53 protein-coding genes and 3 pseudogenes (2 of these 56 only partly in view) are annotated in these 56,363 nt (G+C 68.6%); 29 read left to right on the top strand and 27 right to left on the bottom strand.

Annotated elements, in window-relative coordinates; translation table 11 throughout:
- Together OG609_RS01595 and OG609_RS01590 are read right to left on the bottom strand one after the other, a co-directional pair.
- Positions 1-629, bottom strand: partial view of an SWF or SNF family helicase gene (locus OG609_RS01595; protein WP_327271076.1) — the beginning only. The gene continues 742 nt to the left of window position 1, outside the view; the window shows 629 of its 1,371 coding nt (coding positions 1-629); its start codon is at positions 627-629; the stop codon falls past the left edge of the window.
- Positions 626-3,511, bottom strand: coding sequence for a DEAD/DEAH box helicase (locus OG609_RS01590; RefSeq protein ID WP_327271075.1), 2,886 nt, complete (start codon positions 3,509-3,511; stop codon positions 626-628). Before OG609_RS01590 ends, OG609_RS01595 begins: the two co-directional genes overlap by 4 nt.
- Before the next feature lie 282 nt (positions 3,512-3,793).
- On the opposite strand from OG609_RS01590, the gene OG609_RS01585 reads away from it, so the two are divergent.
- The 3 genes from OG609_RS01585 (at position 3,794) to OG609_RS01575 (ending at position 5,713) form a co-directional block, all read left to right on the top strand.
- Complete coding sequence (locus OG609_RS01585; RefSeq protein WP_327271074.1) at positions 3,794-4,873, top strand: fatty acid desaturase family protein; 1,080 nt, start codon at positions 3,794-3,796, stop codon at positions 4,871-4,873.
- 84 nt (positions 4,874-4,957) lie between these two features.
- Positions 4,958-5,140: a hypothetical protein gene (locus OG609_RS01580; protein WP_114248565.1), complete on the top strand. Its 183-nt coding sequence runs from the start codon at positions 4,958-4,960 to the stop codon at positions 5,138-5,140.
- 42 nt (positions 5,141-5,182) lie between these two features.
- Positions 5,183-5,713: an MOSC domain-containing protein gene (locus OG609_RS01575; RefSeq protein WP_327277907.1), complete on the top strand. Its 531-nt coding sequence runs from the start codon at positions 5,183-5,185 to the stop codon at positions 5,711-5,713.
- A gap of 91 nt (positions 5,714-5,804) precedes the next feature.
- On the opposite strand, the gene OG609_RS01570 is transcribed toward OG609_RS01575, so the two are convergent.
- Both OG609_RS01570 and OG609_RS01565 read right to left on the bottom strand, forming a co-directional pair.
- Positions 5,805-6,893: a hypothetical protein gene (locus OG609_RS01570; RefSeq protein WP_327271073.1), complete on the bottom strand. Its 1,089-nt coding sequence runs from the start codon at positions 6,891-6,893 to the stop codon at positions 5,805-5,807.
- 120 nt (positions 6,894-7,013) lie between these two features.
- Positions 7,014-7,322: a hypothetical protein gene (locus OG609_RS01565; RefSeq protein WP_327271072.1), complete on the bottom strand. Its 309-nt coding sequence runs from the start codon at positions 7,320-7,322 to the stop codon at positions 7,014-7,016.
- A gap of 110 nt (positions 7,323-7,432) precedes the next feature.
- On the opposite strand from OG609_RS01565, the gene OG609_RS01560 reads away from it, so the two are divergent.
- Positions 7,433-8,335 carry an oxygenase MpaB family protein gene (locus OG609_RS01560; protein ID WP_327271071.1) on the top strand — a complete coding sequence of 301 codons (903 nt, stop codon included), beginning with the start codon at positions 7,433-7,435 and terminating at the stop codon, positions 8,333-8,335.
- Positions 8,336-8,359: 24 nt separating this feature from the next.
- Here the strand turns inward: OG609_RS01560 and OG609_RS01555 are convergent, their stop codons facing one another.
- Positions 8,360-8,959 carry a class I SAM-dependent methyltransferase gene (locus OG609_RS01555; protein WP_327271070.1) on the bottom strand — a complete coding sequence of 200 codons (600 nt, stop codon included), beginning with the start codon at positions 8,957-8,959 and terminating at the stop codon, positions 8,360-8,362.
- 171 nt (positions 8,960-9,130) lie between these two features.
- Here OG609_RS01555 and OG609_RS01550 point away from each other — a divergent pair, with 171 nt between their 5' ends.
- The 4 genes and pseudogenes from OG609_RS01550 to OG609_RS01535 all read left to right on the top strand — a co-directional run bounded on the left by OG609_RS01550 (position 9,131) and on the right by OG609_RS01535 (position 13,529).
- Positions 9,131-10,009: an MHYT domain-containing protein gene (locus OG609_RS01550; protein WP_327271069.1), complete on the top strand. Its 879-nt coding sequence runs from the start codon at positions 9,131-9,133 to the stop codon at positions 10,007-10,009.
- A 65-nt stretch (positions 10,010-10,074) separates the two neighbouring features.
- Positions 10,075-12,638 (top strand): annotated as a pseudogene (locus tag OG609_RS01545) (sensor histidine kinase).
- A complete protein-coding gene (locus OG609_RS01540) occupies positions 12,635-13,072 on the top strand; it encodes a roadblock/LC7 domain-containing protein (protein WP_327271068.1) in 438 nt (145 codons plus the stop codon). The pseudogene OG609_RS01545 and the gene OG609_RS01540 overlap by 4 nt, the downstream one beginning before the upstream one ends.
- 22 nt (positions 13,073-13,094) lie before the next feature.
- Positions 13,095-13,529, top strand: coding sequence for a DUF742 domain-containing protein (locus OG609_RS01535; RefSeq protein ID WP_327277906.1), 435 nt, complete (start codon positions 13,095-13,097; stop codon positions 13,527-13,529).
- A 112-nt stretch (positions 13,530-13,641) separates the two neighbouring features.
- Here OG609_RS01535 and OG609_RS01530 read toward each other — a convergent pair whose 3' ends face one another.
- Both OG609_RS01530 and tatA read right to left on the bottom strand, forming a co-directional pair.
- On the bottom strand, positions 13,642-14,217 hold the full coding sequence (locus OG609_RS01530; protein WP_327271067.1) for a TerD family protein: 576 nt from the start codon (positions 14,215-14,217) through the stop codon (positions 13,642-13,644).
- A 166-nt stretch (positions 14,218-14,383) separates the two neighbouring features.
- Positions 14,384-14,569, bottom strand: a complete 186-nt coding sequence (tatA, locus tag OG609_RS01525) for a Sec-independent protein translocase subunit TatA (protein ID WP_327271066.1) — start codon at positions 14,567-14,569, stop codon at positions 14,384-14,386.
- A 191-nt stretch (positions 14,570-14,760) separates the two neighbouring features.
- Between tatA and OG609_RS01520 the strand changes: the two genes are divergently transcribed.
- On the top strand, positions 14,761-16,251 hold the full coding sequence (locus OG609_RS01520; RefSeq protein WP_442817928.1) for an LCP family protein: 1,491 nt from the start codon (positions 14,761-14,763) through the stop codon (positions 16,249-16,251).
- A gap of 131 nt (positions 16,252-16,382) precedes the next feature.
- Here OG609_RS01520 and OG609_RS01515 read toward each other — a convergent pair.
- Both OG609_RS01515 and OG609_RS01510 read right to left on the bottom strand, forming a co-directional pair.
- Positions 16,383-16,895 (bottom strand): annotated as a pseudogene (locus OG609_RS01515) (magnesium-translocating P-type ATPase); the annotation flags it as partial.
- A 100-nt stretch (positions 16,896-16,995) separates the two neighbouring features.
- A complete protein-coding gene (locus OG609_RS01510) occupies positions 16,996-17,361 on the bottom strand; it encodes an ArsR/SmtB family transcription factor (protein ID WP_327271064.1) in 366 nt (121 codons plus the stop codon).
- Positions 17,362-17,707: 346 nt separating this feature from the next.
- Between OG609_RS01510 and OG609_RS01505 the strand changes: the two genes are divergently transcribed.
- The 5 genes from OG609_RS01505 (at position 17,708) to OG609_RS01485 (ending at position 21,506) form a co-directional block, all read left to right on the top strand.
- Positions 17,708-18,379 carry a GTP-binding protein gene (locus OG609_RS01505; RefSeq protein ID WP_327271063.1) on the top strand — a complete coding sequence of 224 codons (672 nt, stop codon included), beginning with the start codon at positions 17,708-17,710 and terminating at the stop codon, positions 18,377-18,379.
- 98 nt (positions 18,380-18,477) lie between these two features.
- Positions 18,478-18,891, top strand: a complete 414-nt coding sequence (locus OG609_RS01500; protein WP_327271062.1) for a roadblock/LC7 domain-containing protein — start codon at positions 18,478-18,480, stop codon at positions 18,889-18,891.
- Positions 18,892-18,986: 95 nt separating this feature from the next.
- Positions 18,987-20,189, top strand: coding sequence for a DUF6397 family protein (locus OG609_RS01495; protein ID WP_327271061.1), 1,203 nt, complete (start codon positions 18,987-18,989; stop codon positions 20,187-20,189).
- Between the two features lie 41 nt (positions 20,190-20,230).
- Entirely contained in the window at positions 20,231-20,719 is a 489-nt protein-coding gene (locus OG609_RS01490; RefSeq protein ID WP_327277905.1) for a GNAT family N-acetyltransferase, read from the top strand.
- Between the two features lie 154 nt (positions 20,720-20,873).
- Positions 20,874-21,506 (top strand): LAETG motif-containing sortase-dependent surface protein, encoded by a 633-nt coding sequence (locus tag OG609_RS01485; protein WP_327271060.1) that lies wholly within the window; start codon positions 20,874-20,876, stop codon positions 21,504-21,506.
- Between the two features lie 98 nt (positions 21,507-21,604).
- On the opposite strand, the gene OG609_RS01480 is transcribed toward OG609_RS01485, so the two are convergent.
- Positions 21,605-23,752: a SpoIIE family protein phosphatase gene (locus tag OG609_RS01480; RefSeq protein ID WP_327271059.1), complete on the bottom strand. Its 2,148-nt coding sequence runs from the start codon at positions 23,750-23,752 to the stop codon at positions 21,605-21,607.
- 243 nt (positions 23,753-23,995) lie between these two features.
- Here OG609_RS01480 and OG609_RS01475 point away from each other — a divergent pair, with 243 nt between their 5' ends.
- Positions 23,996-25,069, top strand: a complete 1,074-nt coding sequence (locus OG609_RS01475; RefSeq protein WP_327271058.1) for an enoyl-CoA hydratase/isomerase family protein — start codon at positions 23,996-23,998, stop codon at positions 25,067-25,069.
- 239 nt (positions 25,070-25,308) lie between these two features.
- Here OG609_RS01475 and OG609_RS01470 read toward each other — a convergent pair whose 3' ends face one another.
- The 4 genes from OG609_RS01470 to rhaI form a co-directional block, all read right to left on the bottom strand.
- Entirely contained in the window at positions 25,309-26,772 is a 1,464-nt protein-coding gene (locus OG609_RS01470) for an L-fucose/L-arabinose isomerase family protein (RefSeq protein ID WP_327271057.1), read from the bottom strand.
- 81 nt (positions 26,773-26,853) lie between these two features.
- Entirely contained in the window at positions 26,854-28,332 is a 1,479-nt protein-coding gene (locus tag OG609_RS01465) for a rhamnulokinase (RefSeq protein WP_327271056.1), read from the bottom strand.
- Positions 28,333-28,348: 16 nt separating this feature from the next.
- Positions 28,349-30,394 (bottom strand): bifunctional aldolase/short-chain dehydrogenase, encoded by a 2,046-nt coding sequence (locus OG609_RS01460; protein ID WP_327271055.1) that lies wholly within the window; start codon positions 30,392-30,394, stop codon positions 28,349-28,351.
- A 68-nt stretch (positions 30,395-30,462) separates the two neighbouring features.
- On the bottom strand, positions 30,463-31,629 hold the full coding sequence (gene rhaI / locus OG609_RS01455) for an L-rhamnose isomerase (RefSeq protein ID WP_327271054.1): 1,167 nt from the start codon (positions 31,627-31,629) through the stop codon (positions 30,463-30,465).
- Positions 31,630-31,901: 272 nt separating this feature from the next.
- Here rhaI and OG609_RS01450 point away from each other — a divergent pair, with 272 nt between their 5' ends.
- Positions 31,902-32,081 carry a hypothetical protein gene (locus OG609_RS01450; protein ID WP_327271053.1) on the top strand — a complete coding sequence of 60 codons (180 nt, stop codon included), beginning with the start codon at positions 31,902-31,904 and terminating at the stop codon, positions 32,079-32,081.
- Here the strand turns inward: OG609_RS01450 and OG609_RS01445 are convergent.
- Together OG609_RS01445 and OG609_RS01440 are read right to left on the bottom strand one after the other, a co-directional pair.
- Positions 32,051-32,278 carry a hypothetical protein gene (locus OG609_RS01445; RefSeq protein ID WP_327271052.1) on the bottom strand — a complete coding sequence of 76 codons (228 nt, stop codon included), beginning with the start codon at positions 32,276-32,278 and terminating at the stop codon, positions 32,051-32,053. The genes OG609_RS01450 and OG609_RS01445 overlap by 31 nt on opposite strands.
- Positions 32,279-32,366: 88 nt before the next feature.
- Complete coding sequence (locus OG609_RS01440; protein WP_327271051.1) at positions 32,367-32,858, bottom strand: hypothetical protein; 492 nt, start codon at positions 32,856-32,858, stop codon at positions 32,367-32,369.
- 519 nt (positions 32,859-33,377) lie between these two features.
- Here OG609_RS01440 and OG609_RS01435 point away from each other — a divergent pair.
- The 3 genes from OG609_RS01435 (at position 33,378) to OG609_RS01425 (ending at position 36,379) form a co-directional block, all read left to right on the top strand.
- Entirely contained in the window at positions 33,378-34,223 is an 846-nt protein-coding gene (locus OG609_RS01435) for a pentapeptide repeat-containing protein (RefSeq protein ID WP_327271050.1), read from the top strand.
- Between the two features lie 157 nt (positions 34,224-34,380).
- Positions 34,381-35,745, top strand: coding sequence for a radical SAM protein (locus tag OG609_RS01430; protein ID WP_327271049.1), 1,365 nt, complete (start codon positions 34,381-34,383; stop codon positions 35,743-35,745).
- 199 nt (positions 35,746-35,944) lie between these two features.
- Positions 35,945-36,379 (top strand): SDR family NAD(P)-dependent oxidoreductase, encoded by a 435-nt coding sequence (locus OG609_RS01425; RefSeq protein WP_327271048.1) that lies wholly within the window; start codon positions 35,945-35,947, stop codon positions 36,377-36,379.
- Positions 36,380-36,500: 121 nt separating this feature from the next.
- Here OG609_RS01425 and OG609_RS01420 read toward each other — a convergent pair whose 3' ends face one another.
- Positions 36,501-37,196: an NADPH-dependent F420 reductase gene (locus OG609_RS01420; protein ID WP_327277904.1), complete on the bottom strand. Its 696-nt coding sequence runs from the start codon at positions 37,194-37,196 to the stop codon at positions 36,501-36,503.
- A gap of 154 nt (positions 37,197-37,350) precedes the next feature.
- Between OG609_RS01420 and OG609_RS01415 the strand changes: the two genes are divergently transcribed.
- Positions 37,351-37,902 carry a glycoside hydrolase family 25 protein gene (locus tag OG609_RS01415; protein WP_327271047.1) on the top strand — a complete coding sequence of 184 codons (552 nt, stop codon included), beginning with the start codon at positions 37,351-37,353 and terminating at the stop codon, positions 37,900-37,902.
- A gap of 198 nt (positions 37,903-38,100) precedes the next feature.
- On the top strand, positions 38,101-39,114 hold the full coding sequence (gene adhP, locus OG609_RS01410; protein ID WP_327271046.1) for an alcohol dehydrogenase AdhP: 1,014 nt from the start codon (positions 38,101-38,103) through the stop codon (positions 39,112-39,114).
- Positions 39,115-39,224: 110 nt separating this feature from the next.
- Here the strand turns inward: adhP and OG609_RS01405 are convergent, their stop codons facing one another.
- A complete protein-coding gene (locus tag OG609_RS01405; protein WP_327271045.1) occupies positions 39,225-39,530 on the bottom strand; it encodes a hypothetical protein in 306 nt (101 codons plus the stop codon).
- Positions 39,531-39,688: 158 nt separating this feature from the next.
- On the opposite strand from OG609_RS01405, the gene OG609_RS01400 reads away from it, so the two are divergent.
- Both OG609_RS01400 and OG609_RS01395 read left to right on the top strand, forming a co-directional pair.
- Positions 39,689-40,153 (top strand): MarR family winged helix-turn-helix transcriptional regulator, encoded by a 465-nt coding sequence (locus OG609_RS01400; protein ID WP_327271044.1) that lies wholly within the window; start codon positions 39,689-39,691, stop codon positions 40,151-40,153.
- 36 nt (positions 40,154-40,189) lie between these two features.
- Entirely contained in the window at positions 40,190-40,459 is a 270-nt protein-coding gene (locus OG609_RS01395) for a hypothetical protein (protein ID WP_327271043.1), read from the top strand.
- Positions 40,460-41,274: 815 nt separating this feature from the next.
- Here the strand turns inward: OG609_RS01395 and OG609_RS01390 are convergent.
- Positions 41,275-41,649, bottom strand: a complete 375-nt coding sequence (locus OG609_RS01390; RefSeq protein ID WP_327278397.1) for a hypothetical protein — start codon at positions 41,647-41,649, stop codon at positions 41,275-41,277.
- 498 nt (positions 41,650-42,147) lie between these two features.
- Positions 42,148-42,303 (bottom strand): annotated as a pseudogene (locus OG609_RS45965) (hypothetical protein); the annotation flags it as partial.
- Positions 42,304-42,802: 499 nt separating this feature from the next.
- On the opposite strand from OG609_RS45965, the gene OG609_RS01380 reads away from it, so the two are divergent.
- Both OG609_RS01380 and OG609_RS45960 read left to right on the top strand, forming a co-directional pair.
- A complete protein-coding gene (locus OG609_RS01380) occupies positions 42,803-43,333 on the top strand; it encodes an AsnC family protein (RefSeq protein ID WP_327271042.1) in 531 nt (176 codons plus the stop codon).
- Between the two features lie 21 nt (positions 43,334-43,354).
- Complete coding sequence (locus OG609_RS45960; RefSeq protein WP_442818054.1) at positions 43,355-43,690, top strand: Lrp/AsnC ligand binding domain-containing protein; 336 nt, start codon at positions 43,355-43,357, stop codon at positions 43,688-43,690.
- Positions 43,691-44,004: 314 nt separating this feature from the next.
- Here OG609_RS45960 and OG609_RS01370 read toward each other — a convergent pair whose 3' ends face one another.
- A complete protein-coding gene (locus tag OG609_RS01370; protein WP_327271041.1) occupies positions 44,005-44,586 on the bottom strand; it encodes a hypothetical protein in 582 nt (193 codons plus the stop codon).
- A 1,576-nt stretch (positions 44,587-46,162) separates the two neighbouring features.
- On the opposite strand from OG609_RS01370, the gene OG609_RS01365 reads away from it, so the two are divergent.
- Together OG609_RS01365 and OG609_RS01360 are read left to right on the top strand one after the other, a co-directional pair.
- Entirely contained in the window at positions 46,163-46,462 is a 300-nt protein-coding gene (locus tag OG609_RS01365) for a hypothetical protein (protein ID WP_327271040.1), read from the top strand.
- Between the two features lie 268 nt (positions 46,463-46,730).
- Positions 46,731-46,892, top strand: a complete 162-nt coding sequence (locus OG609_RS01360; protein WP_327271039.1) for a hypothetical protein — start codon at positions 46,731-46,733, stop codon at positions 46,890-46,892.
- Between the two features lie 542 nt (positions 46,893-47,434).
- Here the strand turns inward: OG609_RS01360 and OG609_RS01355 are convergent.
- Positions 47,435-47,905: a GNAT family N-acetyltransferase gene (locus OG609_RS01355; RefSeq protein WP_327271038.1), complete on the bottom strand. Its 471-nt coding sequence runs from the start codon at positions 47,903-47,905 to the stop codon at positions 47,435-47,437.
- A gap of 213 nt (positions 47,906-48,118) precedes the next feature.
- Between OG609_RS01355 and OG609_RS01350 the strand changes: the two genes are divergently transcribed.
- Positions 48,119-48,748 carry a MarC family protein gene (locus tag OG609_RS01350; protein ID WP_327271037.1) on the top strand — a complete coding sequence of 210 codons (630 nt, stop codon included), beginning with the start codon at positions 48,119-48,121 and terminating at the stop codon, positions 48,746-48,748.
- A gap of 484 nt (positions 48,749-49,232) precedes the next feature.
- Here the strand turns inward: OG609_RS01350 and OG609_RS01345 are convergent, their stop codons facing one another.
- From OG609_RS01345 to OG609_RS01330, 4 genes are read right to left on the bottom strand one after another with little or no spacing between them, the layout of a single operon-like run.
- Complete coding sequence (locus OG609_RS01345) at positions 49,233-50,381, bottom strand: XdhC/CoxI family protein (RefSeq protein WP_327271036.1); 1,149 nt, start codon at positions 50,379-50,381, stop codon at positions 49,233-49,235.
- Complete coding sequence (locus OG609_RS01340; protein WP_327271035.1) at positions 50,374-52,536, bottom strand: xanthine dehydrogenase family protein molybdopterin-binding subunit; 2,163 nt, start codon at positions 52,534-52,536, stop codon at positions 50,374-50,376. The genes OG609_RS01345 and OG609_RS01340 overlap by 8 nt, the downstream gene beginning before the upstream one ends.
- Entirely contained in the window at positions 52,533-53,525 is a 993-nt protein-coding gene (locus tag OG609_RS01335; RefSeq protein WP_327271034.1) for an FAD binding domain-containing protein, read from the bottom strand. Before OG609_RS01335 ends, OG609_RS01340 begins: the two co-directional genes overlap by 4 nt.
- Positions 53,522-54,079 carry a 2Fe-2S iron-sulfur cluster-binding protein gene (locus tag OG609_RS01330; RefSeq protein WP_327271033.1) on the bottom strand — a complete coding sequence of 186 codons (558 nt, stop codon included), beginning with the start codon at positions 54,077-54,079 and terminating at the stop codon, positions 53,522-53,524. Before OG609_RS01330 ends, OG609_RS01335 begins: the two co-directional genes overlap by 4 nt.
- A gap of 239 nt (positions 54,080-54,318) precedes the next feature.
- On the opposite strand from OG609_RS01330, the gene OG609_RS01325 reads away from it, so the two are divergent.
- The gene (locus tag OG609_RS01325) at positions 54,319-54,966 is read left to right on the top strand and encodes a TetR/AcrR family transcriptional regulator (protein ID WP_327271032.1); all 648 of its coding nucleotides are present in this window, start codon (positions 54,319-54,321) and stop codon (positions 54,964-54,966) included.
- A 448-nt stretch (positions 54,967-55,414) separates the two neighbouring features.
- Here OG609_RS01325 and OG609_RS01320 read toward each other — a convergent pair whose 3' ends face one another.
- A protein-coding gene (locus tag OG609_RS01320) for a serine protease (RefSeq protein ID WP_327271031.1) crosses the window boundary here: on the bottom strand, positions 55,415-56,363 show its 3' portion. It continues 662 nt past the right edge of the window; only the last 949 of its 1,611 coding nucleotides appear in the window; the start codon falls outside the window, past its right edge; its stop codon occupies positions 55,415-55,417.

Below are 56,363 nucleotides of genomic sequence, written 5' to 3'. Positions count from 1 at the left end.
GCGATGCGCACCTGGAGTTCGTCCAGGAGCCGCCGCTCGCCGCGCCCCCGCATGAGCAGCAGGACGAACGGATCCTGGTCCAGCAACCGCGCCACCTGGTAGCACAGGGCAGCGGTGTGCGGGCAGTGGTCCCACGCCTCGCAGGTGCACTGCGGGTCCAGATCGCCGATCCCCGGCAGCAGTTCCACACCTGCCGCCGCAGCGTCCTCCACCAGGTGCGGCGGCATTTCGCGGTCGAGAAGCGCCGCGATGTGCCCCGCTCTGTCAACGGCCATGTCCAGGAACCGTTCCCACTCCGCCTCGTTCAGCTCCTGGAGGAGCACATCACTGCGGTACGTGGACGAGTCCCGGTCCCGGACGACCGCGGTGATCCGGCCGGGCCGTACGGAAACCGCACCGACCCGGCCCTCGCGGGCGAACCTCCGCCCCCTCTTGAGCTGTTCGCCGTCCAACGCGGTGTCCTCCAGGGCCTTCAGCCATGCCCTGCCCCACCAGGACTCCGCAAAGCCGCGGCCGTGCGCGGGCTGCAGCGCGGCGAAGGTACGTTCCTGTACCGGCGTCGGGGCATCGCTCCCGTCGCCTTCGTATCCTTCACGGTCGTATCTCCCGCTGTCGTATGCGTCGCTCATCGCGTGCCCCCTCGCAGCTCCACCAGATCGGCCAGTTCCGCATCCGTCAGTTCGGTCAGCGCCGCCTCGCCCGAGCCGAGCACCGCGTCAGCCAGCCCCTGCTTGCGGGCCAGCATGTCGGCGATCCGGTCCTCGATGGTGCCCTCGGCGATCAGCCGGTGCACTTGTACCGGCTGGGTCTGGCCGATCCGGTACGCGCGGTCGGTGGCCTGCGCCTCCACCGCCGGGTTCCACCACCGGTCGAAGTGCACGACATGGCCGGCCCTGGTGAGATTGAGACCGGTGCCGGCCGCCTTGAGCGACAGCAGGAAGACCGGGGCCTCTCCCGCCTGGAAGCGGTTCACCATCGCCTCCCGCTCCGCGACCGGTGTACCGCCGTGCAGGAACTGCGTGCGCACCCCGCGCGCCGCCAGGTGCTGTTCGAGCAGCCGGGCCATCTGCACGTACTGGGTGAACACGAGCACACTCGTGTCCTCCGTCAGAATCGTGTCGAGCAACTCGTCCAGCAGCTCCACCTTTCCCGAACGGTCCTCGATCCGAGGCTCCTTCTCCTTGAGGTACTGCGCCGGGTGGTTGCAGATCTGCTTCAGGGCCGTCAGCAGCTTCACGACAAGGCCCCGCCGGGCGAAGCCGTCGGCGCCGGAGATCGCGGCCAGTGTCTCTCGCACCACCGCTTCGTACAGCCCCGTCTGTTCCGCCGTCAGGGACACCGTGCGGTCGGTCTCGGTCTTCGGCGGCAGCTCGGGGGCGATGCCCGGATCCGATTTGCGACGTCGCAGCAGGAACGGCCGCACCAGCGCGGCGAGCCGCTCGGCCGCCGCCGGGTCGCCGCCCTCCGCGGTCCGGGCATAGCGGGTACGGAAGGTACCGAGCCGGCCCAGCAGACCGGGCGTCGTCCAGTCGAGGATCGCCCACAGCTCGGACAGGTTGTTCTCCACGGGGGTGCCGGTGAGCGCTACACGTGCCTGAGCGCCGATTGTCCGCAGCTGCTTGGCCGTTGCCGAGTACGGGTTCTTGACGTGCTGCGCCTCGTCGGCGACCACCATGCCCCACCGGATCTCCGCGAGCTTCGCCGCGTCCAGCCGCATCGTGCCGTACGTGGTGAGGACGAACTCTCCGTCCACCAGGTCGGCCAGGCTGCGCGATCCGCCGTGGAAGCGGCGTACCGGCGTACCGGGTGCGAACTTCTCGATCTCCCGCTGCCAGTTCCCCATGAGCGAGGTCGGGCAGACCACGAGCGTCGGCCCTGTGGCCGACTCGATGCTCTGGCGGTGCAGATGCAGAGCGATGAGTGTGATGGTCTTGCCGAGCCCCATGTCGTCGGCGAGACATCCACCGAGGCCGAGCGAAGTCATGGTGTGCAGCCAGTTCAGGCCGCGCAGCTGGTAGTCGCGCAGCGTGGCGGTGAGCGCAGGGGGCTGACCGACCGTCTGCTGCCCACCCTGCTGTCCGCCGGACTCCGGGTCGGCCAACCGGCGGCGCAGCTGCTCCAGCCAGCCGGTGGCCCGGACGCCGACCCGATGGCCGTCGATCTCGGTGGAACCGGTCAGTACGGCTCCGAGCGCATCGATCGGAGTGACCTTGCGGTCCTGGGTCTCGCGGGCGCGCTGTGCCTCCTCGGGGTCGATCAGCACCCACTGGTCGCGCAGCCGTACCACCGGTCTGTTGGCCTCGGCCAGGCGGTCCAGCTCGGCGCGGCTGAGCTTCCGGTCGCCCAGCGCGAACCACCAATTGAACGTCAGCAGCGCATCGGCCGACAGGAGTGGCGGCGTGTCAGAGCTGGTGCGCTTGTGTTCCTGACTGTCCCCGTCATCGGGCGGACCGATCACCGCACGTGCGGTGAGCTTGCGGGCCAGTTCCTTGGGCCAGTGGACCTGGACCCCGGTCGCGGCGAGTGCCCGTCCGGCGGGGCCGAGGAGTTCGCCCAGCTCTTCGTCGGCCGGTTCGATGGAGTCGGGCACTGCGGCCGACAACAACGGAGTCAGCGGCGGCCAGGCACGGGCGGCCCGGCGCAGCGCCAGAAGGGCATCCATCCGGGCCCGGGGGCCGAAGGCGGCAGCGGTCGGCGCGGACCCCGCCCAGACCTCGGCGGCATCGGCCATGAGCGCCGGGTCGCTGATGCTGTGGATCTGCAGAACAGCACGGAAGGACGGCTCGGCGGTCGGCTCGTCGTCCTCGCCCGGGGCTGCCAGCCCGGACACTTCCATCCGCAGCGAGAGCCGGACGCCCGCATCGTGCCCGGCCGCGACATCGGTGGCCCAGGCCCGTTGACCGGGCAGATGCTGTGGTGCGTCGACGGCGAACGCCGGGCCGCCGGTGGCGAAGGCCGCGGCGGGGGTGCGCGGCAGGCTGTCCGCCACCGCGTCGAGGAACGCGCGCAGCAGCAGCTCGGGATCGGGCAGCAGCACGGCCTGAGCGGTTCCGTCGAGCGGCACCGCGTGGGCCAGGGGCGGCATCGAGGCCGCGAGCGTACGGATCCGCGACTGATCGTCGGCGGTCAGCGGCCCGGCCCGCCAGGCATCGTGATCCGTTGCACTCAGTCCTGGCAACAGCAAGCCACGGGCGGCGAGTTGCAGAGCGAGCAGCGCGGCGGCACCCCAGAACGCGGCGGCGCCGGAGGCCCGCGCCGAGGCCCGCGCCCGCGTCAGTACGGGCAGCGCGTCCCGGACCGGAACCAGCAGCGCCGGTACGGCGTACGTTCGCGCGTCGGCGCCGACGACGGTCAGCTCCTCGACAAAACCGGGACCATCGGGCGGACTGCTGCCGTCCGGACGCCAGAAGGCGATATGGCCGGTACGGGAGGGATCCGCGGGCAGGAAGACCACGGAGCAGCTGGAGAGTGCGGAGATCTCGGAGAGCGTTGCCGCAGGGAGCCTGTGCACAGCGATGCCGAATTCCTCAAATTTGACTAGTTGGGTTGGGTCGCCGAGGGTACTCCACGGATGCGCACTCCTGTGAGCGGAATCGCCGTGATCCAGCCCACTTTCGGATGGCTCGGCCGCCGGGCACGACTGCGCGGTGCGCGCCCGGGGGTGTAGCCAGCACCCCCCTGGGGGAGGGGGGCTTACCCCCGGAAATCCCGGGTGGTGGCGCCATGGTTGCCGCACCTCCGGTCACCGTACGTTTCTACAGGTCAGCGCAGCTTTCACGAGACCGGAGACCAAATGCCCCAGGCCGTAGCCACCGTCGTGGAAGGCACCCGTGACGGTGCGGGAACTGCTGTAAGTGCGAGCGGTACCGGAATCGCCCAGAGCCAGGGAAGCGACTTCGCGCCCCTCCTGCGCGCGGTCAAGGGGCAGGGACTCCTGGAGCGGCGCACCGGCTGGTACGCGATGGGTATCGCCACCAACCTGGTCGCACTGGGTGCCGTGCTCACCGGCATGTTCCTCCTGGGCAACACCTGGTGGACCCTGCTGCTCGCATTGCCACTGGCGATCTTCTGGTCCCGCACCGCCTTCGTCGGACACGACGCCGGGCACGCCCAGATAACCGGCGATCGCAGGGCGAGCCGGGCCATCGGCCTGGTGCACGCCAACCTGCTGCTCGGCATGAACGAGGCATGGTGGAACGACAAGCACGTACGCCACCACGCCAACCCCAATCACATCGACAAGGACCCGGACGTCGGCGTCGGCGCCCTGGTCTGGACCCAGAAGCAGGCCGCCCAGCGCGAAGGCTTCGCCCGCTGGCTCACCCGTAACCAGGCCCGGCTGTTCTTCCCGATGCTGCTCCTCGAAGGCATCGCGCTCAAGATCTCCGGCTTCCAGTACCTGCGGCAGCAGCCCGCCCGGGAACGCACCCTCTCGGCACTGCTCCTGGTCGCCCACCTCGGTCTCTACGCAACACTGCTGCTCACTGTCATGTCCCCGGGGAAGGCTGTCGTCTTCGCGCTGTTGCACCATGCGCTGTTCGGGCTTCACCTCGGCATGGCCTTCGCACCGAACCACAAGGGCATGGAGATGCCCGACCCCGACGGCGACCGCTGGGGCCACCTCCAGCGTCAGGTACTCACCTCGCGCAACGTACGCGGCGGCGTCCTCACCGACTGGTTCCTCGGCGGGCTCAACTACCAGATCGAGCACCACCTTTTCCCGAGCATGCCCCGACCGCACTTGCGCCTGGCGCAGCCCATGGTGCGCGCCCACTGCGTTGCGCTCGGCATGCCGTACACGGAGACCGGACTGATCGAGTCCTACCGGCAGGCACTCCAGCACATGCACGAGGTCGGCGAACCCCTCAGGTGAGGACTTCGGCCGGCTGGAACCGATGGGCGGGCACAGGCGTTCTCACAGCAGGAGCGGCCTCGGGCCGCGAAGGAGGCGTGGACGATGTCGAACAGCGCGAAGATCGCCATCGGGGGAGTCGTTGCGGCAGTCATCCTGATGCCGTTCATCGGATTCTGGCTGTCGCTGCTGGTCCTGATCGGAGTTCCGGCGGTCGCGTATCTGCTGCTGGATCCCAGCCAGCGACGCAGGCTCCGCAGGATCACCCGCAAGGAAATAGGCCGCTGACCACATGCTGACAAAGAGGGGCGCTCAGCAGTGAGCGGGACAGTGACCGTAGTGAGCAGTAACGAGGAGTATTCCTTCACCAAGCCGAACCGCAAGAGTGTCACCCTGCTGGCCGGGCTCGGCGTGGAGGGAGATGTGCACGCGGGAGCCACGGTCAAGCACCGGTCCCGCGTCGCGCAGGATCCCGCCCAGCCGAATCTGCGCCAGGTGCACCTCATCCATGAGGAACTGTTCGGCGAATTGCGGGCAGCCGGGTTCGAGGTCGCCCCGGGCGATCTCGGGGAGAACGTCACCACCAGCGGTGTCGATCTCCTCGCCCTGTCCGTAGGCACTCTGCTGCACCTGGGCGACGAGGCGGTTGTCGAGGTCACCGGCCTGCGCAACCCGTGCCTGCAGATCGACAACTTCCAGGACGGGCTCCTCAAGCGGGTCGTCGGCCGGGACGAGGCTGGCAGGATCGTGCGCAAGGCCGGGATCATGGGCATCGTCACGGTCGGCGGAGTCGTCCGGCCGGGCGACCCGATCGAGGCCGAGCTGCCCGTCGGGCCGCATCGGGAGCTGGAGCGCGTGTAGTCCGGAACGCGTCTGAGACGTGGCTGGACCGCGACTTCGGCCGGGTGGTCGATGGTCGCTGTCGCCTGCTGCCGAGTACCGACAGCCGCGCTCAGCTCGGCCGTACTGCGAGCGCGTCCAGTGCCTTCAACAGGCCGGGCAGTTGCGTGCCGCGCCCGACCGGCAGCACCTCGCCCGGTTCCTCGTCCAGCAGGATGAAGGCGATGTCATCGGTTCTGGCGACCAATGACCAGCCGGGGCCGTCGGCGCGCAGCATTCGCGCGTCGCCCGTGGCGAAGGAGGACCGGACGCGGCCGGGCGGCGGCGGGGTGTCCACATAGGCACGCGCCTCCGCGAGCGCCCGTCGCACACCGGGGTGCACTCCGGAAGATGGGTCCTTCGCGGGGTTCTCGGCGGTGGCGTCGGACCCGTCGCTCTCGGCCTCGTTCTCGACCTCGGCTCCAGCCTCGGCCTCGCCCGAACCTCCAGTCGCAGAGCCGGCCTCTATGTCCACCTCAGCTTTGGGTTCGACCTTGGCTGCAGCGTTGAAATCGTGATCGTCCTTGTCCTCGCCCTCAGGCCCGGCATCGGCGTCGGCACCGTCCTCCTCGACGTCGGCGCCGTCGCCGTCCTCGCCCCCGGCACCGACCGCCCCGCCCGGAGTGATGAAGGCCGTCTCGTCGTCGACCTGCTCGCGCCAAGCCGCCCACTGGTGTGCTATCTCGTCCGCACCCATACGCCGCTGGGCCGGGCCCCACGACTCCGTGTCGGGCGGGGCCAGCGGCGCCGGATCGGTGCCCTCGGCCTCCGGGTCCGGCAGCGGATCGTGCGGGGCGGCCACTCCCGGAGCGGCGACCCCCACCGCGAGGGGCCAGCCGGGCAGCGCGCAGACCACCGAACGGTCCTCGGGGGAGAGGTCATACTCCATTCCGCAGTCCCAGGCCGCGATCGCGACAGCGACCAGCGACACGTCCTCGACGACGACGGTCCAGCGCGCACCACTGCCGTCCTGGCCGATGACCAGCCCGTATCCCCCGTCGTACGGTTCGAGGGCGAGCGCCGCACACGCGGCGGGGTAGTCGTCACCGAGCACGCTCGGGAACTGCGCAGGTGTCAGCAGCACCGCGGTGAGCACATACAGTGCGTCGTCGTCGGTGACTGTGTCGCTCGTCCCGGCCACGGCACCCTCCTCGTCCGTCATGGTTGTCCGTCGGCGCACCTTAACGAGTCGGTAACCCGCTCGTCGAGGCCCTGACAAGGGAAGACGTGGTCCCGGACAAGGGGGGAAGACGTGGGCCCGCGGTCCGGCGGACGGCGGGCCTCAGTCGGCGGGCAGGCCGAGCAGCGTACGGGCCACTGTCTGCGGCGACTCGTCGCGCTCGCGGGCCAGTGCGATGACGGCCCGGCAGGCCAGCTCGCTGACACCGAAGGAGAGCGCCTCGGGCGACACCCAGCCGCACGCCTCGTCGATCCGCGCCTGATCGTCCTCCACGGATGCTGAGACGTAGGTGGCTGCCGCCTCGAACAGATTGTGCTGCTTGTGCCGGTCCTCCCCGAGAGGTGCTGCTGACCGAGCGCCCTTCCGGTCGGATGAGACAACTTTCCGCAGGCTGCCGATTATGTCGATCATGGAGACCGCCCTTCCGGGGAACCGTGCGCGCATGACTTGTTCGTACACACTGACGGTCTTCCCCGTGGACGTAGAGTTGGACCTTCGACCGAGAAAAGGGGGCGAGCACGGTGAAGCGGTACGACCGGCTGAAGGAGATTCAGCGTCTCGATCCGGAACGGGACTTCCTCCGCATCTACCGGATCACGGCAACCTACGAGTTTCCCTGGGACATCACCCGCGCCCTCGAACTAGCTCTGTACCGCACCTATGCAGTCCCCAGCATCGGCAGGCTTCTCGCCGAGACAGCAGAACTGGCGGACCGTTCGCAGAAGCGGTACGACGACACCGCACTGCTCCTCGACACGGTCGTGGAGCACGGCTTCGAGAGCGACCCGGGGCGCACTGCCATCCGCCGGATCAATCAGATGCACCGCAGCTACGACATCAGCAACGACGACATGCGCTATGTGCTGTGCACGTTCGTCGTCACCCCGAAGCGGTGGCTGGACAGCTACGGCTGGCGTCGGCTGTCCGACCACGAACTCCGGGCGTGCGCCGCTTATTACCGGACCCTGGGTGCCCACATGGGCATCAAGGACCTGCCGGAGACGTACGAGGACTTCGAGCGCGCCCTCGACACCTACGAGGCCGAGCACTTCGGCTGGGACGAAGGGGGACGCCGCGTCTCCGACGCCACGCTGGACCTGATGGGCTCCTGGTATCCGCGCACCTTCGCTCCCGTTGCGCGGAAGGCGGCCCTCGCGCTGCTCGATGATTCGCTGCTGCGGGCATTCCGCTACGAACGCCCGGGCTCCGCGGCCCGAAACCTCACCCGTGGCGCTCTGCGCCTGAGGGCCCGGGCCGTGCGACTGCTGCCGCCCCGTACCACCCCGCACTTCGCCCGGCAGAACCCGGAGATCAAGGGCTACCCGGACGGGTACGAGGTTTCCGGGCTCGGTACGTTTCCCACCCCGGGCATCCGCGGCTGTCCGGTCCCGCACAAGCGACGCCCCGGCGCTCCGGCCGAGTGAGCAGGAGCGGGGAGCGCTCGCAGGTCAGAGCGTCCGTACGGCAAGGGCGAGGAACCGGTCGTCCTCATCCGTGTACGACTCGAGCCGCCAGCCCGAACGCACCAGCAGCGGGCGGAGGTTGTGCTCCGCACGCAGGTCGGCGTCCGTGATCCGGCGGCCGTGGCGCGCGGCCAGGGCGGCCCGACCGATGGGGTGGAAGAGGGCCAGTTGCCCGCCCGGCCGCACCACCCGCGCCAACTCCGCCAGGTCCGGTCCGGGATGCGAGAGATGGGAGATCAGCCCAGCCGCGAACACCGCGTCGAGCGACTGCGGCCTCAGGGGCAGGCGGGCGACATCGGCGAGGAGCAGCGCTCCGCTCCGGTCGCGTCCCGTCCGTACCGCCGACTCCAGCATCGCCGCTGTGAGGTCCACGCCCAGGACCGTGCCTCTCGGCCCCACGGCTGCGCGCAGGGCGGGCAGCGCCCGTCCCGTACCGCAGCCGGCGTCCAGTACCGCGTCACCAGGGCCCAGTGCGAGGGAATGGACGGCGGCGGCGTAGGCGGGCCCGTCGTCGGGAAACCGGCTGTCCCAGTCCGCAGCGCGGGCCTTGAAGAAGTCCTGGACGTGTGTGTGGTCATCGGCCATACAGAAATGATCGCGCAGTTGCCACTGGAGCGGAACAGAGCGAAACATCGGGAAACGGGGTGCATGTTCGAGCACTGTGTGATCGTTCGGGAACATCTCTCTGTCATATTTCAGCAGCTTTCGAAATGCGCCCAGGGCGCGCGCCCCCATCGCGACTAGCGTCCCCGATCCATGGGACACCTGGACCACGCCACCTTCGGCTGGCTGACACCTGCGCTGTCGTACGCGATGGCATGCATCGGCGCGGCACTCGGACTGAGCTGCACCGTGCGGGCACTCGACACAACCGGCCGTTCGCGCCGCAATTGGCTGATCACGGCCGCATCCGCCATCGGCTCGGGCATCTGGACGATGCACTTCGTCGCGATGCTCGGCTTCGGCGTAACCGGCACCGATATCCGCTACAACGTGCCGCTCACCCTGCTCAGCCTGCTCGGCGCCATGGTGGTGGTCGGCGGTGGCGTCTTTGCCGTCGGCTACAGCCGCGACCGGACCAGGGCGCTGCTGCTCGGCGGGTTCGCCACCGGACTTGGCGTCGCCAGCATGCACTACCTCGGCATGGCGGCACTCCGTCTGCACGGCGCGATCCACTACGACCCGCTGCGGGTCTCACTCTCCGTCGCCATCGCTGTCGTGGCCGCCACGGCGGCTCTGTGGGCGGCGCTCAACATCAAGTCACCCCGAGCCGTCGCGCTGGCTTCCCTCGTCATGGGGGCGGCGGTCAGCAGCATGCACTACACCGGAATGCTGGCGGTCTCCGTGTACGTCGCGCCCTCCGGAAGGGAACTTCCCGGGGCCACAACCATGCAGTTCATCTTTCCCCTGGCCGTCGGCCTGGGCTCGTACCTCTTCCTGACCTCGGCTTTCGTGGCGCTCTCCCCGACGGGCAGGGAACGTGCTGCCTACGTCTTCGCCGAACGCACCGCAGGACCCACCGAAACGGACTCATCCGCGGCCACACAACACGGATTCACCGAGCGCGGGCCCGTCTTCCGGGCACGACGTGGCGACGTGAGTGACCACGACGCATCGCCCGCCACCACGCCCTGACGCCCCTGCACCCGGCCGACCGGCACCTGCGACACACCCAGCTCCACACCCGGAACGAGGAGGCCATGCGCCCACCCCGCACGACCCCGGAGGCCGGTGCGACGGCGACCTCCCGGCCCACCGCCCCACCGACGCGCGGACGCCGCGCGCACGCGGGCCCGCCGGCCGACGAGAGCGCCGAGCACGACCTGAGGCCGCTGCTGACACACGACACATCCGCGCCGCGCGGACGGTGGACGCTGCGGCCCAGGACCGTACGCGCGAAGATCATCTCGCTGCTGATGGTGCCGGTCGTCTCCCTGCTCGCCCTGTGGGGTTTCGCCACGGTCACCACCGCCCAGGACGTGGCACGGCTGCGCCAGTTGCAACAGGTCGACGACGAGGTCCGGGCCCCCATATCCACCGCTGTCGCGGCACTCCAGAGCGAGCGCCGGGCGGCCATGCTCCAGTCCGCGGCCCCCAGCAGCGCCCAGGCAGCCGAACTGGAGCATCGGACCAAGCGCACCGACACCGCGCTCGCCGCCCTGCGCCTCGACAGCGGCCACACCATCGCCGACACCGGCAACCTTCCGGCCACCGTCGCCGACCGGCTCGACCGGTTCCTGGACCTCACCCACCGACTGCGCGCCGACACGAGCGATGCGGGCGACGAGAACGCCGTATACGACCAGTACACCGCGGCCGTCTCCGCCGCCTTCGGCGTCTGCGGAGCCCTCACCGGGATCCAGGACGACGCACTCGGCTCCGACGCCCGCGTCCTGCTCGAACTCTCCCGCGCCGACGAGATGCTGGCCCGCGAGGACGCCCTGCTGGCCACGGCCGCTCGCACAGGAGCGCTCAAGGGCGGCCAACTGCGCCTGTTCACCGGAGCGGTGGATTCCCGAAGGAACTTCACGGAGACCGCGGGCGCAGATCTGCCCGCCACCGAGCGGGCCGCCTGGCAGAGGTTCACTACCGGGGACGCCTACCGCCAGATCCAGTCCGTCGAGGACACGGTGCTCGCCGTGCCCGCCGGTCGCGATGCCGCGCAGGCAGTGCCCGCCGCCGACTGGGAACGAGCGGCGGACCATGTACGGAGCGAGCTGCGCACCATCGATACCACCGCCGGCCAACGCGCCGCCGACCGGGCGAATCCACTCGCCCGAGGACTGTTCAGCCCGTCCGGAGCCGCAGTGCTCTTCGGCTGCGTCGCCGTCGCCGCCTCACTGGTGATCTCCGTGCGCATCGGTCGCGGACTCGTCGTCGAACTCGTCAGTCTCCGCAACAGCGCCCTGGAGATCGCCCGCCGCAAACTGCCTCGCGCCATGCAACGGCTACGTGCGGGCGAGGAACTCGACATCGGGGCCGAGGCCCCGCAGGGCCCGGCCACCAACGACGAGATCGGCCAGGTCGGCGAGGCACTCGGCACAGTGCACCGGGCAGCCCTCAGCGCCGCCGTCGAACGAGCCGAACTCGCCGATGGCATCTCCGGAGTCTTCGTCAACCTCGCCCGGCGCAGCCAGGTGCTGGTCCACCGCCAGCTCAACCTCCTCGACAGCATGGAACGCCGCGCCGACGACCCCGACGAGCTGAGTGATCTCTTCCGGCTCGACCACCTCACCACCCGGATGCGACGGCACGCCGAGAGTCTGATCATCCTGTCCGGGGCGGCGCCGGGACGGGCCTGGCGGATGCCCGTACCGCTGAAAACGTCGTACGCGCCGCCGTTTCCGAGATCGAGGACTACGCCCGCGTGGAGGTACGGCAACTTCCCGACGCCGCGGTGAAGGGCACAGCCATCGCCGACCTCACCCACCTGTTGGCCGAACTCATCGAGAACGCGGCACAGTTCTCACCGCCCCACACCAAGGTGCGCATCAGCGGCGAGCCCGTGGGCAACGGCTACGCCCTGGAGATCGAGGACCGCGGTCTGGGCATGGGCAATGAACTCCTCGGCGAGGCAAACCGACGCATCGAACAGGCGGAGGCACTCGACCTCTTCGACAGCGACCGGCTAGGCCTCTTCGTCGTCAGCCGGCTCTCCGTACGCCACCACATCAAGGTTCAGCTGCGGACCTCCGCGTACGGCGGAACGACCGCGGTGGTTCTGCTGCCAACGGCACTGCTGCAGACGGCACTTCCGGCGTCCGAGGCGCCCGCCGCGCCGGGGAACACCTCGGTCCAGCGCCAGGAGGACCGGAACCGTCCGCCCTTTGGACCCGGACCCGGCCCCCGTGCGGTGAGACCGCGGACCACCGCCTTCCCGGCGCCGGTACCGGTACCCGCGCTCGAGCCCCGCACGCAGACTGCTGGCGCAGTCACCTCGCTGCGCGGACGTCCGGGCGGAACGGACAAGCACAAGGCCGAGGCCCACTCGGAAGAGCAGCCCGACGACGGCACTCTGCCGCGCCGCGTGCGGCAGGCCAGCCTCGTTCCGCAACTGCGCGAGGAGCCCCACCCCGACGAACCGCCACACGGTGACCCGAACGACAAGGACCGCCCCCCGGAGCGCACCCCCGAGCAGGCCCGGGACCGCATGACCGCCTACCGCAACGGCTGGGTAGCCGGCGGCGGCACCGCCCCCGGCTCATCCTCGTCCCGCCCGGGCACCACTTACCCCCGTCCACACTGCGAAGGAGACCATGCGTGATCGCGAACGAGAGGACCGGGGCACGCCACACCTCGGGCGAACTCGACTGGCTGCTGGACGATCTGGTGACACGGGTCGGCGAGGTCCGCCACGCCGTCGTGCTCTCCGGCGACGGCCTCGCGGTGGGCGCCTCCAGCGCCCTGAGCCGCGAGGACGCCGAGCATCTGGCCGCCGTAGCCTCCGGATTTCACAGCCTGGCCAAGGGCGCGGGGCGCCATTTCCGGGCCGGGAACGTACGCCAGACCATGGTCGAGATGGATGAGGGCTTTCTGTTCGTCGCGGCAGCGGGCGATGGATCCTGCCTCGCCGTACTCAGCACGGCCTTCGCCGACATCGGACTGGTCGCCTACGAGATGGCCCGGCTCGTCAAACGGGTGGGTGAGCATCTGCGCACCCCGTCGCGGTTGGCCGCACCCCCGTCGGCTGTCGGCTGAGAGGGCGGAGACGGCCGTGTCCATGACCGACGAGGGCCCAGGAGGCATCCCGCGGACCCCGGGCCCGGACACACGTCCGGGCAGCCAGTGGTACGACGCCGAAGCCGGCCCGCTGGTCCGCCCGTACGCCGTGACGGGCGGCCGGACCGAACCGGGCCCCACCGGCGTGCAGTTCGATCTGATCGCACTCGTCACCTTCGACGACGACGCGCGAAACGGCTCCGAGGAATCCCTGCTCGGTCCCGAGCACCGAGCCCTGCTCGACCTCTGCCGGTCGGAGACCCAGTCCGTCGCGGAGCTCTCCGCCGACGCCGACCTTCCGGTCGGAGTCGTACGCGTACTCCTCGGCGATCTGCTCGAAGTCGGCTACGTACGCGTCAGCCGCCCCGTACCGCCCGCACAGCTGCCGGACGAACACATTCTTCGCGAGGTGATCAACGGTCTGCGGGCTCTGTAGGGGCGCTTCGGTGACGCGGCCGGGCCGTACACGGAGCAGGCGGGCCCCTCTCCTCGCCCCGGCGGCGGGAGGGGAGAGAGGCCGGGCTCGTCGACCGTACGGTGTCTCGGGGTCAGACGTTGACCCCGTAGTCGGATGCGATACCGGCCAGGCCCGAGGCATAGCCCTGGCCCACCGCACGGAACTTCCACTCCGCGCCGTGCCGGTACAGCTCACCGAAGACCATGGCGGTCTCGGTCGAGGCGTCCTCGCTGAGGTCGTAACGGGCCAGCTCGACGCCGTTCGCCCGGTTCACCACACGGATGAACGCGTTGCGTACCTGGCCGAAGCTCTGACCACGGCTCTGCGCGTCATGAATGGAGACCGGAAAGACTATCTTCGCGACATCCGCCGGGACAGCCCCCAGGTCCACATTGATGGACTCGTCGTCGCCCTCGCCCTCACCGGTCAGATTGTCGCCGGTGTGCTGGACCGAACCGTCCGGGCTCGTCAGGTTGTTGTAGAAGACGAAGTGCAGGTCGGAAAGGACCTTGCCGGCATCCGAGCACAGCAGCGCGCTCGCGTCCAGGTCGTGATCCGCCCCCGTGGTCGTCCGAACGTCCCAGCCCAGGCCGACCGTCACTGCGGTCAGGCCGGGCGCCTCCTTCGACAGGGAGACGTTGCCGCCCTTGGCCAGGGTCACACCCATGAACTTCCTCCATTGATCCAGTGGTCCAGCGATTCGGTGATGTGGTGATCAGCGCTTCTTCGGCCGTCATACGGATCAACGACGGTGCCTCGCCCGTGGTTCCCTCGCTTGCGCAATACCTGAAGTGGCCGGCAGAGAGGGCGTTGTACGTCGGTGAGCCGATGTCTCATGTGCGTGGGTCGGTACCGGGACTCACATTGGTCTCCTTCATGGCCTTCGCCTCACTCTTCAGGATCCGCATGGATTTGCCCAGGGCGCGAGCCGTGTCCGGCAGCTTTTTCGAGCCAAACAGTGCGATGACCACAATCGCCACGATCAACAGGTGCCAGGGTTCGAGGCCGTTGCGCAACATGTGTGTCCCGTCCTTCCTTTCGGCGTCTTGGCCGGTGTTTCCGCTCGGGGTTCGCGAACAGTGCTTCAGGCTTGCTGTGGAAGGTCCGGTGATCCACTCGAACAGCGATGCTTGCCAAGTTACGCAACTGTACAACCATGGGGCGGCGGAGCGCGTCCTTCATCATGGAAGCCGGACGGACGGGGTGGCCGATGACAGGAAGTCACAATTCAGCAGCGGGGTCGCGAAGGGGCAGTCGGCTGCGGCGAACAGCCGTGTTCGGGTTGTCGTTCCTCGTGCTGCTTGTCGCGGGCGTCGGGTGGGCCTACCTCAAACTGAACGGCAGCATCGACACCTTCAGCGCGGACGGGATCTCGGGCGACCGGCCACCCGTCTCGTCGAACGGGCAGAACGTCCTGGTCATCGGATCGGATTCGCGCGCGGGCGACAACAGCAAACTGGGCGGCGGCATGGGTACGGTGGGGCGCTCCGACACCGCGTTTCTTCTTCATGTGTACACCGACCGCAAACACGCGGTCGCCGTGTCCATTCCCCGTGACTCCCTGGTCGACATCCCGGCCTGCAAGATGCCGGGCGGCGAGTGGACCGCGCCGCAGCACGACGTGATGTTCAACGGTGCGTTCTCGGTGGGGGAGACGGCCGAGGGAAACCCGGCCTGCACACAGAACACGGTCGAACAGCTCACCGGCCTGCGCGTCGACCACACCGTCGTCATCGACTTCGCCGGATTCTCCGCACTGACATCGGCCGTCGGGGGCGTTCCGGTGTGTCTGCCCCAGGACATCTACCAGCGAGACCTCAGCCCGAAGCGGCCCACACGGGGCGCCCGGATCTTCGCGAAGGGTCCGCAGACAGTCTCCGGACAGCGGGCACTCGACTACGTCCGGCTCCGGCATGGCATCGGTGACGGCTCGGACATAGGACGGATCAAGCGCCAGCAGGCATTTGTGGCCTCCCTCATCAAGAAGGTCAAGTCCCAGGGGCTGAACCCCACCACATTGCTGCCCCTCGCCGACGCGGCCACCGACGCGATGACCGTCGACCCCGGGCTCGGGTCGGCCGACCGGCTTCTGTCGTTCGCCATGTCGATGAAGAACATCGACCTGCACAACACCAAGTTCGTCACTGTCCCCTGGCGTTACGAGGGCTCGCGCGTCGCGATAGTCGAACCGGACGCCGACGCGCTCTGGGCAGCGCTGAAGGCCGACCGTACGGTCGACGGCCAGGACGCCAGCGGCAAGGGATCGGCCGAGGGCAGAGAGACGGCGAGCAGCCCGGCGCCGCCTGCGGCCGCCACCCCGGTCTCCGGCACGGGCATCAGCATCGCCGTCTACAACGGCACCCCGGTCAGGGGACTCGCGGCCCGTGCCACCGAACTTCTGCGCGCCCGAGGCTTCACCGTCACCACCACGGCCAATGCGAGCAGCCAGGACTACGCCTCGACCGTCATCGAGTACGGACCGGGCCTACGGAACGAGGCAGAGACCACCGCGCGGCTCTTCGCCGGAGCCAGTACGACGGCGTCCGACACCGCCGGAATCCAAGTGATCCTCGGCAGTTCCTACGCCCAGAACCCATCGTTCGCACCCGAGACCCCGGCACCCTCCGCCGTGCCGTCCACCGTCGCCGACGGGGCGCGGTCGGCCGACGACGACCCGTGCGCGGACCTCTCGTACGGCTGACCGGCCCGCGGCGGCGGGAAGGGGCGCTCAGAGCGGTGCCGGGACTGTCCGGAGCTGCAGCGCCGGGTGACGGGGAGTCGCGAAGTCGTACGACTCGTACAGAGCGGCGCCGTCCTCTGTGGTGTTCAGGCCAGCCCCCGTTCGTCGGCCGTCGGGTATGTACCGAGCCGGGCAGGCCGCTCGCTCCGGGCCACCGCGAGCAGCCGCAGACCGTCCGCGGCCTCGCGCGTGGCCAGGCCCCTCAGCCGGTCCCGTTCGGCATCGTCCAGGGCACAGCGGTCGAGTACTGGCTCCACTGCCCCCTTCGTGACGAGGGCGTGGGTGCCGAGCCTGCCGGGGCTGCGGACGACCGCGGTGGCGAGGCGCCGCACCGGATCGAACGGCAACGCGGCCACCCTGTCGTAGGCGGACAGCGCCCCCTCCTGCTCCCCGGTGGCGTCCAGAACCGCCTCGTCCAGTGCGTCGGGGGCGGGGAGTTCAGCGAGCTGCAGCGTCCAAAGTGCGTTCACCGCGCCCCAGTGCGGCACTTCGGGATCGGGCCGGCCCGCCCCGTTCAGCGACCGTTCGACGACTGGCCGGTCCTGGGTGAGGGTTCCGGTCTTGTCCAGACACAGCACGTCGATCGGACCGAGATCGTGCAGAGCGCGGGCGGCGCGCCGGCCGACCGTTGCGCCCGCTATCGGCACGGTCACGGCGGACGACTGGTCGGGATCGGTGCTGCCGGGACCTGCGGCGGCACTGCTCTCAGGCACCGAGCTCATGGAGGCGTACGGGGTGCGTGGGCGCGTGTCCGGCGCGTACGGCGAGCTGGCCGACCATCAGCCGGACGACCGTCACCACGTCGGGGTCGTCGACCAGGTACACCTGCCGGCGGCCTTCGCGGCGTGACCGTACGAGACCGGCCAGCTTCAGCTTCGTCAGATGCTGGCTCACCGAAGGAAGGGTGCCGCCCACCCGGTCCGCGAGGCCGGTCACATCGCTCTCGCCCTGGGAGAGGGCCCACACGATGTGCAGGCGCGCAGGCGTCGCCAGCAGGCCGAAGGCGGCAGCCGCCTCCACCAGTACCTCCGCGGGCGGATCCTCGAAACCGCCGTCGGCAGTTGTCGACACTCTTGCTCTCCCTGTCCGCGTGGGCCATTCCTCGCACCCGAAACACCCAGTGTAGGCGCCGAACTGCCGCCGTCCGCGGGTCCATGCGTTTGTGAGCGGCCCGTGCGCTCACGACCGGGAACGGCAGGGGCACTCCGCCAGAAGCATCGGATTGTGGACTCATCCGGGCAGTCGGTGAGCGGGAACGGTCACATCGCTAAAAAAGCGATCCCGTCCCACGGGACAGGTTCTCGTTTGCCATGCTGTCGCCGTACTCATGCTGGCGGTCCACGGAATCCGAGCCCTTCAAGACAGCTCCGACCTGCTTATTCAGCGTCTTGGGACTCACTGGTGAGAGAAGTGATCGATGCCTTCCGAGCACGCTGACAACACCCACGGGGAGACGGCCGAGGAGGCCGTGGAGACCGACGCTCTCGCACTGAAGATTTTGGTCGCCGGAGGCTTCGGGGTCGGGAAGACGACGCTGGTCGGCGCGGTCAGCGAGATCCGGCCGCTGCGGACGGAGGAACTCCTCAGCGAGGCCGGACAGTCGGTCGATGACACCGGCGGGGTCGATCAGAAGACCACGACGACCGTCGCCATGGATTTCGGACGCATCACCATCCGGTCCGGTCTCTCGCTCTATCTGTTCGGCACGCCGGGACAGGACCGTTTCTGGTTCCTGTGGGACGAGCTTTCCCAAGGGGCGCTCGGGGCCGTCGTTCTCGCCGACACCCGGCGCCTGGAAGGCTGTTTCCCGGCCGTCGACTACTTCGAGCACCGTGGCATCCCCTTCGTCGTAGCGGTCAACTGCTTCGCGGGCGCCCGCGCCTACGGCGAACGCGAAGTGTCCCGTGCCCTCGACCTCGACCTCGGCACGCCCGTCGTGCTGTGTGATGCGCGTGACCGGGACTCCGGCAAGGAAGTCCTGATCCGCACGGTCGAATACGCCGGCCGGATGCACACCGCCCGGCTCCTCGACTCGGTGAGCCGACCCTCCCGGCGCGCATCTGTTGCGCGCCAAGGGGCCAGGACTTAGCCACATGACGGAGGAGTGCTTGCCCGTACGCGACCAGTGCGCGAGGCTTACGCGAAACGTGGGGCACGGGGAACGTATGAGCGGGGAGGAGCGGGGAAATGGCGCTGGACAGGGAACTCGACTGGCTCCTTGACGATCTCACGAGCAGGGTCGAGCACATACGGCACGCGTTGGTGCTGTCGAACGACGGGCTGGTGACCGGAGCGAGCACAGGCCTGGCGCGTGAGGACGCGGAGCATCTCGCAGCGGTCTCGTCCGGGCTGCACAGCCTCGCCCGCGGATCGGGACGCCACTTCCGCGCAGGGAAGGCCCGGCAGACCATGGTGGAATTCGACGAGGCACTGCTCTTTGTGACTGCCGCAGGGGACGGCAGCTGTCTGTGCGTGCTGAGCGCGGCCGAGGCCGACGTCGGGCAGGTCGCGTACGAGATGACGCTGCTCGTGAACAGAGTCGGAGAGCATCTCGGTGTTGCCGCGCGTCAGGCGGGAAGCGAAGGAGACAAGCGGACCTGACCCGGCCGTGGGAGTTATCCACAGGCCGGGCGAGCGATGCCCTCCCGGGCTACGGTGCTCACAGAGAGTAATGGAGTCTCGCGGGGGAGAGCATCATGACTGTTACCGAAGCTGTGTGTACGGAGACCGCAAGCACGATGGCTATGGGCACAGCAGCCCAGGAACTTCAGCTGAAGCGCGGCGAGTTCGCCATTGCCGTGCATCTGGGTCTGGTCCGCGTGCTGGTGCAGCAGGGTGGCGGAAGGTCGAGGGTCCGCAGGGAGGAGGTCGACCGGCTGCGGTTGCAGGACGGGTTCCCGGAGGCGCTGCGCGAGAGGGTGCACACTGTCGGGACGGCGGAAGGTGCCCAACTGCTCAGGATCAGTCCGGACCGCTTCACCAAGCTGGCCCGCTCGGGATGCCTCACTCCGATCATGTTCTACCTCAACCGGTACCGGGCGGTGGTCTGGCTCTATCTCGCCCAGGAGCTTGCGGAGTTCGCCGCCAGGGAGTCTCAGCTCCTGGCGGGGAAGAGCCCGGCCTGGGTACGTAGCCGGTTGGCGGGAGGTGCCGACTTCCGTGCGCACAACTGGCGCTCGCGCCGCATCGAACGGCTGATGAGCCTCACGGAGGACCCCTGGGCCCGCGCGGCCGTGCTCGCGGTCACGCTGGACCCGGTGCAGTTGGCGGAGGTGGTCGACGATCCGTATGAGCGCGCCTACCTCGCCAGGATCCGGCCCGAACCGGTCTTCGGGCCAACGGGGTCGCCTTCTGCGAGGGAGGCCATGGGGCGTCTGATGCAGGCCGACGAACCGGACGAGATCCTGTGGCGGCGGGTCGGCCTGATCACGGAGCTGGACAACGCCCGGGAGGCCCGGCCGGCTCCGCGTCCGGGCGACGAGTGGCGCCCCGGCCCCGGCCCCGGCCCCAGGAACGGCCCCGGCCCCGGCCCCAGGAACGGCCCCGGCCCCGGCCCCAGGAACGGCCCCGGCCCCGGCCCCAGGAACGGCCCCGGCCCCGGCCCCGGGAACGGCCCCGGGAACGGGCTCGAGAGGGAGCAGGAACCTGAGCCCGAACCCGTCGTTGAGCCCGAACCTGCCTCGGTCTGCGAACCCGAGGTCTTCCACCCCGACCCGGTATTTGGTCCCGTCCCGGCGTCCGAGCCCGCACCAACCTTCGTTCCTGTACGCGATTGCGATCCGGTACGTGATCCGGCGCCCGATCCCGCACTTGCGCCGACAGCGGCTCCAGAAGCCGCACTTGGGCTGCTCGCCCGGCTCGGTCTGCGTAGGCGCGCATCCCGGCCTCCTTGCCGGTAAACAACTCGCGCAGGGAGAACGGCACCGGCATCCTGGCCCACATGCTGATCAGGGAAGCCACTGCCGAGGACTGGCCCGCCATCTGGCCGTTCTTCCACGAAATCGTCGCCGCTGGTGAGACTTTCACCTACCCGCTCGATCTCGGTGAGGACGACGCCCGCTCATGGTGGCTCCTCGAGTCACCGAACCGCACAGTCGTCGCAGTCGACGACGACGGGAGCGTCCTCGGCACGGCAAAGATGAACAACAACCACATGGGCAACGGCGCGCACATCGCCAGCGCCAGTTACATGGTCGACCCCAAGTGTTCCGGGCAGGGTGTGGGCCGGGCCCTGTGCGTGTATACGCTGGAATGGGCTCGCTCATCGGGGTTCCGGGCCATGCAGTTCAACGCCGTGGTGGAGACGAACACCTACGCCGTCCGGCTCTACCGCTCGCTCGGCTTCGAAATCCTGGGAACCCTGCCCGAGGGGTTCAACCATCCGAAACAGGGATTCGTCGGACTGCACATCATGTACCGCCCTCTGTGACAGCCGTCTTGTCCGTCATGTCCAAAGCGGTGGTGATGTGGGGTCAGTTGTGACATCGCATGCTTCGTGGGGCGGGTGCGCGCGTACATATCAGGGGCAGTACTGTGCGCCCCACCGCCATTCAGGCGATGAAACTTATGCGGAGGAAGAATTCATGACCATACCCAGGAGATCGTTGCGTGCTGCGGGGACACTCGCGGCCGCAGCGGTGGTCGGCCTGACCGGCACGGTCCTCTCCGCCGGCCCGGCCGCAGCTCACACCCCCACCTGGGGCGTGACCTGTACCGAGGTGAGCCTTGACCTGACTGCCTACAACGGCAACGTCACCAACCAGGTGACCGTGACCGTCGACGGCAAGGACCTCCTGCCCACCGAGACCTTCGGCAGGGAGCTCCACAAGAAGCTTGAGCTGCCCAAGCACGACAAGGAACTGACGGTTCACCTCGTCGTCAAGGCCGGCGACGGCGACAACTTCTCGCGCGACGAGACCAAGCTGGCACCGGTGTGCGAGGGCACCACCCCGTCGCCCGCGCCGCCCGAGGCCACGCCGTCGCAGGCGCCCTCCTCGCAGGCGCCCTCGGAGGCACCCGTCGGGAGCGGCACGCCCAGCGAGGCAGCTTCGGAGTCCGCCCCCGCCGCGGCCTCTCCGAGCCCCAGCTCGCCGGACCTGGCCGAGACGGGTTCCTCGTCCGCCACTCCGATCATCGGTGGAGCGGCTGTGGCCGTCCTGCTGGCCGGTGGCGGCATCATGTGGTCCGTGCGCAAGCGTCGTACCGCACAGCAGTGACGTAGACCGGTGGGTCCTGGTGGAGGAATGCGCCAGGACCCACCGGTCGAGGGGTGTGTCGTCCCGCGCGCGGGACGACACACCCCTCTGCGCTTTCCTCACACTTGCTCCTGCTCCTGCTCCGCGGTCGGCAGTGGGGGAGTGGAGGTGGGGGGCGCCGACGGACCGATCTCGCACCAGACGGCCTTCCCTTCGCCGCGAGGCTCGATGCCCCAACGGGCGGCGACGGCATCCAGGAGCAGCAGGCCTCGACCCGATGTCGCGGTCTCGCCAGGGCTGCGACGTCTCGGCCACACGCTTGAACGGTCCTGAACCGACAGCCGGACCCGCCGGACGGGCTCCGGCAGCACCTCCAGAGTGAGTACCGCGCCACTTTCCGTGTGCAGAAGTACATTCACCAGCAGTTCCCCGGTCACCAGCTCGGCGTCGTCGGCGAATTCGGCCATGTCCCAGTCGGTCAGGGCCTGGCGCACGATGGTGCGGGCGTCGGACAGCCCCTCCGGGTCCGCCTGGTGGATGTACTGGTGCAATCGCGGAGCCCGAGGCGACCCAGGGTCCGGGCTGCGCCGCAGCACCAGCAGGGCGACATCGTCCCCCGAACCCCAACGCTCCCACAGCCGGTCCGACAGATGATCGGCCAGCGCCTGAGCGCCCGCAGGGCCCGCGCCGACCTCATTGATCAGAGCCTGCACGCCCGTATCGACATCGACCCCCGGCTCTTCCACGAGTCCATCGGTGTACAGGACAAGGGTTTCGCCCGGCACCAGGTCGAGACGGGTCTCCGGAAACTCCTCGTCCTCGAAGTCGGTCGAAATACCCAGGGGCAGACCGCCCCGCACCTGCGGGCTGCTGACCCGACCGTCCATATGCCGGATCAGCGGTCCGAAGTGCCCGGCGCGCACCACACGCACGGTCCCCGAGGCGAGATCGACCTGGGCGTACGTACACGTCGCGAAGCGTTCCGTGTCCAGCTCGGCGAGGAAGCGAGAGGCCCGGGCCAGCACCGTCGACGGATGGTGTCCCTCACCGGCGTACGCGCGCAGGGCGATGCGCAACTGGCCCATGATGGCGGCGGCATGCGTGTCATGACCCTGTACGTCACCCACGACGATGCCGAAGCGGTTCATCGGCAGCGCGATCACGTCGTACCAGTCACCACCGACCTGGCGTCCGCTCCAGGCCGCGTGATAGCGCACGGCTATCTCGCCACCCTCGATCTCCTGGACCCGTCGCGGCAGCATGGTCGACTGGAGGCCGGTGGCGAATTCGCGCTCCTCGTCGAAGAGCTTCGCCCGCTGCAGGGACTGGGCCACGATGGCAGCCAGCCCCAGACACAGATTGCGCTCATCAGCGTGGAAAGGCGTGTTTTCGCGGTAGAAGAGCGCCAGGGTGCCGAGGGAACGCGCCTGGGCGACGAGCGGCAGATAGGCGGCCGCGCGGAATGCCAGCCGCCCTGCGTAGGGAGTCAGCACGGGATAGCGGTGGATGAGTCCCGGGACCGAGGTCAGGAACCGGGGGCGGCCGCTGAGAATTGCGTCGGCCAGGGGGTACCTACGGTCCAGACCCGTGGATCCGAGCTCGTCGATCGCCTCCAGTGGGTCGCCGCTCAGGGCGATGACGTTCAGTGTGGCGTTCTCGACCAGACCGAGTGCGAGGCCGTCCGCGCCGAGCCGGTCCAGCCCGCCCGGTCCGGTGAGCGCGGCGGTCACATCATCCACGGTCACCGCATGTGACAACGCGCTCGTCGTGCGTTCAACAATGCTGGTCTGGCGCTGTCGTCGCTTTTCCAGGTCCCGCACGAAGGCCGAGTGGGTTACCTCTGCCGTCGCGTCCCGTACCACCCCGACGACCCGGTGCGCCCGGCCGTCATCGCTGCGCAGTATCCGCGCCTGGATATGGGTCCACTGGTCCCTGCCGTCCTCGAGCGGTACCCGAAAGTGCACGCTGTACGAGCTGCGCCCACCCCTGATCGCCTCGTCGATTGCCACATTGAGTCTGGTCCGCTCCGAAGGATCGAGCTGTTTCACCAGGGACTCGGGCCGTGAGTCGAAGGTCAGTGGGTCCAGCCCGAAGACCAGCAGGCCCGCTTCGTCGATGTCGAGCGTGTGGGCATCCATGTCCCACTCGAAACTGCCTGTCCGATTCATGGCAAGGCGCTGCGCCGTCGCGGTCTCGCCGTTGTGCGCCTTCTCGATCAGCAGGCGGGGCGGGACGGATGTGCTCGGTTGCCGGTCGTAATCGGTCATTCCTGCTCCGGACGTCTTCCGGCGGGGCAGCCGGGCGGCACGGCCCGTACGGGGTGTCTCAATTGTCGAACCGGTTCGGGCAGGCTGCCACAGCGGAAACCCGGCAAAAACCGGGCTGAGGGCCGTTCCGGGCCGCCTCCGCACCCCTGCTTCCCGAGCCCGGGACCCGCCCCGCAGAATGGCAGCGGAAGATCGTCCGCGATCGGCGGGCGATACGGCACAGGGGCTGACCGGAGCGCATTCATGAACCACGACGATCCCGTCCTGCTGCAAACCGAAGGACGCATCCGGCACATCACGCTCAACCGCCCGCGCGCCCTCAACGCGCTGAACCACGCCATGGTGGCGCGCATAGACGGAGCACTCGCCGAAGCCGAGCTCGACGACACTGTCACCGCGGTCCTGATCATTGGGGCGGGGGAGCGCGGCCTCTGCGCCGGCGGCGACATCCGCTCGATCCACGAGGACGCTCGCGCGGGCGGCAGCACATCGATGGACTTCTGGCGTGACGAGTACCGGCTCAACGCCCGTATCGCCCGATTCCCCAAGCCATATATCGCGATCATGGACGGCATTGTGATGGGCGGCGGCGTCGGTGTCTCGGCCCACGGCGACGTCCGGATCGTCACCGAACGCTCGCGCATCGCCATGCCCGAGACCGGCATCGGCTTCGTCCCCGATGTGGGCGGGACGTATCTGCTCGGTGCCGCGCCCGGTGAGCTCGGCACCCATCTGGCGCTCACCGCGGATGCGGTCGGCGCGGGTGATGCGCTGATGTGCGGGCTCGCCGACCACTTCGTACCGTCGCAGCGTCTCGCCGAGCTCACCAGGGCCCTCGCCGCCTGCGGTACGGCTGTCGAGATCGAGGAGACGGTGCGGAGGTTCGCCTCGCCCGCGCCGGGCGGCGAACTGGATGTGCACCGCGAGTGGATCGATTCGTGCTACCGGGCCGACTCCGTCGAGGAGATCCTCGACCGCCTCGACAACAGCGGTGTCCCCGCCGCCAAGCAGGCCGCCGAGACGATCCTGGCCAAGTCGCCCACCGCGCTCAAGGTGACACTCTCCGCCCTGCGCAGGGCCCGCAGGCTCGACAGCCTGGAGGCGGTGCTCGACCAGGAGTACCGGACTTCGTGCACCGCCTTCGCCAGGCCCGACCTGGTGGAAGGCGTGCGTGCCCAGATCATTGACAAGGACCGCAGTCCCCGGTGGAGCCCGGCGGATCTGGCCGAGGTCTCCGAGGCCGACGTGGCGCTCTTCTTCGCCACGCTGGGCGACCGAGAACTCGGCCTGGCCTCCGGCTCCCGGACGACGGACTGATCTGACGAATACGGACTTACGACCTCGCCCGCGATTGTCAGCGGCGTCGCGGTGTCCGGGACCTCCGCCTCCGGCGTTGTCGTCAGTCGCCGACGCTCCGCGTCGACTCCCTCCTCCGCCTTGGATTCGAAGGCCCCGGACGCCGCTCCTTCTCCCACTGCCAATCGTGGGCGAGGTCGTAAGGCAGGCCGAGGCGGGCGAAGACGGAACTGAGAAGGACCGGGACTGCGGAGGCCGGTTCAGAGGTCGTTGGGGCCGGTGACGGTGCGGAACGGGATGCCGAGGAGGTCTGCCGCGGCCTTGAGGTCCTTGGCACGGTGGCCGGTGCAGAGAGTCCAGTGGTGGCCGATGCCGGTCGAGGACCAGGCGTCGGTCCACTCTCCGGGGTCGAAGCCGAAGTCGACGCGGGAGGTGGTGTTGCCGATCTCCAGCAGGGGTCCCGGGACGACTTCGCCCTCGGAGGCGATGAACGCAAAGGTGCCGTCCGCCTCCTGACCGATACCGAACGTGGTGACCGGACCGTGTTTGACGTCGAACTCGACGCTGACGCCCCACCCGCGTTTGCCGTGGTACACGCCCAGCCCGCGCAGCAGCGGATCCTTGGCGCTGATCGAGAGGTGGGCGGGGCCGTCGTGGCCCATCTCGACGACCCGGTCGTGGAAGTTGAGGGCCTGGAGCTCGGTGAAGGAGCCGCCGGCGCCGATGGTGTCGGCGATCAGCATGGCGAGGCTGGTGCGCAGCTCGTACTCACCGGCCATCGGGACGCCTCGGGCGGTCAGCAGCGACGCGCCGAGGATCATGCCCGCGCCGAGCCGCTCGTGGATCTCGCCCTCGAGTCCGCGGTGGTAGTAGGCGAGGCTGTCGAGCTCGAAGTCCTCGACGAGCCGGTCGAGTCCGACCGACACGCGGGCGGCCCAGGCGAGATCGTCCTCGTCGACGGAGTCGTCGAGGGTGAAGACCGTACGCGCGAGCGCAACGCGTTCGGCGGCCTCCTCGTCCGTCACGGCGGCGACCCGGACCCGCAGGTCGTCGAATTCGAGGACTTCGACGTGTCCGCCGAACTGGGTGGAGACCAGCGTCATGTCGGTGGAGACATCGAGCATCCCGGGGTAGAGGTGGCCCATCAGCCCGTGCCGGGCGTGGCGCATCGCGCCACGCACCTGCGCGGCCGAGATCCAGCGGCGGATCCGGTTCCAGGCGTTCTCGTCGTGCAGATGGCCGGAGACGGAGCGGAAGGGGATTCCGCTTCGCCGGAACACATTGGCGACCTCCGGCAGCGGGCACTGTCCGCAGTATGCCAGCCACTTGCCCGTGTCGGTGTTCGGGTGGTCCATCGCCTCGGTCGGCTGGAGGTCGATGACCAGTACCGGAGTGTGGGTGCGCTGGGCGATCGGCAGGACCATCGAAGCCGTGAGATATGTCGTCAGGAACATCACGACGATGTCGCAGTCGGCCCTGCGCAGCTGTTCAGCCGCCTTGGCGGCCTCCTGCGGGTCGGAGATGAAGCCGGCGTCGGCGACCTCGCAGCCCATCTCCTCGAACCGCCCGGTCACGAAGCGTGCCGATTCCTGCAGCTGGTCGAGGAGGCCGGGGAACTGCGGCCAGTACGCGCCGAGTCCACCGGAGACCAGACCGACACGGGTGCGGCGACGCGTGGTGCGGGCGAGCACGCCGTCGAGCACGGCGGGAGATACATCAGTCATGAGTTTCCTTCCTTCGTCGTCCATCGAGTACCCGGGCTTCCACGGAGAGGGGCCCGGACTCCCGGTCGAGGTGTCCAGGACTCAGGCCGGCTCCAGCCTTGCGGCAGCCCGGTCCCAGGCCCCTTGATCTCCCTGAGGGGTGTAGTGGCGCAATTTCTGCGTCTGCGCGACGAGTCGTCGCATGTCCATGAGGTCGCCGACCAGGCCATGGGCGCGTGCCTGCAGCAGTACGTTCCCGAGCGCGGTCGCCTCGGCGGGACCGGCCGTGACCGGGAGGCCGGTGGCATCCGCGGTCCACTGGCACAACAGCTCGTTGCGTGAACCCCCGCCGACGAGATGGATCCGGGTCAGCTCCCGCCCCGCAAGACCGGCGGCCTGCCGCAGCGTCCTGCGATGCGCCAGCGCCAGGCTCTCCAGCACACACCGCACATACCCGCCGGGAGTGTCGGGTGGTTTCTGTCCGGTCCGTACGAGATGGGCGTCTATGCGCGTCGGCATGTCACCCGGAGCGAGAAACGTCTCGTCGTCGGGGTCGATCAACGCGGCGAACGGCCGGGCACGGGCCGCCTCTGCGAGCAGTTCGGCCAGGCCCGGAGCCGCACCCTGCCGGTCCCAGGCACGGCGGCACTCCTCCAGCAGCCACATGCCCATGATGTTGCGGAGATAGCGGACAGTGCCGTCCACCCCGCGTTCATTGGTGAAGTTTGCCGCCCGGGACTCCTCCGTCAACACCGGGGCCGCCAGTTCCAGACCTGCCAACGACCAGGTGCCACAGGACACATACGCGAATCCGGGCTCGACCGCGGGCACCGAGGCGACCGCCGACGCCGTGTCGTGCGAAGCGACGGTTGTCACCGGTGTACCGGCCGGCAGCCCGGTGTACTCGGCAACATGCGGCAACAGTGTCCCCGCCGGGTCACCCGGCTCACGCAGTGGCGGAAACCAGGAACGCTCCAGACCCAGTCGGCCGATCAGCGCATCGGACCAGGTCCCGGCAGATGCATCGAACAGGCCGGTCGTCGACGCGTTGGTGATTTCCGCGCCCACCGTTCCGGTCAGCCAGCGCACCAGCAGATCGGGGATCAATAACATCGTCCGTGCCGCACCCCAGTGGGCACTCGCCTGATGCGCGGCGAGCTGGAACACCGTATTGAACGGCAGATGCTGCAAGCCGCTGACGGAGTACAGCTCCTGCGCCCCGCATTCGGCCAGCACTTGTTCGACTGCCTGGCCGTTACGGCTGTCGCGGTAGTGGAACGGCAGCCCGAGCAGGGCCCCGTCGGCATCGAGAAGGCCATAGTCGACCGCCCAGGTATCGATGCCGACCGAGGCGATCGGACCGCTGCGCGCAGCGGTCCGCAGACCGTCCAGCATCCCTTGATAAAGGGCGAGCACGTCCCACCGCAGCCCGTCCGGCAGCCGGACCGGGGTATTGGGGAAGCGGTGCGCCTCGGTCAGCACGAGCTTCCCGGGACCGGCCCAGCCGGCGATCACCCGGCCGCTGGTGGCACCGAGATCCACGGCCGCGAAGACCGCTTCGCTTAGTGACGTCACAGACATGGAACTCTCATCCGGGTCATCGCAGGAACGCCGCCGTCACACCGGCGTCGACGGGAATGTGAAGACCGGTCGTGTGCGTGAGGTCCCCGCCGGTCAGTGCGAAGACGGCGTTCGCGACGTGCTCCGGGAGCACCTCGCGCTTGAGGAGGGTCCGCTGGGCGTAGAATTCGCCGAGCTTCTCCTCCTCGATGCCGTACGTCGCCGCACGCTGGGCACCCCAGCCGGCCGCGAAGATCCCCGAACCGCGCACCACACCATCGGGGTTGATGCCGTTCACTCGGATCCCGTGCTCGCCCAACTCGGCCGCCAGCAACCGCACCTGGTGAGCCTGATCGGCCTTGGTCGCCGAGTAGGCGATGTTGTTCGGGCCCGCGAACACCGCGTTCTTCGACGCGATGTAGACGATGTCGCCGCCGAGGTTCTGCGCCCGCATCACCCGGGCGGCCTCACGCGAGACCAGGAACGAGCCGCGCGCCATGATGGCGTGCTGAACATCCCAGTCCCGGGCCGTGGTTTCGAGCAGCGGCTTCGAGATCGAGATCCCGGCATTGTTCACTACGAGATCCACACCGCCGAACGCGAGCACCGCTGCCTTGAACGCCGCGGCGATCTGCTCCTCACTGGTCACGTCGACCGTCACCGCGACAGCCTTGTCGGGCCCGCCGAGCTCCTGCGCCACCGAGACGGCGCTCTCCGCATTCAGGTCCGCGACGACGACACATGCCCCCTCCGCGACCAGCCGGTGCGCGATGGCCTTGCCGATACCGGACCCCGCACCCGTTACCAGCGCCACCCGGGTGGCCAGCGGCTTGGGCTTCGGCATCCGGCGCAGCTTGGCCTCCTCCAGCTCCCAGTATTCGATCCGGAACTTCTCGGACTCCTCGATCGGCGCGTACGAGGAGACGGCCTCGGCGCCGCGCATCACATTGATGGCATTGAGATAGAACTCCCCGGCGACCCGGGCAGTCTGCTTGTCCTTGCCGAAGGAGAACATGCCGACTCCGGGCACCAGCACGATTGCCGGGTCCGCGCCGCGCATCGCGGGGGAGTCGGGGCTTGCGTGACGCTCGTAGTACGCGCGATACGCCTGCCGGTACTCCCTGTGCAGTTCCTTCAGGCGTGTCGCAGCCTCGTCCAGCGGGGAGTCCGCGGGCAGGTCGAGGACCAGTGGGCTGACCTTCGTACGAAGGAAATGGTCGGGGCACGAGGTACCGAGCGAGGCGAGCCGCGGGTGTTCGGTGCGGGATAGGAAGTCCAGCACAGGCTCCGTGTCGGTGAAGTGGCCCACCTGCGGTCGGTCGGTTGAGGCCAGACCGCGGATCAGCGGGGCGAGCGCGGCGGCTCGCTCCCGGCGCCGCTCCTCGGAGAAGGCCTCCCGGCCGGCCCACACGGGGCCGAACGGCTCCGCCTTGCCCTGCTCCTGAAGGAATGCCTCAGCGGTGCGGATCATCCATAGCGCGTTGTGCTCGCACTCCTCGGACGTCTCGCCCCAGGCCGTGATGCCATGGCCGCCGAGGATCACACCTACGGCCTGTGGGTTGGCCTCCTTGACCGCAGCGATGTCCAGACCGAGCTGGAACCCGGGCCTGCGCCAGCCCACCCAGGCCACCTTGTCGCCGAAACACTCCGCCGTGAGTTTCTCACCGTCGGCGGAGCACGCCAGCGCAATCCCCGAATCCGGATGCAGATGATCGACATGCGCCGCCTCGACCAGTGCGTGCATCGCCGTGTCGATGGACGGAGCGGCGCCGCCCTTGCCGTGCAGGCAGTAGTCGAACGCCGACACCATCTCGTCCTCGCGCTCCATCCCCGGATACACGTTCTTGAGCGCGCGCACCCGGTCCAGGCGCAGCACGGCGAGACCGGCCTCGGTCAGCGTGCCGAGATCACCACCGGACCCCTTGACCCACAGCAGCTCGGTCTCGCCGCCGGTGACCGGGTCGGTGGCGGTGGCCTTGACCGATGTATTGCCACCTGCGTAGTTGGTGTTGCGGGCGTCGGAGCCGATCCGGTGGGCGCGCGCCAGGAGTGCGGCGACTTCGGCGTGGGTCGCGGACGTCATGAGATTCCTTCGGTGTCGGGGGGCGGGCTGAGTCGGTCGGACGGGTGTACGGGGGAGGGGACGGAGGCTCAGGCGCCCCAGCCGGCCTGTTCGCCACCGACCCGGGTGGCCGCGATCCGCTCCTGATTGCCCGAGGCCAGGTATGCGGCGAACGGATCCCTGGCCAGCCCGATCTCATCGCGCACCTCGGCGAGCAGCGGACGGACATCGGTGTTGTATGCGTCCATCAGGACACTGTTCGCGGCCAGCACATCGCCGGACTGCTGCGCGGCGGTCAGCGCATCCATGTCGATCAGCAATGCCTTGGCGGTCGCTTCCTGCACATTGGCGACCGACCGGATCACGGCAGGGATCTTCGCCTCGATGTTGTGGCACTGGTCGAGCATGAAGTTGATGTCCGCCTCGGGCTTCATGCCGCCGTTCTTGACCACCTCGTGCATGATCCGGAACAACTGGAACGGGTCGGCGGCCCCGGCCATCAGATCGTCGTCGGCGTAGAACCGGGAGTTGAAGTCGAACGCGCCGAGCTTTCCCGCACGCAACAGGAACGCCACGATGAACTCGATGTTGGTACCCGGCGCGTGGTGCCCGGTGTCCACGACGACCTGAGCCTTCGGGCCGAGATTCAGGCAGTGCGCGTACGCCGTACCCCAGTCCGGCACATCGGTCGTGTAGAACGCCGGCTCGAACAGCTTGTACTCCAGCAGCACCCGCTGGTCGCCGCCCAGCCGCTCGTACACCGCGGCCAGCGCCTCGGCGAGCCGGTCCTGACGGGCCATGATGTCGTCCTGCCCGGGGTAGTTCGTGCCGTCGGAGAACCAGAGCTTGAGATCGGGGGACCCGGTCTCGTCCATGATGTCGACGCACTCCAGCAGATGGTCCGTGGCCTTGCGGCGCACCTTCGGGTCGGGGTGTGTGACCGATCCCAGCTTGAAGTCGTCGTCCTGGAAGACGTTGGAGTTGATCGCACCGATCCGCAGCCCGAGATCCTCGGCATGCCGGGTCAGCGCTGAGTAGTCATCGACCTTGTCCCACGGGATGTGCAACGAAACCTTCGGTGCCACACCCGTGAACGCGTTCACCTGCGCCGCGTCCTCCAGCTTCTCGAACGGGTCGCGCGGCACTCCTGGCTGCGCGAACACCTTGAACCGGGTTCCGGAGTTCCCGTACCCCCACGACGGTGTCTCGATCACCTGGGACTTCAAAGCTGCCTTGACGGCCGACACATCAGACATGAACACCTCACAAGCGGAGTCATCCAGCGACCGGTGGTCGTTCGGACGATATGAATCGTTTCAGTTGGACCGTACGCTAGGATTACCACAAGCTTCTAGTCAAGCGGCTAGGTGTGTTCTCTTCCTGACTTGAATCAATTCACCCCATGGATGGGGCGGGCGCACTGGCAGAGAGGGTTGACCACGGGACGAGCGATTGGGTTCGGGCCGACAGGCATCGAGTGCGCTCGGGGTGCTCCTGAGGGCGCCTTGCCCGCTGACTCGTTCAGAGCATGGTGGCGCATCCGAGCGACGAGGTGAAGAGCGACAGCGCGGCGACGGACGGCTGTGACCGCCGACTGCCGGACGGGGCGGGGCTCTTCGGTCCGGTCCGCCCGGCGATGGAGAACACCGCAACCGCGGTGCCGTTCAGCAGAGCCGTTCAGCGACCGCTGCCGGACATGCTCGGCTGAAGCGAGCGCACGAGATCGAAGAACCGGGACTCGTTGCCGCAGAGCCCCGCACGCTCCAGCGCGCCATCGGCCTCCGCGATTGGCGAGGCGAGCAATGGCATGTACAAGGGGCTCTCGTCAGGTTCCGCGAGCGCGGCCCGAGTGGCCTCCAGCAGTCGGACATACGCCTGGGCCGCGGCGAGTTCGTCATTGCGCATCTCAGCATCTCCCGGTCAGAGGTGTCGGACCCACCAGCATCCCCCATGGGTCTGACAACGTACTTCCATAGCGGCGCGAGGCCGCCCACTAGCCGCCGTTCGGCCGTCGGACACCGGTCGGTGGTTCGACCTCCAGGAATCTTCTGCGCCGCGGTCCGCGGTACAGCAGCACCGTCCAGCCCAACTCCCGCAGCACAGCCGCGCACCGGGCCAGCTCGCCCTCCTCCGCATGGGCGGCCCCACTGCCGGGCGGACCGAGCCACTCGACCCTCACGCTGCCCGGCGCCTCTCCCTGCTCCAGGCGGTACCCGGTCGCCGTACGCAGGCCGGAGTCGTCAACGGCCGAGGCGGCAAGGCCTGACGCCTCCAGTGCCAGGGCGATGGCCCGTATCGGCCGGTGGGTCTCCCACTGCGCGGGTACGCCCTCCGGGCTCGCGTGCCCAGTGTTCGTCAGCTGCCGGATCTGCAGCATCCCTTCGAACGCTGTCCGTACCGAGGCGTCACGCTTCCCGTCCGGTGCCGGGTTCCTCGGGCCGTCCCCGGTGGCCGGTTCGAACCCGGTCTCGTGCTCGGTGCCCATCAGCGTCCCCTTCGCCCGTGCCGTGCTGCTGCCAGTGTGCGTCGTCCCACTGACAACGGCTCGGGCGCGAGGCATCGACCGTCCCGACATCGCGCGCCTGCGCCCGTTTCTCCGGAGTCCTCTCGCGGATCGAGCAGACGACCGGGTCGCTGCTGGTGCACGGTGCATCCAGACCGGACGCGGCCGAGGGCACGACGCCGGCCGACGGTGTGACTGCAGGAACGGCCAGTGCCGTCCCCGGGGCGAACAGTGCGCTTCCCGCCATGGCGAGCAGCGGGAGGAGAAGGATGACGACGAGTCTGCGGATGAGCGGGCCCGGTGGGACGCAGAGGAGGGCCAGGCGGCAGACAATTTACGTACATGCGCGAAGAGGTGCTCGTTTCGCCGAGGGAACAGGGCGAAACGGGCGCCACGGTGGCCTGGGCGTCCGGGAGCGATCACGAAATCGGCGCGTACAGGTGACGGATCCCGATAGGGTCGACCGTCCGACAGCTCCGTACCCCAGAGGATCCACGCACTGTGCCCGACAATGTCCAAGGCCCCGGTACCGACCGCACCGATCGTGCTTCACTGCGCGCCGACTGTGCGAACTGTTTCGGGCTGTGCTGCGTCGCACTGACCCTGACCCGGTCCGCGGACTTCGCGATCAACAAGGATGCCGGTAAGCCCTGCCGCAATCTGCAGGAGGACTTCCGCTGCGGCATTCATACCGAACTACGGACCCAGGGATTCCCGGGCTGCACCGTGTACGACTGCTTCGGAGCCGGTCAGAAGGTCTCGCACGAGACCTTCGACGGGCAGGACTGGCGCCGGGCCCCGCAGACCGCCCAGCAGATGTTCCAGGTGTTCCCGGTCATGCGACAGCTCCATGAACTCCTCTGGTACCTGACGGAAGCGCTGTCCCTGGAACCGGCGCGCTCCCTGCACGGCGAGATCCGCCGCACCCTCGACGAAACGGAACGCCTCACCCATCTCCCGGCAGACGCGTTCACAGGCCTGGATGTGGCCGCACACCGCGACGACGTGGCCGTCCTGCTGCTCCGTACCAGCGAACTCGTACGAGCCACGGCGCCCCGCCGCAAAAAGCGCGATCGCCGTGGTGCCGACCTGATCGGAGCCCGGCTCAAAGGCGCCGATCTGCAGGGAGCCGATCTACGGGGTGTGTACCTCATCGCAGCTGACCTCAAGGGCGCCGATCTGCGTCTGGCCGATGTGATCGGGGCCGACTTCCGGGACGCCGACCTGGCCGGCGCCGACCTCACCGGAAGTCTCTTCCTCACCCAGGCCCAGCTCAATGCGGCCAGGGGTGACGCGACGACGAAGCTCCCGCCCTCGCTCAGCCGCCCCACGCACTGGCACAGGTGATTCCCGGCCCGGACCGCGATTCTGACGGACCGGACACCGTCTCCGCCGGGCCAGGACGAATCGGCCGGTGCGGCGGGGCACGGCCGAACCCCGTGGTTCGTTGCACAGTGTGGCGTACCCGGAACGCCTTCGACGACCGGACCGAGGAGTCCCGCACATGCCCAGCAGTACCGACCGCAGCCGCACAGAGCAGAGTCGTGCCGACGGGAACCGTACCCGCCTGATCGAGCGGCTCATGGAGCAGTTCCCGCATGTGCCCCGGGAAGCCGTCATCAAGGAAGATCTGCTGCGCGGCGGCGTGGCGTTCGACGAGTCCGCCCTCAGCGACAACGAGGGCGGTGATGTCAAGCCGAAGTCGTACTTCATCTTCTCGTTCGACCACGGAACCCTCCCCGAGCTCGGCGCGGCCGCACTCCGCCGTCCGCCGGAGGAGATCGTGCTGACCGGAGGTCCGTACGAACTGCGCAGGACCGTGGTGTCGGTTCGGGTCAATCCGGCGTCCCCGTACCGCGTCGCGGCCGATGACGACGGTGTGCTCGGGCTGTACCTCGACGACAGGCGGATCTCCGACGTCGGCCTGCCGCCGATGCCGGACTACTACCGTCACACCCTTGAGAACGGCAAGTCCGTGATGGAGGTCGCGCCCACCATCCAGTGGGGCTACCTCGTCTATCTGACGGTCTTCCGGGTCTGCCAGTACTTCGGGGCGAAGGAGGAGTGCCAGTACTGCGACATCAACCACAACTGGCGCCAGCACAAGGCGGCGGGACGCCCGTATACCGGTGTGAAGCCGGTCGAGGAGGTCCTGGAGGCACTGGCCATCATCGACAAGTACGACACCGCGAAGACCTCCACCGCCTACACTCTCACCGGCGGCGCCATCACCTCTCACATCGGCGGCCGCGACGAGGCCGATTTCTACGGGCAGTACGCCAAGGCCATCGAGGAGCGCTTCCCAGGTCGATGGATCGGCAAGGTTGTCGCCCAGGCCCTGCCCAAGGCCGATGTGCAGCGCTTCCACGACTACGGTGTCCAGATCTACCACCCCAACTACGAGGTGTGGGACCGCCGGCTGTTCGAGCTCTACTGCCCCGGCAAGGAACGCTACGTGGGCCGCGACGAGTGGCACCGCCGCATCCTGGACTCCGCCGAGGTCTTCGGCCCCCGCAATGTCATCCCCAACTTCGTGGCGGGCGTGGAGATGGCCGAGCCTTTCGGCTTCACCACGGTGAACGAGGCCATCGACTCGACCACCGAGGGCCTGCGGTTCTTCATGTCGCACGGCATCACTCCGCGATTCACCACCTGGTGCCCCGAGCCCACCACCCCGCTCGGAAAGACCAACCCGGACGGAGCGCCGCTGGAGTACCACATCCGCCTGCTGGACGCCTACCGCGCCACCATGGAGGAGTACGGGCTCAGCTCGCCCCCTGGCTACGGCCCGCCCGGCCCCGGACGTGCAGTCTTCTCCGTCAGCTCGTTCATGGACAGTCTTCCGGCCCGTCCGGACGACGTTCAGTAGTACCGGGCCGATCGTCGGGCACCACCGGGGCGGCGGAAGCCAGTTCACGTACGACCACCGTCGTGGCGACGGCCCGCAGGCCCGAAGCCCTCGACGATCTGGTCGCCGGGTACCCCGACGGGGCGGTCGCAGCCCAGTTGGACGTCACCGAAACGGCTCGCATCGCCGAGGTCGTCGCCGACACCGTGCTCTGGTACGGGTGCGCCAGGGCGGGCGGTTCTCGTCCCCCGGTGTCGGCGCCTACTCGGCGGCCAAGTTCGCCCTCGAAGGCCTGTCCGAGGCACTTGCGGCAGAGGTGGCCCCGCACGGAATCAAGGTGCTGATCGTCGAACCCGGATCGTTCCGGACCGGGTTCGACGGCGGAGGGGCACTCCGGCAGACCGCCGCGATCTCCGCGTACGCGGCGACTGTCGGCCCCGTCCGGACCAATCTCCCCGGGTCGGACGGCAAGCAGGAGGGCGACCCCGACAAGGCCGCCGAGGCCATCCTCACCGCCCTCACAGCCGAGAAGACGCCGCTCCGGCTGCTGTTCGGCAACGATGCGACCGATGCGATCCACGCCCACCTCGATGCCGCGTGCGCCGGGACTCTTGAGCGGGAGACAGCCAGCCGCAGCACCGACCTCGGCGATTAGGGGGCGTTGGCGGCGGGACCGGGTGGTACGGCGCATGTTCTGGACCGTCGGGTTCTCGACGGTCCGGTGCACGCGGCGACCGCGCCGGGACGAACCCGTTGATTGCCGGCGCCCCGTGCCGTCAGGCGCGCCACTCCGCCGTGCGCTCCGGAGACGCTTCGGCGAGCGCCTTGGCGACGGCTTCGGCATCGCCCTGATGGCCGTAGACCGGCGTGCCGGGCTGCTGCCGCCAGGACTCGTCGAGGCCACCTGCGTCCACCGTGTCGAAGCCCAGCTCGTCGATGAGGCCGCGTACGACCTGCTTGGCTGCAGAGTCGTCACCAGCCACCGGCAGCGCCTGCCGTCCGGGGCTGCCCTTCGGGAGGCCGTTGGCAAGGATGTCCTGCGCGTACGTCCCGTTGAAAGCCTTGATCACCGGGTGGCCGATCTGTTCCTCGGTCCACCGGCTTTCCGCCAGACCGTCCTCGATCGCGGCGATGCGGCCGTCTCGCTGCTGCGGGTAGTAGTTGTTCGTGTCGATGACCACGACCCCCTCTGCGGCCCCGTCCAGGAACCCGGAGGGCAGAGCGGGGACGGCCTTGACAGGGACGGTGATGACAACGATCTGGGCTCCCCGAGCAGCCTCCGCGGAGGTGACCGGGGTGGCTCCGGTCTCCTCGGCGAGCGCGGTGAGTGTCTTCGGACCGCGCGAGTTGGCGACGGAAACGTCATGGCCAAGCGCCGTGAGGCGCCGGGTGAGGTTACCGCCGATGTTGCCCGCTCCGATGATTCCGATCTTCATGGATCCGACCTTCCGATGGTGCCTGCGGTACGTGATGTGGTCTCGCCGGTTCACCAACTCCCCACTGAAGGCCCATATTCCGGGTAATGGAAAAATGTTCGCCCGTTCACCAGAAGGATGGGACCGGACGACTGCGGGCACGTACAGGAAGAGGAAACGGAATCACCGAGCCCGCTTGGAGGCGGTGCCCATGCTGCATGGCGTCGATGTCAGCTCGTATCAGTCGTCCTTCGACACGGACGGACTGGACTTCGTCTTCATCAAGGCCACCGAGGGCCGTTCGTATGTCAATCCGCATCTGACCTCGCAGGTCAAACGTGCCAGGGACACAGCGTGCGTGGTCGGCTTCTACCATTTTCTCTGGCCGGGCAACATCACGGAGCAGGCGGAGTACTTCGTGAGCAAGGCTCCGGAGCAGGCGGGTGATCTGCTCGCCGTGGACTGGGAAGAGAACGGCGAGGGCACGCGGGCGAGCAATTCCGAGAAGGACGGCTTCATCCGTGAGGTCAAGCGCCTGAGGCCCCATCACAGGGTCTTGCTGTACTGCAACCGCTACTTCTGGCTGAATCACGACACCACGTCGTATGCGGGGGACGGCCTGTGGATTGCCGACTACGTGACCGCGGGGAAGCCCAGGATCGAAGCGTCCTGGCGCATTCATCAGTACACCGACCAGCCGCTCGACAAGGACGTCGCCGCTTTCTCCTCGCGGACCGCCATGCGTGACTGGGCTCAGGGGTAGCCGCGCGCGCCGTGCGGACGGCAATCGGGCAGCTGCGAGCGGGCACGCAGCACGTGGCACCGAGCACCGGGCAGGGGGGCAGGGAAGAGTGAGATCTGGCCATCTGAAATACTCTGTTTCGAGGCTTCTGTCCCCCTCTGCGATAGTGGAGGGGGGCCGCTGAGCCGGACGTGCCCGATCGAAGCGGAGGAGTAATCCATGAAAGCCGCCGTTGTCCGCAGCTTCACCGAGCCGCTGGTGGTCGAGGAGAGGCCCGTGCCGACGCCGGACGGGCACCAGGTCCTGGTGCGGATGGAGACCTCCGGGCTGTGCCACACGGACATTCACGCGGCACAGGGCGACTGGCCGGTCAAGCCCAGCCCGCCATTCGTGCCGGGTCACGAGGGCATCGGCATCGTCGAAGCGGCCGGTGAACAGGTCACGCATCTTGCAGTGGGGGATCGAGTGGCCATCCCCTGGCTCGGAGAGGCGTGCGGACACTGCGACTACTGCATCTCCGGCTGGGAGACGCTCTGTCTGAAGCAGCAGAACAGCGGCTACTCCGTGGATGGCAGCCATGCCGAGTACGCGCTGGCGCACGGAACGTACGTGGTGCCGGTACCCGCCGGCATCGACCCGCTGGACGCGGCGCCGCTGACCTGCGCGGGCGTTACCACGTACAAGGCCGTGAAGCTGTCCGGCGCACGCCCGGGCATGCGCGCCCTCGTCTCCGGCATCGGTGGTCTGGGCCACCTCGCCCTGCAGTACGCGCGGATCTTCGGCGCCGAGACGATCGCCGTCGATGTCACCGACGAGAAGCTGGCCCTCGCCCGCGAACTGGGCGCCGACCATGTCATCGATGCCCGGGTCCAGGATGTTGCCGAGGAGACCCATCGGCTCGGTGGAGCCGACGCGGCCATCTCGCTGGCCGTGAGCAATGCATCGTTCGGCGCCGCCTACAGTGCGCTGCGCCGGGGTGGCACGCTGGTCCTGGTGGCGCTCCCCGCCGAGGGCACGCTCGAACTGCCCGTCTTTGACACGGTACTGAACGGTACGAAGATCGTCGGCTCCATCGTCGGAACCCGTGAGGACCTCGCCGAAGTGTTCCAACTGCACAGGCTCGGCCGCACGCGCGTCGTCCGCGAGAGCCGAGGTCTTGAGGACATCAACGCGGCGATCGACGAAGTGCTGAAGGGTAAAGTGTCAGGTCGTCTCGTCTTCGATATGCGCTGAACCTGCGCTGAACCGCACACGTGCAGAGCCGCCGACGGTGCTTGTCCGCGCTCTCGTCCGTGCCTTGTCCGTGTCCGTGGCCGGGCGCGGACAGGTGCCGCCCGGGTCGCTCAGTGCGACTGCAACAAGGTGAGGTGGCCCTCGGGATCACGCACATGGGCGGTGCGGAGCGTGGGGTCCCAGTCTGGCCGTTCGCACGCATCAGCGACCGGTGAGGCGCCGTGTTCCAGGCAGTGCGTCAGCCCGGCATCGGCATCGGTGACCCGGCAGACGAACATCGAACGGTCCTGGGCGGGCGGTGCCTCGCCCGGCAGGCGCGCGATCCCGGCGACGGCCGTCATCGCACCGCGGTCGAAGAGCGCCAGCCCCCTGACCGTCGACGTCCCAGTGTGCGTACGGGCCGGACTCGCTGCCACAGGCCCGGGTCACCTCGATCAGAGCAGGCAGCACCGCATCGTAGAAGCGGAAGCAATCCGTGAAGCGGCTGACCAGCAGGCGCGGGTGCAAGGTATCCGTGACGTGCTCCAATTAATAGGTGAAGACCCATCATTGGTAGAAGCCTAAGATATCGCCAATGAGCGAAACCCCGCCCAGCCTCCTGGGACTCACGACCTATCTGCTGTCCAAGACCGGCAAGGCCGCGCGGAGCCGGCTGGCAGCGCGAGTGGCCGAGCGCGATCTGCGGCTCTGGCACATGGCCGTGCTGTCGGCACTGGTCGATTTCGGCCCTCATGTGCAGCGGGAGTTGGCGTCACGGCTCGGGATCGACCGGAGCGACATGGTCAAGATCGTTGACGATCTGGCGGTGGCCGGACTCGTGGACCGGGCTCGCGACACCACCGACCGCCGCCGGGTGACCATCACGCCCACCCAGGCGGGCCGCGCGATGCTCGCGGACCTGCAGGCCGAGGCCCTGGCTGTGCAGCGGGAACTGTTCGCCCCCCTGACCGGCCCCGAACAGGCGCAGCTGGCAGCCCTGTTGAGACGAGTTCACGCCCATGTCCATGAAGGGACCGAAGAATCGCGGTCAGGTCGCTGAGCGATTCCCCGAGTCCGGTGCGGCAGACTTTCCCGGGTGACCACAGCCGCGGCTCAGCCGCCTCGTGACCGTGCGCTCGGGCGCGGAATCTCCACCCTCATTCCGCAGGCCGCGACCGCAACCCCGGCCGAACACGCGGCGGCCGTACTGGTGGCCATGCAGAGCGTTCCGGTCCGGGTGGGAGTCCTCCAGGCTGCCGCGGTGCTTCTGGAGGAGCGGGTGCGTGCGACGGAGGACGGCGCGGAGCGCGCGGCGGCAGCGACGACAGTCGCCATGCTGCGCAGCGCGATCGGCCGGGCCGGCTGAACCAATCAGCCATGCCGGGAGTCGGCCCGGTGAAAGACCTGGGGAGTCGCTCATCGGCGCAGTACGTCGAGAGCCCGGACGCACGCGTCCGGATTCTCCCGCCAGTAGCTTCAACTGTCCTCGTGGGACGGAACAGTGGCGAGGGCGTCCTTCAGCCGAGACTTCGAGACCCGGGAGCTCTCGTACGGTCACCACAGCTGCCGCCGGCCCGGCATGTCCCCCTTCGGCGGGGTACCCGAGGCCCGCCGCACCGCGCTCGGCGACCGTCGTACGCGTGGACTTCACCAGCGGTTTCAGCCACCGGGCCCACTGACTGCAAGCGTCCTCCTCCGGTCGCACCGCCTTCTCCAGCAGCGGTGCCAGCGCCCGAGTCGGACGTTCGCGATAGCTTGCGGCACTCTCTGTGACCCATGGGTGTTCGGTGATCGGTCTCCACGTCCAACCAGTCGCGCCACCAGGCACCGGCGGGCCGCAGCCCCTCAGTACCCCCGAGGACGAAGGTGTCACGCACCAGTTCGTACCGTGGTGGTCTGGCTTCCGCCAACAGGACGGCGTCGCACAGGTCCTTGCCCTGCGGGTACGTGTCAGCGGCCAGCCAGAGCAGCTTCCAGACCAGTGACAGTTCGGGGGATGCGGCCAGTACGCGACACCCGGGACCGTCCCTCAGCGGCTGAAGTTCAGTGACTGCTGCCGGGGCAGGCAGGGTCAGGTTGAACACCACATCGAGTTGTATGGTGCCGCCGGGCACCCCGGGCGCCGTCCAGGCAGCAGCATACGGCGGCCCGGAACCCGGTCATACGTCCAGATGTCCTCCGTCACCATGCCGGTCGCATCGATCCGGACAGAACCACGAGCGGCGGCTGCCGCGGCCCGGGTGATCGTGTCGAACAGACCCGAGTCCGGGGACCGCCCATGGCCCAGTCCCGAGGCACGACAAGGAAGTCCAGGTCGCCCGGTTCACGAGCCGCTTCCTCGAACCAGGTGGCCATCAACACGCTGCCACGCAGCACGAGATGCCTGCCCCACGGGCCGTCCGCGACAACGGCGAGCACCGTATCCGGAGCAGTACGTCGCGCCCCGTGCCAGGCCCGGCCCATCTCTTCGTCCGCACCGTCGAATTCCGGCTCCCCTGCCTGGTAGGGGTTGGCGAACTGCTGCAGAGCGGGCTCGGAGATCACTGGGTGATTCATGCCCGCAGGGGCGGGCAGCACGCGTTGCTGATGGAAGCCGGCGGGAGTGTGAGGATGGATGGAAAGCGGCGGACGCCGGTGGCGGTGTCCCAGTCGACGACGCCGGTGTGGGCAGTCGACCGGACTTCCGCCTCCGCGAAGTGCGCGCCGAGAAGGGCGCGGGGGGCCGAGTTCTCGGGCAGGCGGATCAGCTGCAGGTCGGCAGTCCAGGTCGTGCGCGGCGAGGGCTCGGAAGCAGTTGCGGATCGAGTTCTCAGTCTCGAATTTCAGGCTCACTCGGGGGTAGCGCCGTCGGAAATCGACGATGGCCTCGGCCATGAAGTGCCGTACGGTTGTTCCTTCCGTGGTGACACGCACCGAACTGCCGTCCCTGCGCGCCAGGTCTTGCAGACGGCGTACGGCGAGGTCGGTGCCGCCGATACCGTCGGCGGCGGCCGCCTGGCGGATTCGCCCTGTCTCAGTGGGCACGAGACCCCGCGTATGCCGTTCGAGCAGGCTCACGTCAAGCTCCCGTTCCAGCCGCCTGCCGTGCTGGCTCACCGCAGACTGAGTGCACGACGTTGCCGCCGTGATCGCCGCCGGCTCAACCTTCGGCAGGATGCTAGGTCCGTGGGTGGGCCGCGAACTGCCACCGACCGCACTGCATGCTCTCATCGTTACGGTCGGCGTCACCGCGGCCGGCGTCGTGATTGTGTGGTATCCCCTTGCCAAGTGGTGGCTCTCATAGAACAGTTGAAAGAAACCGGTCGTGTGCCCGCATCAGCGAACACCGCTCGCGTTGTCGACTCACCAGGGCCTCGAAGAAATTGGTCGCGCCGTGACCGACTCGACATGAACAAGCGGCTCGACATGTTGAACGCGGCAGTGCCTGTTTCCCGTCGTCCAGCCGGCGCCGCCGCTGCACGACCTGCTCGGCCTGACGAAGGTAGGAATAAGTGGGGCCAACTACCGGCGGACGCGGCTCCCCGCCCCATGGCTGCGTAAGCGGCGGGGACGGGAGTCGGCAGAGGTAGCTGCTGCTCAGCGCGCGGACGGGGACAGGGCTGAGGGCTCCGTTGCGGCAGCGGTGATGGCGGGGCGCGGGCTGCGGACCGGAAGGAAGACCAGCAGTCCGGCAACCAGTCCTGAGGCGCTCGGCGAGGTGCGCTGGCACATGCGTGTGCGGTGCGCCCCGCATGCCGGCCATGACGTCGCCAAGGCACTGGCCAGACGTGAGGACACCGTCTGGGTCGCCCTCGGCTCCGGTGGCACCGAGATCAACTGCTCCACCGGGGTCCGCCCCGGACAAGTGGACCGGTCCGTGCTCCTGCAACGACTCCCGCGCATTCCCAGCGTGGTCGACGTCACGGCCCACTGCGTCATGCACACCTTCTTCGGCGGCCCCCAGAGCCTGGTCATGAAGTCCGGCGCCCTCACCCCCAACCAGGCGGAACAGCTCACCGACCACCCTCTCGCCGTTCCGGATGACCGCCCGCCCCTCGACTTCGACGACGCCGACCGACGTCTGCTCCAGTCCCTGGCCATCGACGGACGTACCGCACTCACCGACCTGGCCACTCTCACCGGCTGGAGCCCGGCCAAGGTCCGCCGACGGATGGATGAACTCCAGACCCACGGCACGCTCTACTTCGACCTCGAACTGGACTGGCACAGCCTCGACGTACGCGTCCGGTTCAGGATGTGACTCTCCGTCGCCCCGTCCGAGCTGCTCACCACCGGCCAGGCCCTGGCAGAACATCCCGAGGCCGCCTACGTCTGCGCCACCACCGGGCCAACCGACCTGCATGCCGTGCTGATGAGCCACAACGTCCAGGACCTCTTTACCTACCTCACCACCCGTGTCGCCGCTCTTCCCGCCGTTCGGCAAGCCGAGACTGCACCGATCAGACGCACCCTCAAGGGGCCGAGGCCGTTCCCCTGTTGCCCGCCCCGTTCTCTTCAACACCGAGCTGATCAAGCGGCCCTGGAAGACGCCGTCCCAGGTCGAACTGGCCACTGCCGAGTGGGTCGACTGGCTCAACCACCGTCGGCGGCAGGGTGAGATCGGCTACGTCCCACACGTCGAATGCGACGCCACCTAAATCCACCAGAACAAAACCCCAGGGCACAGTCGCAACCTAGGCTCTCGATCAAACCCGGAACGGTTCAGGGGGCGTGTGAGGGCGGGTGTTCCGGCCGGGCTGCCGGTGCTTTGCCGTCCGGCTCGTTCGGGCGTGGCAGGTGTGTGTGGGTTGTCGGGCATTGGTCGGGTGCGTGTGGGCATCCGGGGCCGGGGTGTCCCGGCAGGGGGTGCGCAGGCCGGAACCCCGGCCCGATTCCGGCGGGCCGGGGTTCTGTGTTACGCGGGTGTCTCGATCACCGGCCGTCGTAGTCGTCGTCGTAGCCGCCGTCATAGCCGCTGTCGTAGTGGCGCGAGAGCACCCGGAAGCTGCCCACGACGCCGTCGTGGACGAAGACGCCGCCCCGGACGTGCCCGGGGAACACGCCGTCGCTGGAGCTGTGAGGTCCGACGGTGGCGATGGGGGCGCCGTTGTCGCAGGTGGCCCCCCGGAAGACCTCGATGGTCCTGCGACTGTCGTTGCGGATGTTGAGACTGTTGGAGCCGAGGCCGCTGACCACGGTGATGCAGCCACCGGGGTCGTCGCTGTACGTACGCTCGTTGATCTGGATCCGACCCTCGTAGTAGTCCCGGTCGCCGTGGCCCCGGTCGTCATAGCCCCGGTCGTCGTCGTAGCCCCGGTCGTTGTTGCCCTTGCCTTCGTTGCCCCTGCCGGCGTCGCCGCCTTCGAGGGCCGAAACGGGGGCGGTGGCCTGCTGGACGACAGGGGATGCGTGGGCCGGCTCGGTGGTGGCGGCCGAGGCGTAGGTGATGCCGGTGGCGGCCAGTGCCGAGGCGGCCGCGATGGCTGCGGTAACGACAGTGGAACGGGTAACCATGTCACTTCTCCTGTCTCAGAGAGGTCGGCCGAGGACCCGGCCTGTGATTGAACGTAGTGACGGTCCCCATAGCTGTCATATCGGACACCTTGGAGGGTTGGTGCCGGGGCGCCGATCGGGGTACACAAGACACCCATATGCGATTGCCGGATAATCGGATGAGTTGTCAATTCCACTTATTTATAGGTTGGTTGATGAATCATTAGCCTTTCCGGGCGACATTCTGACAGTCACTCACCCCCTGGTGGCAGCGTGTCTTTGTTGACACTGCCCGGGCGGGAGGTGCGCGCCGCTGTCCTGAACGCCCGTCATTGATGGTTCCCTCATCCTGACCTGCGGTGACGGCCCGTAGAGCCGTTGGTCGACCTCCGTCGCGCGGCCGGTCCTTTGGAATCGATGCCGGAGTTGAGCCAGAACCAGAATTCGGCGACAACCAGGTCCCGCGGATGAGGTGGATCTCATCGCTGAGTGACAGAGCGACAGCCGCTCTCGTGACTCAGTGTCAAAAGCCACATGACAGCAGCGTCCGGGCGCGCCCATGCCCTGTGGGCGCTGAAGGCATGCAGGGGGGTTCCGGACAGCCCAAGGGGACCAGCTGGTTCGGGGGTTCGTAAGCGGCATCTGCGGTTTGTTGCACGGGTATGGACGAGGGCGAAATCGTTCCTACACAGCTTCGCCCAGAAGTCCAGAAGTCCAGAATCCCAGAAGCCCTGGAAAGGAAACACGTGACGGGCGAGCCGGTCGACACGGCGACCCTATTCAGGACATCTCCATACTTGGGGTACGTGGGCGCCACGAGGTAATGGGTGATTTGGTCGTTCACCACCTGCACGTGGCGTCGTTACGTCCGTGGGTCGGTATCAAGCAGGAGTGCCGACGGAAAGTGGAAGGGGACCGATTAACCCTGCTTCCCCCGACAGAGGGGACCGGCGACGAAGCGCGCACTCCGAGGCTTGTGTGGCACCGGCCGACCGGGGACGCCACGTGAACGACGAGCGGATCCGGGTTCACCGGCCTTCGGGCCGGTCGCGTCTACTGCGTGGCGTGGAATGCGGGCCTTGAGGGCAGCTCCGCGCTGATCCTGCCCGCTGCACGGAATCTCGGTAGCCGCTGACGGGTCCGAGTGGGGTCAGGCCGGCCGACGAGCTCCGGGTGCTCGCCCTCGGTCTTGCGGCCACGGCGTCAGCCCCTGGCCGCTGAGCGGTGCGACCAGCGCTGGGTCGACGGGCCGGCCGTCTCTTGGTGTCCGTCCCCACGTTCCGCGAGACGGACCCCGGAGCGCCGATGCCGGCTGGGGCGTCACTCAGTCGTCCTCGGCGGAGCACTGGGGTACCGGGGGCGCATCGGTACCAACCCGCTCCTGAGGTCTGTAGGTCCCCTGCCTGGATCGGCGTTCCGGCTTCTTCGAGGGGCAGTTCCTGCCGACATCGCTCCAAGCCGGCTACGAGAGCGGGCTCGTCGGCCCCCCCGGTGGCCGTCAGCAGCGTCGGATTGCGGCCAGGAGCGGGCGGAACTCCTGCCAGGACAGCTTGCTGAGCCGATGGCAGCAGCCGATCATTCGAATATGAGATCCGCAGTGCAGTTGTTCGTCGCCGATGGTTCCCTCCCCGACTGGGACGCGAGTGAAGAGGAGATCGACAGGCGCGGCAATCAGCTCAAGGCGATCTCCGGACCGGTTACGGCGGAGGAGGCCAAGGCGCTGGTTGCGTGCTTCGGCCCCGACGACTGCTACGGCGTCGCATGGTCTCTGTTGCACCTCATCGAGACCGGCCCGAATCCGGTGCTGACCACCAAGCCCGATCCCGAAGCCAACGAGTGGCACCACACGCTCTGGACGCGCGCTGTGAACGGTGGCCTCGTCCCAGGAGACACTTGACCGCCTGATGCCGTGAGGTGCCCGTCAGGACCCCCAGGCCGACCGTAAGGGCGCCAGGCAGTACCGCCCCCTGATCGATGGCTGCCTGAGCGGCACCGGCCTCGTCCTGGACCGCTGATCGCGTCTAACGTTCGTCGAGGGGCTCCTGAAATGCTCTGTTGCTGCCCGACCACCGGTCAACTGCGGCGTCCTGCCAGGAGCGCGTATACTCGGCCGCCGCTTCCCCTCACTGGCGGAAGACGCCCGTACACCCGACAGAAAGTTCAACATGAGTTCCGCAGACAGGTTCGAGGCACCGATCTACGCCAGGCTTGTGGAGGAGCATGGGGACGTTCTGGCCGAGACGCGCCGGGTGGCCGAGCAGGCCTTGCGCGAGGCGGACCGCGCGATCGACTTCAGCGGCGTACGCCCGCCGGTGGCATTCCGCTAGCTCGGCACACGAGTCCCTCGTCCAACTTGAGGGCCACGATGGGCACAATGTGCTTCGTCGGCCAAGTGCGACTGTTCGAGAGTGTCAGTAGTCCCCGGCGTGCTGCTGCCCCATGACCACCTTGCCGGACAGCCCCTGCCCGGAACTCCCGGATGCGGCGCATCGCGCGCACGCGGGCGAGCACAGCGGACTCCGCTACAGTGCGTCCCGCCCTTCGCCTGCCCGGGTCGATCAGTGCGACCTGTGCATGAGTCCGGCAGCGTTCCGAGATCACTGCCACGAGCATGGTCTGATTCGCAGGCTGCTGTGGCGGAGCCGCAACGGAAGCGAAGCCTTGTGGGTCCGTACCCACTGCGGCGTGAACCACCTGATGGCCTGTCACGGGGGATGAGATCGCCTGTAGCGGTCCAGGCTCGGGGTGACGAGGGTGTCGCCCGGGTCGAGGAAGGCGTCACGTGCCTTCAGTTCCGGCCCCCCCGTTTGTGAGATTCCGGCGAGCGCTCTTCAGAGAACAAAGGTTTTTGAAGGTGGCGGGTTGCCTGTCACGGACGCCAGCACAGCGAGGGGTCGGGGTGGTCGACGAAGCCGAGGGTGCGGTAGAGCGGTTCGCCGTCGGAAGAGGCGTACAGGTCGACTCGGGCGACCTCACGTTCCCGGAACCAGTCGAGCAGGCTCTGCATGATCGTGCGGCTGTGACCGCGCCGTCGTTCCGCCGGATCGGTGACCACGCCGATCACATGTCCGATCCGGCCGTTGCGCAGGTGCGGGCCGGGCAGTCGTTGCTCGATGGTTCCGATGCCGCAGGCGGCAAGGCCGTTGTTGCCGTCCACGACGAGGATCCGAACGGCGTCCGCTGCCAACTGTTCCTTCAGCACCGCAGCAAGGGTGTGCTGCCAGTCGTCGTCTGCTGATGCGGGGTTGAAGAAGTCGCCGCCGAGGGTCTCGAACAGCAACGCCCGCAGGCGTACGAGCTCCGTGACGTCGTCCTCGACTGCCTGCCGTACACGTAACATGTAATGACCTTATAGTTGTTCTGACGCTTACGGCAACCCGTTTCAAGGCGGCGCCCTTGGTGTGTGCCCTGGACTTATCCCCCTGCTGACCAGTAACACAGCACGCCGCCCCGGGCAGACGCCGGCGTGCCGACCATTCCTTGCCGACAGGAGGCAGCCGACACCACCCTGAGCTGCTCCGTCGCTACATTGCACTCAGCCTGGATTTCACAGGTGAACGCGCTCAGCTTCTCCGCCGCCCTGATCACCTTTATTTCGGTCGTCGGGCCGCCCAAGGTCCTGCTCTCCTTCGCCCACCTCGCGCAACTCCACCCGACCCGCCAGTTGCGCACCATCGCCCTGATCTCCTGCGGCGCGGCGATCCTCATCGGCCTGGTGACCAGCTTCACCGCACCCTGGCTCCTGGACCTGTTTCACATCAGCACCTCCGCTCTCCTGCTCGCAGGCGGCATCATCTTCTTCCTCTACGCCGTCGGCCTCGTCCTGGGAATTCAGGCCGGAACTGACGGACTCCACGGGGAAACCCCGAGCGTGACCAGCGCCGTGCGCGAACTCCTCGTGCCCTTTGTCGTAAGCCCCCTGGCCATGACAGCACTGCTCATCGAAGCAACAGCACGCTCCACCTGGACCTGGCGCTCCACCGTCGCCGGCGCGTACCTCGCTGTGATTGTGCTCGACCTCGTCTGCATCCTGCTCCTGGAGCGCGTACTCCGCGCCACACACCACGCGACAGTGGAGCTGCTCGGCCGACTCCTGGGGCTCCTGCTCGCAGCCGTCAGCATCGACCTCGTCGTCGACGGCCTGGAAGAACTTGGCGTCGAGGGATTCGTGCGCGGCCACTGAGAGCGGAACTTGCTCGTACATCCCAGTGGGGTTGGCTGCCGTCCGTAGCCGCTGTGGTTTGGACACTCGGCACTCCGCGACGACCGGCCGCCGGATCAGGAAATGCGACCGAGGCCGCTGTGTAGGGTTACGCCGGCGGGTATCCGTCGCCGACGCGGACGTCCGTCCGGGCCGACACTGCCTCTGAGACGGTGCGGATGACGGGCCGGGGACTGCAGCCGATACGGGTGTTCGACACTTACTGGCGCTTCGCCTCCACCCAGCAGGCGGTCTGGACTGTACGCAGGCGTGGCCGGGCGTGTCCGTTCGTTGAGGAGGCCCCGTGTCCTGGGTCCCGCAGGGGACGTCCGTGTGCTGTTCCCCTGCGGGTGCGGGCGTCCCGGAACGGGTGCCGAACTGCGTTGTCGTGTCCCGGACGTCAAGTCGTGAGCCCGGTCGTCCTGCACGGCGACGACCGGCCTTCACTGCCGCGGCCGCGGCCGGGTCACGCCGCCGCTCGGGAGTGGGCCTCGACCTCCTCCTTCCCGTCCACGTCATGGTGAATGGGCGTCCCCGAACCGGTCAGCGGAACCCCCGTCCCGCCCCGGCGCGCCGCGACGATCTCCGCCGCGATGGACAGGGCGGTCTCCTCGGGGGTACGGGCGCCGAGGTCGAGGCCGATCGGGGAGTGAAGGCGGGCCAACTCGCCGTTCGTGACACCGACTTCACGCAAGCGCCGGTTGCGGTCCTCGTGGGTGCGGCGCGAGCCCATCGCGCCGACGAACGCGACCGGCAGCCGCAGGGCCGTCTCCAGCAGTGGAACGTCGAACTTGGCGTCGTGGGTGAGTACGCACAGGACGGTTCGTTCGTCGGTCGCGGTGCGTCGGAGGTAGCGGTGCGGCCAGTCGACCACGAGGTCGTCGGCTGTGGGAAAGCGGGCGCGCGTGGCGAAGACCGGCCGGGCGTCGCACACGGTCACGTGGTAGCCGAGGAACTTGCCCGCCCGTACGAGCGCTGCCGCGAAGTCCACGGCGCCGAAGACGATCATCCTGGGTGGCGGCACCCTCGACTCCACGAACAGCGTCACGCCGCCCGGGCAGCGTGACCCGTCCTCCGCGATCTCGACGGTGCCGGTGCGGCCGGTATCCAGCATCGTGCGTGCCTCCTCCGCCGCAGTCCGGTCCAGTTCCGGATGTCCGTCGAGGCTGCCCTCGTACGATCCGTCGGGGTGAACGAGCAGCGCCCTGCCGAGCAGTTCGCCCCGGCCCCGGGCCACCCGGGCGAGTGCCGCCGCCTCTCCTCGGTCCGCGGCCGACATCGCTGCCTGGAACACCGGCGCGTCCGCGCGTACCGGCGTGACCAGGACTTCGATGACGCCGCCGCAGGTGAGTCCCACCGCGAAGGCGTCCTCGTCGCTGTATCCGAACCGTTCGCGCACTGTCCGGCCGTCCCGGAGCGCCTGAACGCACAGGTCGTACACCGCTCCTTCCACGCAACCGCCGGAGACGGAACCGATGGCGGTGCCGTGACTGTCGACGGCCAGGGCGGCGCCGGGACCGCGCGGCGCGCTGCCGCCAACGGCCACGACGGTGGCGACGGCGAAATCCCGGTCCTCCTCGAACCAGTGGTTCAGCTCCTCGGCGATGTCAAGCACTCCGGGCTTCCTCCGCCGCCCGATGCCGCGCTTCGTCCGCCGCACGCAGGACGCGGTCCGGACGGATGGGCAGGTCGCGGTGGCGCACGCCGGTCGCGTGCCACACCGCGTTGGCGATCGCGGCGGCGACGCCCACAACGCCGATCTCGCCGATGCCTTTGATCCCGACCGGGTCGTCCGGGACGGGGTCGTCCACCCAGTCCGCCTCGATGAGCGGCACGTCGGCGTGCGCGGCGAAGTGATAGCCGGCGAGGTCGGCACCGACGTGGCCGCCGGAGGCCTGGTCCCTGATCGCCTCCTCGTGGAGGGCCATGGACAGCCCCCAGGTCATTCCGCCGATGAACTGGCTGCGGGCGGTGAGCGGGTTGACGATGGTACCTGCGGCGTAAATGCCGAGCAGCCGTCGCGCGCGCACCTCACCGGTGGCGACATCCACCGCGACTTCGGCGAACTGCGCGCCGAAGGAGTGCCGTTCCTTCTTCGCGAGGGCGCCGATGGCCTCGGTGGTGTTCGACCGGGCAGTGATCCCCTCCGGCGGAATGCCGCCTCCCAGGGACAGTCGTTCCCGCAATTCGTCAGCCGCGACCGTCACCGCCCACGCCCAGGAGCGCGTGCCCATCGAGCCACCGGCGAACATCGCCGGGCCGAGGTCGCTGTCCGCGATGCGCACACGGATGCGGTCCGGATTCACCTTCAACGCGTCCGCCGCGACCAGGGTCATCGCGGTCCGTGCCCCGGTCCCGATGTCCGCCGCGTTGATCCGCACGGTGAAGGTTCCGTCCGATTCCGCGGTCACGGCCGCCGTGGACGGTCCGACTCCCGAGGGGTAGGTGGCCGCCGCCGTACCGGTTCCGAGCAGCCAGTGCCCCTCACGGCGTAGGCCGGGACGCGGGTCCCGGTCCGCCCAGCCGAACCTGCGGGCGCCCTCCTCGAAACAGGCGAGCACATTGCGGCTGCTGAACGGCAGCCCGGACACGGGACCCGTCTCCGGTTCGTTGCGTGCGCGCAGTGCGATCGGGTCCATGCCGCACTTCTCGGCCAGTTCGTCGAGGGCGGATTCGAGGGCGAAGGATCCCGGTGCCTCGCCCGGTGCGCGCATCCAGGCCGGGGTCGGCACGTCCAGCCGTACGAGCCGATGAAGGGTGCGATGCGCGTCGGCGTCGTACATCACGCGCCCCAGCGCGGCGCTCGACTCGATGAATTCATGCACGGTCGACGTAAGACTCTGCGCCTGGTGGTCGAACGCGCGCAGCCGGCCGTCGGCGTCGGCGCCGAGCCTGATCCGCTGCGCCGTGGGGCTGCGGAAACCGACGAGGGAAAACATCTGACGACGAGTCAGCACTACGCGGACCGGGCGGTGGAGGACGGTCGTGGCCATCACGGCGGCCACTTGGTGCGGGCTCAGACCCTTCGATCCGAAGCCGCCGCCGACGTGTTCGGACCGTACCCGTACGGATGCCGGATCGAGGGCGAAGAGCTGCGCGAGTTCGCTCGCCACCCAGGTGCTGCCCTGGTTGGAGTCGACGACGTCGAGCCGGCCGCCGTCCCAGCGAGCCGTCGCCGCATGCGGCTCCATCGGGTTGTGGTGTTCCTCCGGTGTGGTGTAATCCTCGTCCACGACGACGGCGGAGGCGGCGAGTTGTGCCTCTACGTCCCCCTTCTCCGTCTCGGCCTGGACCATCGGGTTGTCCTGCGGCGTGTACGCACCGGAGCGTCCGGCGAAGAACGCGACGTCGTGCGGCTCCTTGCCGTATCGGACCACCAGCGCCTCGGCGGCCTCCCTGGCCTGCTCGGACGTCTCGGCCACTACCAGCGCCACCGGCCAGCCGACGAAGGGCACACGGTCGTGCTGGAAGATCCCGAGGACCGGGTTGGGCCGCCCCAGCATGCCCACATAGTCGGTTTCGACGCGCGGCGCGTTGCCGTGGTGCAGCACGGTGAGGACGCCGGGCATGGCCAGGATGGGGGCGTCCTCCACGGAGCGGATGCGGCCACGGGCCACGGTCGACAACACCAGCCAACCATGGGCGAGTTCAGCGAAGGGGATCTCTCCGGCGTAGCGGGCCGCCCCGGTGACCTTGTCGCGGCCCTCTACGCGGGTATGGGCGGAGCCGACGGCTCCCGTCACGGCGGCGATTTTGGTCGTCGTGGTCATCGGGCGGCCTCCTCGGTGAGTTCGGTCAGCACGGCCGCGACGAGGTTGCGCATCAACGTCACCTTGTATCCGTTCTCGGGAAGCGCCTCGGCGGCCGCCAATTCGGCATCCGCCGCGGCGGCGAACGCCTCCGCGCTCGCCGGGCGGCCGATCAGCGACTGCTCGGCCGCCCGGGCCCGCCACGGTCGGGACGCGACCGCCCCGAACGCGAGGCGCACTTCGCGTACGACGTCGTCCTGGACGTCGAGCGCGGCGGCGACCGAGCCGATCGCGAACGCGTACGAGGCGCGCTCGCGCACTTTCCGGTACCGCGAGTGGGCGGCGACCGGGGCCTGCGGCAGCGTGACGCCGGTGATCAGCGCGCCCGCAGGAAGGGCGGTCTCGATGTGCGGGGTGTCGCCCACAGGCAGATAGAACTCGTCGATCGGCAACTCGCCCGGCCCGCTGACCGTTTCGTACGAGATGACGGCGTCGAAGGCGGCGAGCGCGACCGCCATGTCCGAGGGATGGGTGGCGACGCAGTGTTCGGAGGTGCCGAGGATCGCGTGGTTGTGGTGCTCGCCCGTGAGGGCGGGGCAGCCGCTGCCGGGGGCACGCTTGTTGCAGGGCTTGCTCAGGTCGGTGAAGTAGCCGCAGCGAGTCCGCTGGAGCAGATTCCCGCCGACCGTGGCCATGTTGCGCAGCTGCCCCGAGGCGCCGGCCAGAAGGGCCTGCGCCAACGCCGGGTAGCTACGCCGTACTTCGGGGTGGGCTGCGAGATCACTGTTGGTGACGGTCGCACCGATGCGCAGCCCGCCGTCGTGAGTGAAATCGACTCCGTCGAGCGGAAGTTCGCGTACGTCGATGAGCAGAGCGGGCCTTTCCACGCCGGCCCTCATCAGGTCGACGAGGTTGGTGCCGCCGCCGAGGAAGCGGGTGTCGGGGTCGGCGCCGAGCAGGGCGACCGCCCCGGAGACGTCGAAGGCGCGTTGGTAGCCGAATTCCCTCATACCGCAGCCTCCTTGACCTCGGTCCCGGCCGCCTCTGCCGCCCGCGCGACCGCCTGCACGATCGACACGTAGGCGCCGCAGCGGCACAGGTTGCCGCTCATCCGTTCACGGATCTCTTCGGCGGTGAGTGCAGGCATTCCCGCTTCGGGCCGGACATCGTCGGTCACGGCGCTCGGCCAGCCCGCCGCGTGCTCCTCGATCACCGCGATGGCCGAACAGATCTGCCCCGGTGTGCAGTAACCGCACTGATAGCCGTCGAGGTCGAGGAAGGCCTGCTGCACCGGATGCAGCCGCTCGCCATCGGCCACGCCTTCGATGGTGGTGATCGCACGCCCCTCGGCCGCGACTGCGAGCTGGAGACAGGAAACGGCCCGGCGCCCATCGAGCAGCACCGTACAGGCGCCGCATTGGCCCTGGTCACAGCCCTTTTTGGTGCCGGTTAGATCGAGATGCTCGCGCAGGGCGTCGAGCAGGGTGGTGCGATGGTCGACGGGCAGTGTGTGCTTCTCGCCATTGATGTTCAGGGTGATGGCGCTGGACGTCGATGGGGCCATGATCAGCCTTCTTTCGCATTGCTGATGCGCGTCGAACGAGACGATCCCGGCAGACAGCCCGGGCGGGAGAGGGGGATGCGGATGAACGGACCAGCGGCGACGGGCACTGGTCGGCCACGCTGGCCGGATCTGCCACTATGGTGGACCTAAGTGGACAGCTGTCCAGTTGTCATCGAACCTAGCGGACAGCTGTCCGGTTAGCAAGGCCGGGCTTGGTCGTGGTTTCGGAAGGAGGACGAGTGCAGGAAGAGAAGAGCGCGACTCTGCGCCCGGACGCGCAACGGAATCGCGAGCGCATTCTGGAAGTCGCGCTGGCCGAGCTGACGCGGGCTGCGGATGCTCCGCTGAGCGCGATCGCGAAGAAGGCGGGTGTTGGACAGGGGACGTTCTACCGCAACTTTCCCAACCGCGAGGCCCTCGTTCTGGAGGTCTACCGCTACGAGATGCAGCAGGTCGCCGACACCGCTGCCCAGCTTCTCCAGACCCGCACACCTGACCAGGCTCTGAGGGAATGGATGGACCGCCTGGCCCAGTACGCCATGGCCAAGGCGGGCCTGGCCGACGCGCTGCGCAAGGCCACCAGCACGTACGGCAGCCTGGCCCAGTTGGGTCACGGCCCGGTGACCCAGGCGGTCACGCTCCTGCTGAATGCGAATGAGGAGGCCGGCACCATCCGCCGGGGGCTGACCCCCGACGACTTCGTGCTCGCCATTGCCGGGCTCTGGCAGATAGACCCGCACAGCGACTGGCAGCCACGTGCGACGCGACTGCTGGACCTTGTGATGGACGGGCTGCGGGCAGGGGCGTCCAGAGCGGGTGGGCCTGCGGCAGATGAGAGTGAGGCGGACGGGCCCCGGGCGGATGGGCCGGGGGACGGACGGACCTGAGGTGGTCTGAGCCGGGCCCTGGGTGGACCTGGCTCGGGCTGACGTACAGCGCCCAGATTCCGCCCAGTGACGAACTCCATGACCAAGAACAACGTCCCGTCCTGCGGGTCCGGCCCATTGACCGTTCAAGACCGCACTCGGTATGAAAGTCGCCGCGTACCAGCATGCCGGCTCTCGGTATCCCTCCAGGGCCGATGAGCGACCGGCACCGTGGCCGTGCGGCCCGGTTCCGGCGCCGCACGGCCGACTTCCTTCCCTCCCAGGCGTCCCACGAACTGGGCGGCAGGTTCGCCGTCCAGGGGGCCGTCCTGGGGCTCCCTCTCGCTCAAGGCCGCGTCCCCGCCGGCCTCGAGCCCGCCATCAACCGCGCGCTGTTTGTGTCCCGCGTCGACGACTCGTGCCGGAAGCCGCAGGGCTCACGAGCCGTTCATCTGCCCGGATTACGGGGTCACTGCGTGCGGTAGGCCTCGACGATGGTCTGGGTGAGGGTGTTCCCGCCGGTGTCGGTCAGCTCTGCGCGCAAGGAGACGCCGGTGCCCGCGTGTGGGTTGCGGATCGTCACGGCGCCGCGTTCGACCGGGACCCGGGTCCACGAGGCACCGTTGTCCACGGATACCGAGACTGCCAGCGAGCGTATGCGTCCGTCCTCGGCGGCGCCCTGCACGGTGACGGGGACACGGAGTGCCGTGTCCGCCGCTGCTGTGCCGGTCGGGCTGAGCGCGGGCGAGAATCGCACGGCGCTCACCGGCACCGGGGCCGGATCGGCTGTCGCGTCCGAGGTGAAGGTCCACGACGCGGTCACTCGGGTAGCGGTGCCGGGTGCACCGCCGCGCTTCACCGTGCTGGTGACTCGGTACGCCGCGCGCCCCGGCGCCACGGTGAACTCGGCTCGTCCCGGGGCACCGGACTGCGTCCCGACGAGCACCCCGTTGCGGTGCAGAGTGGTCGAGGCCGTGCCGTACGGCGGTGACGACGGCACGTGGCCGTCGCCGTCGGCGAGCAGCGGGACATCGACGGCGAGCCGGTCGCCGTCGCGTACGACGCCGGGGCGGCCGGTGAGGGCGGGGCCGAAGACGGCGTTGTCGAAGGTGTGCGTGGTCGTGGCCCCAGCGCGCACGGCGATGCCGTTGGCGCTGTAGCGGTTCGCTCCCGTGCCTGGCTCAGCGGGGGCCCAGTAGGTGATGTCCCAGGTGCCGCGTTCGGGTGTCACGAGGTAGGTGGCGGTGCTGGGGGGCGTCAGTTTCTGAGTGACGCCGATGGTCGGTCCGGCACTCGGTGCCAGGTCGATGGTCGCGGCGCCCGCGGTGCCTGGCCGGGCCGCGCCGCGGATCTGCACGGTGGCCAGGTCCTTCGCGGAGGGGTGCCGGGTGAGCCCGGTCAGGGCGCGGGTGCCGGTG

Origin of the sequence: Streptomyces sp. NBC_01224 (assembly GCF_036002945.1) — a bacterium.
GTDB lineage: Bacteria > Actinomycetota > Actinomycetes > Streptomycetales > Streptomycetaceae > Streptomyces.
Note: the sequence above shows the minus strand (reverse complement) of the source record. Positions and strands in the feature narration are given on the sequence as shown.

Excerpts from the sequence above, each read along its gene's own strand:
- OG609_RS01400 (WP_327271044.1), top strand. The coding sequence starts at position 39,689 with ATGAGCGAAACCCCGCCCAGCCTCCTGGGACTCACGACCTATCTGCTG.
- OG609_RS01535 (WP_327277906.1), top strand. The coding sequence starts at position 13,095 with ATGACCGACGAGGGCCCAGGAGGCATCCCGCGGACCCCGGGCCCGGAC.
- OG609_RS01565 (WP_327271072.1), bottom strand. The coding sequence starts at position 7,322 with ATGATCGACATAATCGGCAGCCTGCGGAAAGTTGTCTCATCCGACCGG.
- OG609_RS01465 (WP_327271056.1), bottom strand. The coding sequence starts at position 28,332 with ATGTCTGTGACGTCACTAAGCGAAGCGGTCTTCGCGGCCGTGGATCTC.
- OG609_RS01370 (WP_327271041.1), bottom strand. The coding sequence starts at position 44,586 with ATGGTTACCCGTTCCACTGTCGTTACCGCAGCCATCGCGGCCGCCTCG.
- OG609_RS01390 (WP_327278397.1), bottom strand. The coding sequence starts at position 41,649 with ATGAATCACCCAGTGATCTCCGAGCCCGCTCTGCAGCAGTTCGCCAAC.
- OG609_RS01495 (WP_327271061.1), top strand. The coding sequence starts at position 18,987 with ATGACTGTTACCGAAGCTGTGTGTACGGAGACCGCAAGCACGATGGCT.
- tatA (WP_327271066.1), bottom strand. The coding sequence starts at position 14,569 with ATGTTGCGCAACGGCCTCGAACCCTGGCACCTGTTGATCGTGGCGATT.
- OG609_RS01520 (WP_442817928.1), top strand. The coding sequence starts at position 14,761 with ATGACAGGAAGTCACAATTCAGCAGCGGGGTCGCGAAGGGGCAGTCGG.
- OG609_RS01530 (WP_327271067.1), bottom strand. The coding sequence starts at position 14,217 with ATGGGTGTGACCCTGGCCAAGGGCGGCAACGTCTCCCTGTCGAAGGAG.
- OG609_RS01470 (WP_327271057.1), bottom strand. The coding sequence starts at position 26,772 with ATGACTGATGTATCTCCCGCCGTGCTCGACGGCGTGCTCGCCCGCACC.
- OG609_RS01415 (WP_327271047.1), top strand. The coding sequence starts at position 37,351 with ATGCTGCATGGCGTCGATGTCAGCTCGTATCAGTCGTCCTTCGACACG.
- OG609_RS01380 (WP_327271042.1), top strand. The coding sequence starts at position 42,803 with ATGCGTGTGCGGTGCGCCCCGCATGCCGGCCATGACGTCGCCAAGGCA.
- OG609_RS01460 (WP_327271055.1), bottom strand. The coding sequence starts at position 30,394 with ATGACGTCCGCGACCCACGCCGAAGTCGCCGCACTCCTGGCGCGCGCC.
- OG609_RS01585 (WP_327271074.1), top strand. The coding sequence starts at position 3,794 with ATGCCCCAGGCCGTAGCCACCGTCGTGGAAGGCACCCGTGACGGTGCG.
- OG609_RS01505 (WP_327271063.1), top strand. The coding sequence starts at position 17,708 with ATGCCTTCCGAGCACGCTGACAACACCCACGGGGAGACGGCCGAGGAG.
- OG609_RS01555 (WP_327271070.1), bottom strand. The coding sequence starts at position 8,959 with ATGGCCGATGACCACACACACGTCCAGGACTTCTTCAAGGCCCGCGCT.
- OG609_RS01360 (WP_327271039.1), top strand. The coding sequence starts at position 46,731 with ATGAGTTCCGCAGACAGGTTCGAGGCACCGATCTACGCCAGGCTTGTG.
- OG609_RS01450 (WP_327271053.1), top strand. The coding sequence starts at position 31,902 with ATGGTGGCGCATCCGAGCGACGAGGTGAAGAGCGACAGCGCGGCGACG.
- OG609_RS01475 (WP_327271058.1), top strand. The coding sequence starts at position 23,996 with ATGAACCACGACGATCCCGTCCTGCTGCAAACCGAAGGACGCATCCGG.
- OG609_RS01335 (WP_327271034.1), bottom strand. The coding sequence starts at position 53,525 with ATGAGGGAATTCGGCTACCAACGCGCCTTCGACGTCTCCGGGGCGGTC.
- OG609_RS01570 (WP_327271073.1), bottom strand. The coding sequence starts at position 6,893 with ATGACGGACGAGGAGGGTGCCGTGGCCGGGACGAGCGACACAGTCACC.
- OG609_RS01580 (WP_114248565.1), top strand. The coding sequence starts at position 4,958 with ATGTCGAACAGCGCGAAGATCGCCATCGGGGGAGTCGTTGCGGCAGTC.
- rhaI (WP_327271054.1), bottom strand. The coding sequence starts at position 31,629 with ATGTCTGATGTGTCGGCCGTCAAGGCAGCTTTGAAGTCCCAGGTGATC.
- OG609_RS01490 (WP_327277905.1), top strand. The coding sequence starts at position 20,231 with ATGCTGATCAGGGAAGCCACTGCCGAGGACTGGCCCGCCATCTGGCCG.
- OG609_RS01445 (WP_327271052.1), bottom strand. The coding sequence starts at position 32,278 with ATGCGCAATGACGAACTCGCCGCGGCCCAGGCGTATGTCCGACTGCTG.
- adhP (WP_327271046.1), top strand. The coding sequence starts at position 38,101 with ATGAAAGCCGCCGTTGTCCGCAGCTTCACCGAGCCGCTGGTGGTCGAG.
- OG609_RS01430 (WP_327271049.1), top strand. The coding sequence starts at position 34,381 with ATGCCCAGCAGTACCGACCGCAGCCGCACAGAGCAGAGTCGTGCCGAC.
- OG609_RS01500 (WP_327271062.1), top strand. The coding sequence starts at position 18,478 with ATGGCGCTGGACAGGGAACTCGACTGGCTCCTTGACGATCTCACGAGC.
- OG609_RS01550 (WP_327271069.1), top strand. The coding sequence starts at position 9,131 with ATGGGACACCTGGACCACGCCACCTTCGGCTGGCTGACACCTGCGCTG.
- OG609_RS01355 (WP_327271038.1), bottom strand. The coding sequence starts at position 47,905 with ATGTTACGTGTACGGCAGGCAGTCGAGGACGACGTCACGGAGCTCGTA.
- OG609_RS01330 (WP_327271033.1), bottom strand. The coding sequence starts at position 54,079 with ATGGCCCCATCGACGTCCAGCGCCATCACCCTGAACATCAATGGCGAG.
- OG609_RS01485 (WP_327271060.1), top strand. The coding sequence starts at position 20,874 with ATGACCATACCCAGGAGATCGTTGCGTGCTGCGGGGACACTCGCGGCC.
- OG609_RS01340 (WP_327271035.1), bottom strand. The coding sequence starts at position 52,536 with ATGACCACGACGACCAAAATCGCCGCCGTGACGGGAGCCGTCGGCTCC.
- OG609_RS01480 (WP_327271059.1), bottom strand. The coding sequence starts at position 23,752 with ATGACCGATTACGACCGGCAACCGAGCACATCCGTCCCGCCCCGCCTG.
- OG609_RS01440 (WP_327271051.1), bottom strand. The coding sequence starts at position 32,858 with ATGGGCACCGAGCACGAGACCGGGTTCGAACCGGCCACCGGGGACGGC.